We start from the raw sequence: 57,671 nt of genomic DNA on the forward strand, positions 1-57,671 counted from the left end.
ACTTTGATGTAGTCTTCCAAGTCAAGAAGGGTCATGAACCAGTCTTTGTTGATCAACTCATTGTGAAGACGAGACAAACGTTCTTGGTTACCAACTGCAAGAACAGCGTCGCTGATGATAAAGTCAACCAATGGTTTGATCGCTTCACGAGCGTAGAATTCGCTTGATTTGTATGCTGATTTTGCGTAAAGGTCGATAACAGTTTCTGAATCTTCACCGAAGATATAGATGTTTTCGTCTCCAACCAACTCAGCGATTTCCACGTTAGCTCCGTCCATAGTACCAAGCGTCAAAGCGCCGTTCAACATGAATTTCATGTTACCAGTACCTGAAGCTTCTTTAGAAGCCAATGAGATTTGTTCTGAGATATCACATGCTGGGATCAAGAAGCTTGCTGCAGTCACGTTGTAGTTTTCAACCATCACTACTTGCAAGTGTGGAGCTACTGCTGGGTCGTTTGCAATGACTTCTGACAAGCAAAGGATCAAGTGGATGATATCTTGAGCGATGGTGTAGGCAGGAGCTGCTTTACCACCAAAGAAGACTGTGATTGGACGAGCAGGGATATTACCAGCCTTGATGTCCAAGTATTTGTGGATGACATACAAAGCGTTCATTTGTTGACGTTTGTACTCGTGAAGACGTTTGATTTGGATATCAAAGATAGAATTTGGATTGATTTCCACACCTTGGTGATCTTTCAAGTGACGAGCCAATTTACGTTTGTTGTGGGCTTTGATGTTTTCCAATTTTTCTTTGACAGCAGCTTTATCTTCGTATGAGAGAAGGTCTTCCAACTTAGAAGCATCATGGTGCCAGTCACGTCCAAGGATCTCATCCAAGTAGTGAGACAAGCTTGGGTTGGCATGCATAAGCCAACGACGGAAGGTAATTCCGTTTGTTTTGTTGTTGAATTTTTCTGGGTAAAGGTCGTAGAAGGCCTTCAACTCTGAGTTCTTCAAGATTTCAGTGTGAAGAGCTGCAACCCCGTTTACACTGTATCCATAGTGGATATCCATGTGGGCCATGTGGACACGATCGTGTTCATCAATGATTTGAACAGCTGGATCTTTGTGTTCAGCACGAACACGACGGTCCAATTCTTCAATGATTGGTACCAAGTGAGGAACCACTTCTTGCAAGAATTCAAGTGGCCATTTTTCAAGGGCTTCTGCAAGGATTGTGTGGTTAGTGTAAGCGGTCATGCTACGAACGATAGAGATAGCTTCATCCATTTCGATACCGCGTTCAGTCAAGAGACGGATCAACTCAGGAATGACCATAGATGGGTGAGTATCATTGATTTGTACAACTGCGTAGTCAGCAAGGTCATGCAAGTTGCTTCCTTTTTCGATCGCTTCGTCGAGGATCAATTGTGCACCGTTTGAAACCATGAAGTATTGTTGGAAAATACGGAGCAATTCCCCTTGACGGTTACTATCATCTGGGTAAAGGAAAAGAGTCAAGTTGCGAGCGATATCTGTCTTGTCAAAGTTGATACCATCTTCAATGATGGATGAATCAACTGAATCCAAGTCAAACAAGCGCAAGCGGTTCTTGGTTTCGATCTTGTAACCAGGTACATCGATATCATAAAGCGTAGAAGTCAATGTAAAGTGTGCAAATGGCACTTGGTAGCTACGGCTTGAACGAACGAGCCAGCTTTGGTCAGTCAACCACGCATTTGGAATCGTTTCTTGTTGGTTGTTTTTAAGAACTTGTTGGAACAAACCAAAGTGGTAGTTCAAACCAACCCCATCCCCTGTCAAACCAAGGCTTGAGATAGAGTCGATAAAGCAGGCTGCCAAGCGTCCCAAACCACCGTTACCAAGTGATGGTTCCAATTCCACTTCTTCAACTTCGATCAAGTCTTTGCCAGCATCAGCCAATTCTTTTTTGACATCATCGTACAGACCCAAGTTGATCAAGTTGTTTGACAAGAGTTTACCAATCAAGAACTCAGCTGAGATATAGTAAACTTTTTTCTTACCAGTATTTAATTTCTTTTGGGCACTTGCTTGCTTGGTGTAATTAAGCAAAGCAATGTACAATTCTTCGTTTGAACATTCTGCAATTGTTTTTTGATAATGATCAATCACATATTTTTGTAATGATTCCATGGTTAAGTGTCTCCTTGTGTTTTGATTAAATAGGGGGAAAGATTATTTTTCTGCTTTTTTCGCTTCTTCTTTCACCAAGTCAGTATTTTCACGACGATAGATGGTTGTGAAATCAAGCAATTCTTGCTCGACAGCAGGAGTCAATTGATCCGCTGTCATCCGCCATGCCCAGTTGCCACCAAGGGTAGATGGGAAGTTCATACGAGCTGAGCCATCCAACTCTAACAAATCTTGCATGGTAGCGATGGCCATAAAGCTGACTGAAGCAAAGACGGTACGAAGCATCGCATGTGGAACAGATTCGTATTCTTTACGGTTGGTGTAACGAGCAAGGTACTCACGAGTTGGATCGTCAATTTCATTGCGATACCACCCAAGAACAGTGTTATTATCGTGTGTTCCTGTATACATAACTGAGTTGTTTGGTGCCAAGTGAGGGCTGTCGATACTTTCATCGTCAGGATTGAAGGCAAATTGAAGGATCTTCATGCCTGGGAAGCCTGTGCGCTCACGAAGCTCAATGACTTCGTCAGTCATGAAGCCAAGGTCTTCTGCGATGATGTTCAAATCACCAAGTTCTTCTTTCACTGCGGCAAAGAGTTTGTAGCCAGGACCTTTAACCCATTTACCTGGTGCTGCTGTATCAGAACCAGCTGGGATTTCCCAGTAAGACTCGAAGCCACGGAAGTGGTCAATCCGCACGATGTCGTAGATCTTGAAGCTCTCACGCAAGCGTTCAATCCACCATTTGTAACCATCTTTGTCCATTGCTTCCCAGTCATAGATTGGGTTGCCCCAAAGCTGACCAGTTGCTGAGAACTCATCTGGTGGGCATCCTGCGATGCAGGTTGCTTTTCCATTTTCATCTGTTTTAAAGAGATGAGGATTTGCCCACATATCGCTTGAATCTTCCGCTACGTAGATTGGCATATCACCTACGATCTCAATATGGTTGTCGTTAGCGTATGCTTTCAATTTCAACCATTGTTTGAAGAAGAAATACTGTGTTACTCGATGGTAAGTCAATTTGTCTTCCAATTGAGCGCGATATGAAGTAAGGGCTTCTGGTTGGCGTGCACGAATCGCAGCGTCTGGCCATTCTGTCCATGCTTTTAATTCAAAGTGCTCTTTAATAGCCATGTATTCAGCAAATAATTCCAACCAAGCTGCATTTTCTTCAGCAAAACGGCTGAAGTCATCCCAATCACCGTTTTCAATAAAAGCTTTAACCGCTTTTTCTAGAAGAGGACGACGTTGTTCGAAGATCTTCGCATAGTCTACTTCTGTTGGGTCTTGACCAAAATCAACACCTTCGACATCGGATGCATCCAAGAGCCCTTGATCGATCAAGAGATCGAAGTCAATAAAGTGGGTGTTGCCTGCAAAAGCCGAGAAGGATTGATAAGGAGAATCTCCATAACTGGTTGTTCCGAGAGGCAAAATTTGCCAATACCGTTGCTTAGTCCGAACAAGGAAATCGACAAAATCGTAAGCTGCTTGACCAAACGAACCGATTCCATACTTCCCAGGCAAGGATGAAATGTGCATCAAGACACCACTTTGGCGTTTTTTCATTGAGGGTACCACCTTTAGTTTAATATTTTTTGTTTCGAAGAAAAATAGACCAACTTTCTACTCTAATCCAGTTCTCATTCCGACTTTTAGAAGGGTTAGGAATAGTGCAATTGTCAGAAATAGAAAAAAATTTAACCTATTTATAAATGACCCTAGATCATCTTTATGCAACGTTTAAGGAAAACGTTTGCGTTACGTGTCCATTATAAAGTATTCTTGTGGTTTATGCAAGAGGTTTCCTAAACTTTTATGATTTTTTCTGCAGGTTCACCCCACGCCTAGTTTATCCTTTTCTTATTTTCTTGTCAACTATTTGTGTGTATTTAATAGAAGGTAAAAAATTTTTAATTTTTTTTTGCACAAAGAACTTGCAAACGTTTTCTTCCTGTGATATACTATTCGTGTTAAGGAAAACGTTTGTCTAAAACGTTTTCAACTAATAATATTATTTTTATTCTTTAGGAGGAATAAATCATGAAACGCACAATTCTTCGAAGCGCTGCTGTACTTGGTACAGTTGGATTCGCATCACTTCTTTTGGTAGCTTGTGGAGGCAAAAAAGACGACTCTGCTGCTTCTGAAAACGAGTTGACAGTCTACGTTGACAATGGTTACAAAGCTTACATGGAAGAAGCTGCGAAAGCTTTTGAAAAAGAAAGTGGAACAAAAGTAACGATCAAGACAGGTGACGCTCTTGGTGGATTGGACAAATTGTCTCTTGACAACCAATCTGGTAAAGCTCCAGACGTTATGATGGCACCATACGACCGCGTAGGTGGTCTTGGTAACGACGGTCAATTGGCTGAAGTGAAATTGAACAAAGACAGCAAGACCGACAAAACAACTGAATCACTTGTAACAAACGGTGGTAAAGTATACGGTGCACCAGCAGTTATCGAAACATTGGTTCTTTACTACAACAAAGACCTCATGCAAGAAGCTCCAAAAACATTTGGTGAACTTGAAGAATTGGCAAAAGACAGCAAGTATGACTTCGCTGGCGAAGCTGGTAAAAACACTGCCTTCCTTGCTGACTGGACAAACTTCTACTATGCATATGGACTTCTTTCAGGTAACGGTGGATATGTCTTCGGTAAAGATGGTACAGATCCAAAAGATGTTGGTTTGAACAACCAAGGTGCGATCGATGGTATCGAATACGCGAAAACTTGGTATGCTAAATGGCCTAAAGGATTGCAAGACACTAAAGGTGCTGCAAACTTCATCCAAACTCAATTCCAAGAAGGTAAGACAGCTGCCATCATCGATGGTCCATGGAAAGCATCTTCATTGAAAGAAGCAAAAGTAAACTACGGTGTAGCAACTATCCCTACTCTTCCAAATGGAAAAGCTTACTCTGCCTTCGGTGGTGGTAAAGCTTGGGTTATCCCTGCAGGTGCTAACCACCCTGAAGCAGCTCAAAAATTTGTAGACTTCTTGACTTCAACTGATCAACAAAAAGCTTTCTACGATAAGACAAACGAAGTGCCAGCTAACACAGAAGCTCGTGAGTACGCTGTTGGTAAAAACGATGAATTGACAACTGCCGTTGTTAAACAGTTTGAAAATGCACAACCAATGCCAAACATCTCTGAAATGAGTACTGTTTGGGATCCAGCTGCAACTATGCTCTTCGACGCTGTAAGTGGTAAGAAATCTTCTAAAGATGCTGCTGACGATGCTGTGAAATTAATCAAAGAAACTATCGAACAAAAATTCGGTGGCAAGTAATACAGTTCCCAAGGGGCTGGGAATCTTTCCCAGCCTTTCGCTGTGATGTGGCCTCTGGTCGCTCACTTATAAGGAGTCGATATGGAAACACAACAAAATCCCAAAAAGGCAATGTGGCTATCCCTCATTCCTGGCTTGGGACAAATCTATAACAAACAGAAAGCAAAAGGATACATCTTCCTTGGTGTAACACTTGTCTTTCTCGCATACTTTTTCGGTATTGGTTTGGAGGAATTGTCTAAACTAATTACCCTCGGTACTGTCCGTGGAAAAGATAATTCTCTTTTTATCTTAATTCGTGGTGCCTTCCACTTAATTATCACCGTCGTTTATTTGATGTTCTACGCCTTGAATATCAAAGATGCGGGTACTGTAGCTAAGCGGATTAATAACGGTATTCGAGTGCCGAAGACCCTAAAAGAGATGGTGAATGCTATCTATGAAAATGGCTTCCCATATCTCTTGATCATCCCTTCTTATATTGCCATGACCTTTGCAATCATCTTCCCTGTTTTGGTTACCTTGATGATTGCCTTTACCAACTACGACTTTAAGCATACAGCTCGTTTTACGCTCCTTGATTGGATCGGACTTCAAAACTTCACCAACATGTGGACTTTGAGTACCTTCCGTTCTGCCTTTACATCTGTATTGGGCTGGACCTTGATCTGGGCCTTGGCAGCTTCTACTCTTCAAATCGTTCTTGGTATCCTAACGGCTATTATTGCCAACCAACCATTCATTAAAGGAAAACGCATCTTCGGTGTTATCTTCCTTCTTCCTTGGGCGGTTCCTGCCTTCATTACGATCTTGACATTCTCAAACATGTTCAACGATAGTATCGGGGCCATCAATGCGCAAGTCCTTCCGCTCTTTGCGAAGATTTTCCCATTCTTGGATGGGGTTCTCATTCCTTGGAAAACTGATCCTACCTGGACGAAGATTGCTTTGATTATGATGCAAGGTTGGCTCGGCTTCCCTTACATTTACGTCTTGACACTCGGAATCTTGCAATCTATTCCAAACGACCTTTACGAAGCAGCCTATATTGATGGGGCCAACGCTTGGCAAAAATTCCGCAACATTACCTTCCCAATGATTTTGGCGGTTGCGGCACCAACTCTCATCAGCCAATACACCTTCAACTTTAACAACTTCTCCATTATCTACCTCTTTAACGATGGTGGACCTGGATCTGTTGGTGGTAATGCTGGTTCGACAGATATCTTGATTTCTTGGATCTATAAATTGACAACGAACTCATCACCTCAATACTCAATAGCTGCTGCGGTTACGTTGATCATCTCTTTGATTGTCATCTCGATCTCGATGATTGCCTTCAAGAAACTGCACGCATTTGATATGGAGGATGTGTAAAATGAAAAATTCAGTTCAATTTAAACGCCGCCTTAATCATTTCTTGACTTACCTCTACTTGGTTGTCCTTTCCATCATCATCATCTATCCATTGTTGATCACGGTTCTTTCAGCCTTCAAAACTGGTAATGTCAGTGCCTTTACGCTTGATTTCAGTGGCAGTCTCAGCTTTGATAACTTCCAAAAACTCTTTACGGACACCTTATATGGTACCTGGTATCTCAACACCTTGATCATCGCCATTATTACCATGGTCGCTCAAACATCCATCATTACCTTGGCAGGATATGCATACAGCCGCTACAACTTCTTGGCTCGTAAGCAAAGTTTGGTCTTCTTCTTGATTATCCAAATGGTGCCTACCATGGCTGCTTTGACTGCCTTCTTCGTTATGGCCTTGATGTTGAATGCCTTGAACCACAGCTGGTTCCTCATCTTCCTCTATGTCGGTGGAGGAATCCCAATGAACGCTTGGTTGATGAAGGGTTACTTCGATACAGTCCCAATTTCACTTGATGAATCTGCAAAATTGGATGGTGCTGGACACTTCCGTCGCTTCTGGCAAATCGTCCTTCCATTGGTTCGCCCAATGATTGCGGTACAAGCTCTTTGGGCCTTCATGGGACCTTTTGGAGACTACATCTTGTCTAAATTCTTGCTTCGCGATGAAATCAATTACACGGTAGCTGTTGGTCTTCAAACCTTTATCAGCGACCAAAAAAATCAAAAGATTGCCTTCTTTGCGGCAGGTGCGATTCTGATTGCAGTTCCAATCTGTGTTCTGTTCTTCTTCCTTCAAAAGAACTTTGTTTCAGGCTTGACAGCTGGTGGGGATAAAGGATAAAATAAACTTTTCTATAACCTTCCAGCCATGATGAAAAGGACAAGATCTCCTCTCGTGCTTTTCTCCCAGTCACATTAATTTTATCTTTAAGGAAAGGATGGGAGTGGGACAAGGGTAGCAAGTTGATTGATTTGCTACCAGTTTCTCTCCCATCTTTGGTTAAGGATAAAATCTTGTTATGCTCTCCATACAAGGGAAATCCATCCCGGAGATTAGAAAGGTCTCTTCATGCCCTATCCATTTAACTATTTTTCCAGCCTTTTTCAGGTAAGAAAAGCATTTGCCAACCGCAAACAACTTAATTGGTTCCAAATGGTCTTTACCTCACTCTTTCTTCTATCCTTGACCCTCATTCCTGTTGCCATTCAAAATGCAGAACTACAGACCTACCCCTTAACCACCTTCGTTAGTGATGTCTTTGATCCCTTAACAGACGATGTTATGAAGGATTTTAAAGAAAACATACAGATCAATCAGCAAGAACTAGTCTATAACAGTCATTTTGGAGTTCATAAAAATGAGGCTGGTCATGTTATCTTAGGCCATCACGAAGGAACTCAATTAGGAGAAAAATTAACTCTTTATTTCGATAAAAATCAATTGATTGTAAGTAAAGAAAAGAAAGAACTGGCTACGATTCCTTACCAAGCCATCAATCAAGAGAGCATCCAGGACAAAAAGGAACTCACTAAGGCCATTTCCAAAGATTGGTTCCAGGCCAATCGATTGGCTGTTAGTCTCTTCCTCGTCCTCTTCTCAGGTTTCTTATCTGCTGTGAATTTTGCTATTTTAGTATTTGGAGCTTCCTTCTTCCTCTTCTTGACACGGAAGTCACGTCTCTTCTCTCTCAAGACCTTCAAAGAATGCTTCAATTTCACACTCAACTGTCTAGGATTGCCTATTCTTGCGAGCGTCCTGATCAGTTTATTGTTCCACCAAGTCTTTACTACAACCATCTTGATCCAAAATATCCTATTTGTCTTGTTCCTCGCGCTTGCCTTCTATAAGACTCATTTCCGGGATCCAGATTACAAACCTTAGGGAGGTCCTTTATGCGTGTCACCATCAAAGATGTAGCCAAACTTGCCGGCGTTGCACCATCTACCGTTACACGAGTGATTCAAAATAAATCTACCATCAGTGAAGCCACTAAAGAACGGGTTCGTTCTGCCATGAAAGAACTAGATTACCATCCAAACCTCAATGCTCGTAGCTTAGTGAGCCAGTCCAGTCAGGTCATTGCCCTTGTCTTGCCTGATGAAAGTGATGTGTTCTTCCAAAACCCCTTCTTCCCTACGGTCCTCCGTGGGATTAGTCAGGTTGCTTCTGATTATGGCTATGCCATTCAGATTTGTACAGGGGCTAATGAAACCCACCGCCTCGATCAACTCAAACAAATGATTTATGGTAAGCGGGTAGATGGACTCATCTTCCTCTATTCCAAATTGAATGATCCTTTGGTTGACTTCTGTATTCAAGATAAATTTCCTTTCTTGATTTTGGGAAAAGCAACTTCTCCTTTTGTATCCTTAGTCGATAACGACAATGTTAAGGCCGCCTTTGATGCGACCGAATATTTCATCAAGAAAGGATACCAACACATCGCCTTTGTTGGAGGAAATAAGGAATTGGCCGTTTCTCAAGACCGCTACAAGGGCTACCAAGAAGCTCTTGCCAGTCACCAGATCCCTCTCCGTGAGGAATTGGTCAAGTTCTCCTTTGGTTTCATGCTAGAAGAAAATTCTTACCAAATCATGGATACCCTGCCTTTTGAAGAACTGGAAGCACTTATGACAACAGATATCCTAGTTGCTGAAGGGGTTCGGAGATACCTGAGCGACAAACAAGTCGATCTTCCAATTATTTCCTTCGACTCTATTCAACCACGAATTCCAATTGACGCCTATATTGATATCAATACGGTCGAATTGGGACGCGAATCTGTCAGAACCTTGCTCCAAATTATTAAGGACAACAAGGAAAACAAAACTGTTTGCTACAGACAGCTCATTGAACACTCGATTATTGAACTTTAGGAGAACCTATGACCACCAACTTTGCAGCTTATTTAGACGACCAAGACTTGATTCGCATGGAAGGAGGAGAGAGCGTAATGGCCTCTCTTCCTTTTACATTGACGTCTGGTTCGAAAACAATTGAACTTCTGCCGACAGAGGAAGAAAAAACTCTTCGAAGCCCCCTTCCCATCGACATGAGTCAAAGCTATACCCTCTCCAACGCTAAGGGAGAAACCTGCCTCCTACACTACCGCGACATCGTCCGCCAACCCATCTTTGATCAGCTATATGCTTATGATGGAGAGGATTTAGGAGCTCGTTACTCCAAAGAAAAAACCTGCTTTGCCTTTTGGGCTCCCATTTCTCAAGAGGTTCAGCTCTTGATCAACCAAACTGCCTACCCGATGGAGCTGACAGAAAAAGGTGTATGGCGTTTAGAACTCGAAGGAGACTGGGAAAAAGCCTCTTATTACTACCAGCACCAAGTCAACGCTGTAACCCATATCGTCCATGATCCTTATGCTCTTTCTTCTGAAGCCAATTCAGGAGCTAGCTATGTCATCGACCGACACAAGATTGAGCGCCCTATCCAGAGAGCCGCAACCCAACTAGATCCGACTCAGGCTATTATTTATGAATTGAGCGTCCGGGACTTCTCCATGCAAAAAGAAGCTGGTTTCCAACATCCTGCTACCTTCCCAGCTCTCTTAGAATCTCCTAAGCATGGAGACCAGACCTTTGGCTTTAACTATTTGAAATCCCTGGGTATTACTCATGTTCAGCTCATGCCCCTCTATGATTTCGGAAGCGTAGATGAAACAAATCCTACTGCTTCCTACAATTGGGGCTATGACCCTGTGCAATACAATGTTCCTGAGGGAAGTTTTAGTAGCCAACCAAATGATCCTTACCAACGGATCCTAGAGTTGCAGCAAGTGATTGATGCCTATCACGAAGCAGATCTCAGCCTCATCATGGATGTGGTTTATAACCATGTTTACCTCTCTGATGAATTTGCTTTTGAGCGGATTGTCCCAGGCTATTTCTATCGCTATGACCAAGACCGCCAACGAACCAACGGAACCTTCTGTGGGAACGATGTAGCTAGCGAGAGAGCCATGGTTCGCAACTACATCAAGCAGTCAGTCAAGCAGTGGGTTCAACTCTACGGCTTTGATGGTTTTCGCTTTGACTTGATGGGCATTCTTGACCGCCAAACCATGATGGAAATTCAAGAAGAATTAGCAGCCATTTACCCCAACATTTACCTTTATGGAGAAGGCTGGAAGATGGATACTGGACTGGATCCTGAACTCCTGGCCCATCAATACAATGCCAGTCAACTTCGTCCGTATGGCTTCTTCAGTGACAACTTCCGTGATACCATTAAACGAAGCATCCTCAACGAAGGACGTATAGACAGCCGCTATCAGGCCAATGATCTTGCCAATATTTTGACTGGTAACGTCGGACTCAAAGGAACCCCCCACTTTGTGCGTCCTCAACAGGCAATTAACTATGTGGAATGCCATGATAACGCAACCTTCTTTGACTACCTCAAGGTTGAAGACCCAAACATTTCAGTAGAGGTACGTCAGACTAAAGCTCGACTTGGCTTGCATCTCGTCCTCTTGGCTCAAGGAGTTCCTTTTCTACATGCTGGCCAAGAAATCTATCGCAGCAAGGGCTTAGAAGAGAATACTTACAATCTTCCAGATGCTCTAAATCAACTAGACTGGCTTTCTTCTACAGCTTATGAAACAGATATTCAGTTCCTGCGCGAATTGATTGCCTATCGTAAAGAGGAAGAGCTCCTTCGCCTTGTGAATGCCCAAGACATTCGAGACTATTGTCAAGTTACTTGGACTTCGGAGAAAACCTTCTCTTACAGCATTGAGAAAGATGGTCGTAAGTTGCTTATCTTGGTCAACCTGGGGGATCAAGAATGGACTTATCGACTCAAACAATCTGCAAGATTAACGATTGCCTACCCTCATGTGTATGGAAGAGAGCAAGGACTTTCTCAAGAAGAATTTACCGTTCCAGGCCATGGTTGGATCTTGGTAGAACAAGCATAAAAAAATTCCTGCAAGAACTTCTTGCAGGAATTTTTTAGTCTTCTACTTCGACAAAGCGTCCAATAATATGAACATTGTCTGAAATTGTTATAAAAGCTTGAGGGTCTGCTTTTTTCATTAAAAATTTAAACTCATTAAACTCTGCTCGGGTAATAACCGTGAGTAAGACGGCTTTTTCCTGATGATTATAGGTCCCTTCGGCATTGTGAATAATGGTTGCCCCACGGTGCAATCGCTTATGGATTTTTTCAATAATCTTATCCGGTTGGCTAGTGACAATCATGGCTTGCATCCGCTTCTGCTTGGTAAAGACAGCATCTGTCACTCGACTGGAAACAAAAATGGTAATCATCGAATAGAGGGCATACTTCCAACCAAAGGTCATCCCTGCTATCAACATGATGGTCCCATTAACGATGAGAGAAATTTTGCCGACGTTCTTGCCCGTTCGCTTTCGAATGGTCAAACTGACAATATCGGTTCCCCCACTGGAGATATTATTCCGAAGGGCAAAACCAATCCCTGTCCCCATAACCACACCCCCAAACAAGGCGTTCATGATAGGGTCATTGGTGAGCGTAACTACTGGAACAAATTGGATAAAAAAGGAACTCATGGACACCGTTATAAAGGTGAAAATGGTAAACTTATGGCCAATTTGATACCAGGCGATGATCATTAAGGGTAGATTGATGGCATAAAATGACAAGGAAACAGGAATGGTAAAGCCCAAAAATCGATCACTAAGAGCAGAAACAATCTGTGCTAACCCTGTCGCGCCACTCGAATAGACACGTCCCGGCTGGAAAAAGAAGTTCACAGCAATCGCAGATAAAAATCCATAGACCAATGAGGCTGAAATCTTTTCATCATATTTTTCGCGGGAAATGCTTTTCAAGACCCGTAATAATTTAAAATTATAAGCAATTCTTCTCACATAATAACGTAAGATTTTACCTAAGCGAGTTTTTTTCATGACTATCTCTTAATTTATAAATAAAGGGAAAATCTCAGAAGCTACTTCTGCGGATTTTCCGCTTTTATTCTTACTCCTCAGTTTTGACTTCTACTTGTAGACTCAACTCTTCCAGTTGTTTGGTAGATACTGCAGAAGGGGCTTGGGTCATTGGATCTGTTGCCTTGTTGTTCTTAGGGAAGGCAATCACTTCACGGATATTCTCCTCACCAGCTAACAACATGACAAAACGGTCCAAACCAAGAGCCAATCCACCATGTGGAGGGAAACCATAATCCATAGCTTCTAGCAAGAAACCAAATTGCTCTGTCGCATCTTCTTTTGAGAAACCGAGAGCCGTAAACATCCGTTCTTGCAATTCTTTTTGGTTGATCCGGAGACTTCCTCCTCCAAGTTCGTAACCATTGAGCACAATGTCATAGGCAATAGCACGTACCTTAGCGAGATCGCCCTCTAATTCATGAGCTGTATCTGCTTGTGGAAGTGTAAAGGGATGGTGGGCACTCATGTAACGGCCTTCTTCTTCAGACCACTCAAACATTGGCCAATCTACCACCCAAAGGAAGTTGAATTGATTGTTGTCGATGAGGTCTAATTCCTTGGCAATTCTGCAACGAAGGGCACCTAGGGTTGCATTGGCTACTTCTAGTGTATCCGCTACAAAGAGGACCAAATCTTTTTCTTCCAACTGTAAAGCACTTGTCAACTCTGTTGTCACGTCTGTCAAGAACTTAGCAACTGGGCCGTTTAAAGCACCATCAGCTACCTTGACCCATGCAAGACCTTTGGCCCCATATTGTTTGGCTACTTCGGTCATCTTATCGATATCTTTACGTGAGTAGTTGTCTGCTGCTCCTTTGACCACAATGGCTTTCACTGCTGGAGCTTCTGAGAAGACCTTGAAGTCTACACCCTTTACAACTTCTGTCAAGTCTGTCAAGAGCATCTCAAAACGAGTATCTGGTTTGTCCGAACCGTAAAGAGCCATCGCATCATCGTACTTCATCCGCGGGAAAGGAAGGGTGACTTCAATTCCCTTGGTTTCTTTCATGACACGCGCGATTAAACCTTCGGTAATGTCTTGAATTTCTTGCTCTGTCAAGAAGGAGGTTTCTAAATCGACCTGTGTAAACTCAGGTTGACGGTCTCCACGTAAATCTTCGTCACGGAAACATTTGACGATTTGATAATAGCGGTCAAAGCCTGCATTCATCAACAATTGTTTCGTGATTTGAGGGCTTTGAGGCAAGGCATAGAAGTGCCCCTTGTTGACACGAGATGGAACGAGATAGTCACGCGCCCCTTCTGGAGTTGACTTAGAAAGGAAAGGTGTTTCCACATCAATAAATTCCAACTCATCCAAGTAATTCCGAATAGAGTGGGTTACTTTAGCACGCAATTTCAAGTTTTCCAACATCTCTGGGCGACGCAAGTCCAAATATCGATAGCGTAGACGGGTATCGTCGTTAGCTTCAATGCCATCCTTGATCTCAAATGGTGTGGTTTTTGCCGTATTAAGGACAGTCAATGAAGAAACATGCATTTCAACCTGACCTGTTGCAATTTTATCATTCGCTTGCTGTCTAGCAGCAACTTGACCTGTCACTTCGATCACATACTCGCTACGAAGGCTCTCGGCCGTTGCCATTACTTCCGAACTGACCGTCTCTGGATTGATGACCAATTGCATAATCCCTTCACGATCTCGTAAATCAATAAAGATCAAGCCACCCAAATCACGGCGTCGACTCACCCATCCTTTGAGGGTTAGTTCTTGTCCAATGTGTTCCTCGCGAACACGTCCAGCATACATGGAACGTTTCATTGTATTTTTACTCTCCAAACTAATATTCTTCCTTCTATTTTACCATAAAGCCTGTCAGATAAGTGCTTTTCCAGAGATTTTTCCAGAAAAAACAGTTCTTTTATTCAGCTTCTTTCCCGGTAGGAACTTTCTCTTGTTTGGCCTCTTCATCGTATAAGGTTGGGGCCAAGATTTTCATCAGACTAGCTGTTCCAAAACGCATGATAGCTGCCAAGACTCCAAATATTGGAGCCAAGCCACGGAAAAAGAAGTCTCCTCTGATTAATTGAGTGATGAGGCCCGTAATGAGAAAGATCACGATTCCTTGAAGAATCGCATAAACAGCTATTTTCTTCATTGTTTTCATGGTTTACCAATTCCTCTCTTTCTAGTAGATAGACTTATCCACAAGTCTGTGGATAAGTCTGTGAATATGGGGATAAGTTTCTTCAAAACCATAGGAAAAAAGGTTGAGACTGGGTATTCTCAACCTCTTCGCATCTTACTTAAATTGGTCCGGCTGGCCTTTATAGTTAGCCCAGTCCTGACTTAAGAAACGATTGTTAATCTTGTATTCAGGGGCAGGTTGAGGGTTAGAGATAAAAGGATCAACTGCCTTGTCAAATGCCAACCATCCATTCCAGCCCATATGAATGGTATCCTGCATAAAGTAAGGTTTATCACCATCTTTAGAAAAATCAGCAATATGGGTAAAGCCTTGACTTTCTAGTTGGTAACGGATTTTTTCAACTGTCCGTTGATACATTTCTTTACTCAAGCCTGTATAAGCCATCCATTTAGAGTTCACTGGAGGGATGACAAAGATGACATTGGTTTTAGATTGAGCAAACTGATCCAAGACCAGTTGTAAATCATTGTATTCTGGGGATTGTTCATAGGATTCATTCTTTTGGAATCCTTTGAGTTTCTTGAGCTTACTCGCAAGGCGATGGGTATAGAAGCTATTACTAATGCCTAGTTTATTATTATTGGTTTTCTTTTTGGCTTCCGCCGTCGCCACCTCTTCCAAGACTTCGTAAGAAAATGTATCTGGCAAATCATTCAAGCGAGAGAGAACTTTCTTCTCATAGTTGCTATTGTTCATTGCCGTAAAGGTGCTAAAGAAGGCATCCTCCCGACGAACAAAGCGCATGAGGGTCTGATTGAGACCTTTTTCAAAACTAGATAGATTTTGACCTTTGGCTAGCTTCTGAACTCCTCCCTGCATAGCAACATTAGGGTACTGCTGCAAGAGACGAGATGCCGCATACTGGCTTGCTGGTCCAGCTTCCTGATTGGCCAAAAAGCTCGTTAATTGATCACTATTAAAGTATTGCTGGAAGGCCGATGAATCATAACCGTCCTTCGTAAACCACTGGGGCGATACCACATAGACAGCCGTTTTCCCTTCTAGTTGAGGAAGAATTTGCTGCATCCCAAAATATTGGTTCAAGGATGCTGCCCCTCGTTGTCCTAGAAAATACGGACGATAAGAGCGATCATACTTCTCTGCTAGTACTGCTGGGTGGACGATGTCAAATCGCAACCATTCGCTGGAACCAAAGAAGGGTACAAAACGATAGTTGGGATCCCCGAGCGCTTCTTCCTTACGGGCACGACTTTTAAAGCCTTCTGCCGTCAAGCTCACTGCGGCCTTTTTCTCCTCTGTCAGATTATGTTTGTGGTTAATCGGATAGAAAAAGAGAAGAGTAGCGACAAGAGCCATGGCGCAAAAGACTGGACCCAGAATCAGCCACAATCGTTTAAGCATTCTGAAGCTCCGTTACACCTTCTACGATTTTGTTGGCAGTATTCCAGTCATCACGACCAAATTCAGATACTGGAACCCGAATATCGAAGCGGTTTTCCAATTCAACAATCAACTCAACGGTTCCCATGCTATCAAGAACACCAGCATCAAATAGATCCTCATCCATCATGTCTGAGACATCTTCCATAAACAATTCGTCAATAATTTCAATTACTTGTGATTTTACATCCATTTTTCATTTTTCCTTTTCTTATTTCATTTTTGGAAACCATTGCTGATCCAAGAAACCTGAGAAGATCAGGAAGGACAGCATAACGGTGTTGAAGGTAATAAAGATTCCAAGAGCCTGAGTCCAGCGATTATCTGGCAGGGGCTCAAGTCCTTTTGCTTTGCGCTCTTTATTCAGTGTCTTCTTCTTCCGAAGCCAGGCATCATTGATCACGAGACCTAGACCGTGGAAAAGACCATAAGCAACATAATACCAGGTCACTCCATGCCAGAAGCCCATGACCAACATGTTGATGATATAGGCAACGTTTGACGTTGTAATCCGACTCTGAAAGACCTTGTTGCGCATCAAGACCATGACCAGACGCATAAAGACAAAGTCACGGAACCAGAAAGACAAGCTCATGTGCCAACGATTCCAAAATTCCTTTAAATCACGCGATTTGAAGGGGAGGTTAAAGTTGATTGGGCTCTTAATCCCCATCAAGTTGGATGCCGCAAGGGCAAACATGGAATAGCCTGCAAAGTCAAAGAAGAGGTCCAAACCAAAGACATACATCACCCCTAAAGTTCCTAGGTTAAAGACGCCCCCTTGAAGAAGGGCATAAGTCTTGACATGACCTAGCAAGAGATGACCAAAGATATGAGCTAGAATGAACTTATAGAGGAAACCAAGCATGATATACTTGACGCTCTGCTCCAGCATATCGAGGAGCTCATCCCTATCTGGAATCGTTAGGTAATCTTCATTGAAGCGTTTGAAGCGGTCGATTGGCCCACTTGAAAAAGTCGGCATAAAGAGCAAGAAACGCAAGAATTCCCAGAGACTAAATTCTTTGAGGGTCCCATCTCGCATCTCGATAATCATCCCTACCGCTCGGAAGGTCAGATAGGAGATCCCAAGGAAGCCCATCCAAGACTGGGTCCCATCAATGGCTGGTTGCACCTTCACAAAAACCAAGGGCAAAACGACCAAGAAAGAGTGAAGGTAAAAGATCCACTTGTTATCACGCTGGCTTCGATAGAATTTATAGGAGTAGACCCAAAGGATTTGCCAAAAGAGGTAGAACAGAACCGCATAGATTTGTTTCAAATCCGTCCCTGTCAGCATCAAAACAATAAAGGCTAGACTGACCAAGGCTTCATAGACTGGGAAACGCTTCTTAAAGAAGAGACCAACAAAGATAGGCAATAAGGCCCCAATCAGATAAATAAAGTAGACCGGGGTGCCATAGGGTTCTAAATGAGGGAGCTGTTTCAAGAACTCGATCATCGGTTGTTAACCTCGCTAATCAACCCTTTGATGTCGATTTTCCCGTTTGGAGTTAGCGGCAAGCTGTCACGGTAGAGGAATTTTGAAGGCATCATATAAGACATCATGATGTGCTCCAAATCTTCCTTGATCGCTTTGGTAATATCAATCTCGCGCTCAAATTGTTCCTTGACCCCATCTTTTAAGATGACATAGGCCAAGAGATTTTGAACCTTGTGATCTTTGTTGTAGCGCGGTACTGCGACAGCCGAGTCGATGTACTGAGACTTATTCAAGTTTTGAGAAACATCCTCTAATTCGATACGGTAACCATTAAACTTGATCTGGAAGTCCATCCGTCCACCATAGAGAAGGAGGCCTTCATCTGTCATGGTTCCGACATCTCCCGTATGGTAGGCTGGAAGACCTTCAAATTCGAAGAAGGCTTCTGCTGTTTTCTCTGGATTATTCATATAACCTTTTGAAACAGCTGGTCCAGACACGATGATTTCCCCTTGCTCTCCATTTGGCAATTTGTTCCCTTCCTCATCAATGATGAAGGTTGGAGAATCTTCTTTGGTATAGCCGATTGGCAAGCGTTTAAGAGTCGCTAACATCTCATCTGTGATAGCCACTGCCGACAAAGCAACAGTTGCTTCCGTTGGACCATAAGCATTGATGATGCGTGCATTTGGGAAACGCTCGCGCAATTTCTGAGCCGTTTTCACGGTCAACTCTTCCCCATCAAAGTAGAAATGGGTAATGCCTGGCATCTTTTCAGCATTGAAATCTTCAGACAGCATGGCCATATCTGCAAAAGATGGCGTCGAAGTCCAGATTGCAATCGGAAGAGAAAAAATGGTCGCAAAGAGTTGTTTGAAGTCTTGCGTGATGGCTGATGGAAGAGCAAAAAGGGTTCCACCAAGAGCCAAGGTTGGTGCCCAATACATGACAGACAAGTCAAAAGAATAGGGCGGTTGCGCCAACATTTGCGGACGCTCTGGCGTCGCAAATTCCTTGTCTGTGATCATCCAGTTAGTAAAGCTGAGCAAGTTATCATGCGAAATTTGCACCCCTTTTGGTTTTCCAGTTGTTCCAGAGGTAAAGATGATGTAGTAGTTATCATCCCCCTTGACCGGATGTTGCAAATCATAAGCATTCTGAGCCGCATAAGCTTCACGCACTTGCTCCAAGGACATGATCGGAGCAGCTGGGTTTTCGATTGGAAACTCATTGATGGCAATGATCAGGCTTGGCTCAGCCACTTCAAGAATGGCAGACACGCGCTCCAAGGCAGAATGGCTATCAATTGGGATATAAGCATGGCCAGATTTGGTCAAGGCCACAAAGGTTGCCAACATTTCATATTCTTGACCACCAAAGACCACAACAGGTGACTTTTCAGGAAGTCCCATTTGGTCAATGTGGGCTGCTAAGCTATCTGAGTCTGCCTTCAATTGGCCATAGGTATGCTCTTCTCCAAGGACATTGTAGACAGGATAGTCTGGTTGCAGTTGGGCGAAGCGCTCAATCGCCTCGATCATATCAGTAATTGGTTGGTTTGACACGGTAGGGATCTCCTTTAGAATTCATTGTAAATAAAGCCACCTTGACCTTGACCAAGGTAACTAAAGAAATAGAGTAGGGCTAAGAAAATAACGAAATACAAGATTGTTTGCCCTATAAATTTATAAAGTGTTTTATGTTTCATCTTTTTCACTCTTCATTTTGATTTTCACTGACTATTTTACCATTTTTTGTTCAGTCATAGCAATCCAAACACAAGGAAAAAATACTAGAAAACGTTACCATAAGAGACGATTGCTATCCTGATTTAAGCCAACCGCTATCTAAGCATTATCTTGCCGTTTCGCAACTCTGACGAATTAGCTCCAAACACTTGTCTAGACCTACATCTCTCTCAAAATGGTCGGGACTCCATGGAACCTCTATATCCGGCTCCACACCTTGATCCGTCATTCCTTTCCCTTGATCTACGCATAGACAACGAGAAGTAGGAAACATCAATTGATAATCGCCATAATCAACGGTACAACAATTGGAATAGTCTAAAATTCCGAGAGTTGGTCTACCTACCACCGTTACCTTCTTAAACTGCTTCATCATCTGAACAAAGTTATCCCCAGATGAACCGCAATAGATATCTGATAAGACAAAGATCCGTTCAGGATAGTGGCCACCTTTAACCTCTGGGAAGAATTCCTCGCTTTCTTGCTGATACGGTACAAATCCCTTTCCCCGATGGCGGAGCAAATCTTCTTTCATATCTCCAAGCAGTTTAATGGTTTCAGGACTAATTTCTTCCTGCTGCATCCAGTCCTCAAAGTCTTTCAAGCGCAGATCAACATTACGTTCCGTATAGAGAATTTCCATGCCATCATCGTCCCAGTCAAGCGAATCATAGCCCTGATCCTTCTCTAAGCCTAGATGTAATAGAGGGAAATATAAAGAATCTGTCCCTCCGCCGTTCTGTCGGACATCAATGAGAAGAAACTTGACCTCCGTCATCATGGGTAAACACTCTTGATATACCCGACTAATAGCTCCTTCATCCATAAAATTATCCAGACGAAGATAAAGAATCTCGTCGTCTAATCGTTTCCAAAAAATCTGATCTTGGATTGGTTCTCGACTGGGTACTACTTCAATGGTCTTTTCTACCCCTTCTCGAAGCAGGGTGACCCTTGTGGACTGAGAGACCAAATCCGCCCATTCTCGGTAGTGTCTTTCAGGGGTCTTACTGATAAAATAGTCCTTATGGAGAGACGCTACCCGCTCCAAGTCACTTCCATCCAGACCTAGGATCTGATCCCCTGCTTGGAGTCCCGTGTCTTCATTCGCCTTTTCAACATAAAGTTGATGGTCCATTACGCGTAAGAGAAAGCCTTTCTGCCTAGCTTTTTTATTCTGAAAGGAGATATGGCCAATAATTCCAAAACTAGCTAGGTAGGATCTGACTTGATAGAGAAAGGCATCATCCGTCATATCATCTGTCATTTTTTCTCGAAAAGGCTCTGGATCGCATCCTTTTCGGTCTTTGATGGTAGATGAATCGTGAGTCATAATGGAGACGACATCTTCAAAAATAGCTCTTTTTCTCATACAGGACTCCTTAAATTTTTTAGAAATAGTATACCACTTTTCCTTAAAAAGTTCTTAAAAGCCTAAAAAGAGGCTGGGACAAAAGTCCTAGCCTCTCAATTGTCTTTGCATTGTCGAGCAAGACGCAGTGGTTGAGTGGGCTCTACTACGCTGATTTTATCAGCTTTTATAGCCCTACTCAACTGTGCGGAGGTGGGACGACGAAATCGAATTCTAACGAATTACCGATATCTGTCCCACTCTCTTCTATAAGTTCTTTCTTTTCTTAGCCTTCTTAGTCAAGGATAAATCGCAATGATAAATTTCTTCTGTTAGGAGGGTCGTCATTGCAAAATCGTCAACTTCTGGTCTCAGATCCACTTCATAATCCAAGGTAAGCTGTTCCCCATTTTGGCTTGTATTAACCGAAATCAAGTCGACTTCTGTACAATTGCGTTCCAATAAATGGCTAATCCTATCCGCAATCCTAGCCTGATTTTCTAGCTCAATCGTCAGGTGACGGCGCCGTTGGTGGTCGGTCTTACTTTGCTTGGTTTCGAGCAAGAGCCAGATAGCTAACAGAAAGGCCGTGAACAAAACTGCCAATAAGAGGTAGCCCGACCCCGCTGCTAAACCAATAATCATGGCTAGGAAAATCGCGATCAATTCTCTCGAGCCGCTGGTAGCGGAACGAAATCGAATCAAGCTAAAGGTCCCTGCTACTGCGATCGAGGTCCCCAGACTCCCATTCACCAGGAAAATCACCAGGGTCATCATGCAGGGAAGCAAGGTGAGACTGACGATAAATTCACGCGTATAGAGAGTACGGTATTTATAGGTCCAAGACAAGGCCATCCCGAGCACCAGGCTGACCAGCAAGGCTAGCATCAGGCGCACCGGATCTACGGTTGTCGTAGCGTTATTAAAAATAGAATCAAATAGATTAGACATAGGCAGCACCTGTCCTTTCTTGAATTGGCGTTGGTGCGTAGTCTAAGCCTTGTGACTTATGGTAGGCACAACTGTATTTCGAAAATTTCTGTTTGACCAGTCCGTACTTATCCAGAATGTCCTTCAGCCACTGAGGTTCTTCACCTGGGGCCTTGATTTCCATAATGATGGTATTTTCTTCTAACAAAGACTCTCCAGCTTTCCCACGGAGGAGATTGACCTGCTGATCACGATAGACCAAGTTTTGATCCAGGGTGACCCGAATCTTATTGTAAGGATAGCCTTGGATACTCTTCTTTTCTTTTAAGGACAAACGATCATAATGGATGTACATCTGAGGCTGTAGTCGGTAATCATAGCGCTGGCGCAGAGCTTGGATTTCTTGCACCAAGTCCAGATCCTGAATGGTCTGATCCACTAGTCCATCCGTCATGAGGCGGGTAATAGAGGTGGGGTTTGAGACCAGGCGGAACTTGTGACCAATACCTTCTCCATCCTTTGATTTTACTTCTAGAAAAGCCGGACTCTCCACTGTTGGATACTCCACATAGGTCCGCATACGGATCTTTTCTCGACGGTTCTGTTTAGCAAGGGCATCTTGGATCACATCAAAGTCTTCGGTATCAAAATAGACATTCGAAATCGTGGAGATGGGATAATCGTCTTCAACAACATATTTCTTCAAATCTTTCAATAAATCATCCAAGTCTTCTTTATTCACCACATATTTGGTTTCAATCCGCTTGAAGCTTGTCTCTACCGTTTTTTTCATGTTTTTCTCCTTTTGTTCTATAAAAAGTTGTTATTTTCTTTATCGTTTTTGTTGCAAAGCCACGAGTAGCTTTACTTGTTCCTTAGTTTAGTGGCCTTTTCTTAAGCTTTCATTAAGCCAAACTTAAAGAAAACTAAAGTTAAGGTTCCTTTCAGAAAAACTTCAGGAAACTTTCAGCTAGCAACTTTAGACTAGGAGCATATCAATGGAACGAGAGGAAAAGCTCATGAAATCAAACAAATGGAAATTCTTATTAACGGGGGTCGCTACCCTCACCTTACTGACAGCTTGTTCCCAAGCGTCATCTCAATCAGCTACAACAAGCAATACGCCCCAAACAACTGCTACTACTAATAAAACAACCAATACCAACTATTTTACAGATAAGGACAAGGACACCTCTTATGATGAAAGTACCGCCTCTACTGTCAAACTGTCTGGATCTTCTGCAACTGTATCGGGTGACGGCGTAGCTGTTTCTGGATCCACTGTGACCATCTCTAAGGCTGGAACCTATGTCATCTCTGGTGAATCTAATGGGGTTCAAATCAAGGTCGAAGCAGGTGATTCAGATGATGTTCATATCGTCTTAAAAGGAGTTACCATGACCAACACCAACGCGCCAATCTCTGCTACGAAAGCAGGACATGTCTACTTGACTCTAGCAGATGGCACGACCAATACCCTATCTGATTCCAGTTCAAACAATGATGAAGACGCCGATGCGGTCATCTTCTCTAAAGGAGATCTCACTATCAATGGTTCAGGTACGCTCAACATTGATGCCAAGAAGAACAACGGGATCAAGGCCAATGACACTCTCCACATCACAGGCGGAACCTATAAGATCACGGCTGTAGGAGATGCCTTCAACGTCAATGACGAACTCAATATCACCGGTACGACCATGACCATCGATGCAGATGAAGATGCAGTCAAGGTAGACAATGATGAAGATACTTCTGTTGGAACCATGTATCTGTCTGACAATACCATGACCATTTCAGCTGGGGACGATGGCATCCATGCTTCTGGTGATCTGGTCATCGATAGCGGTACCTACAAGGTAACCGAGTCTGTCGAAGGCCTTGAAGGAAAATCGATCACCATTAACGGTGGAGAAATCACCATCTACGCAAGCGATGACGGTGTCAATGCGGCCAATGCCAATGCCAACCAAGATGAAATTTTCTTCACCATGAATGGTGGAACCCTCAACGTTGAAGTTGGGCAAGGCGATACCGATCCAATCGACTCTAACGGCAATGTCACTGTGACTGGAGGAACCATCAATTTGACAGGGCAATCCGGCTTTGACTTTGATGGAACAGCTACCTACACAGGCGGAGACATCTATATCAACGGTGAAAAACAAACGGAAATTGTCAACTCCATGCCTGGAGGCTGTGGGGCTCCCGGAGGTGGCGGACCTCAAGGCGGTGGACCTGGCGAGCCTGGTGGACGCTAAGTCCTTCTTCCAAGGCCACTAACTGAAGCACACAAGAGTTATTAAAAGATGACTCCCTCGCTTCAAATGAGATCACAAGGAGCTGACCCTTACAGGAGAGAAAGCTTGTATGAATACCTACTTCGTACAAGCTCTCTCCTGTTTTTTCGTGCTTTCCAAGCTTTTATAGTGTACAATAGAAGAAATAGCGCTCTATGATTAGAAAGGGATTTATATGATGTCTAAAAAAATTACTCTCCTTGCAACGCTCTTTTTGAGTCTTTTCTTCTTGACAGCCTGTATGTCTGATTTTCAATCATATTTCAAACCGGAAGAAACGAGCTCTCGTGCCTCTTCTAAAAAACAAGAGAAAAGTGAAAAAGAAGCCTCATCGTCAAAAAAATCATCTAAAGCTAGCTCTTCCAAAAAAGAGAAGAAAGAGTCTGAGACAGAAACCAGCTCTAGCAAAAAAATGGAGGAGCTCCCTGCCAATGCTAGCGAAGCTCCAACAGACAAGATCTATGCAACAGGCGATTCTGTCGTTTACTATAGAAAAGATGGCGATACATTAGAAGCCGCAACACCGGATTACGAAGGCTATACTAAAAAATTTGTTCAAAAAATTCTTGGGGAACCTGAAAATGTCCTTAACGACCCAAAGTATCTGGTCGAAACCTTCTCAGAAAAGGAACGGGAAAACCTCGTGAAACTCTATCAAGAGGGACACTTAACAGATGAACAGCTTCGTGCTTTTTGGGCTGGTGCGATCGATATCGCTCAAGCCACTAGGTTCGGTCAAACGTACACGGTTTATATCTACAAACAGGGCCAAGTACAGCTGGTCTTCAAAGAAGATAACCTTATCTACATCACTCCAAATCCAGAAGTGCTTTATTTTAACTAAGAAAAAGCCCTCTTCTCTATTGAGAAGGGGGCTTTGTTTCACATGAAACTATGGATAGAGGAAGCTTAGTCTTCTTCCATTTTTTGAGGTTGATAGGCTATCATTCCTAGGCCAATACACAAGCCCAAAACTAGGGTAAGGAAGCTGACTTGCCCACCTATCTGACCAGATAAGGAAATGGTTTCCCTTAATCCCGATACGGTATAACTCATTGGCAACAGTGGATGAATAGTTTGGAAGAAACGATTGGTGAGGGCAAGCGGATAAGTCCCTGCACTAGAAGCCAGTTGAAGGAGCAAGAGAATCAAAGAGATAAATGCTCCGACCTTGTTGTTCCATGTCGTTAAGGCGGTTACCACGGACATGAAGGTCACACTTCCTAACACACAGAGGAAGAGAGTCAAGCTTTCATGGTTTGCCGCCATTCCGAGTAGGTGGACAGCTCCGTAGACCAGGACACCAGCCAAGACCGCAATCATCCCGTTCACTTCCAATCTCGATTTAAGCCAAGCCCAACGACTTTCTGGATGACGCCCAGATGGCAATTTGGCAAAAATCATATTGGTAGAGAGAGCCGCGACGAAAAGGGCAACAGATATCATATAAGGCGCCATTCCTACTCCGTTCACTGAAACATTGTCATGGTCTGTCTTCGAAAGAGTGATTGGATCTGACAATACGCTTGCATTTTCTTTTTCAGTGCTAGCGCTATTTAGTTGGTCCTTAGCTGAACTCAAGCCTTGACTAAGATTCTGACTACCTGTTTGGAGATCAGCCAAGCCTCCGACAAGAACCTGACCTCCTGTCGCTAATTGACCAGAGCCATCAGCTATTTTTGTTGCACCATCCGCCAATTGATGAGAACCTGATAGTAACTGACCTGATTTATCCGATAACTGATCAACTCCTGATACCAGTTGATCAACACCGCTAGCCAAAACCGGTGTTTGACCATTTAGTTGACCGATCCCACTAGCTAGCAATCCAGCGCCTGTTGTTAATTCACTAGACTTACTAGTCAATTGGTTGGCTCCTGAAGCTAATTGATTCATTCCAGCAGTCAGAGTTGGCATTTTCCCATTTAGGTCTCCCAATCCTGCTGCTAGTTGATTACTTCCCATTACCAAGTCACCAGATTTCTGCTCCAGCTGACTTGTCCCCGCACTCAATTGAGTAGCTCCTGCAATCAAGCTACTGCTATTATCCGTAAGCTGACTAGCTCCACCGGCTAACTGATCCACCCCTGTCGTATAGAGTTGAATGCCCTGGCTAAGGGTTTGGCTTGCTGGTAGAAGTTGCTCTGTTACTGCGGTCTGTAGGGAGCTCAAGCTAGTTAAAAGAGTATTCAAGGTAGACGAAGCTGTTGGCAAGATCTGGTTGGCACTTTCTTTTACTGTGGCCAAGGAACTCTCGGTTGTTAAGCTTTCTTGCAAGCCTTGAACAGTGGTTAAAATCGCTTGAGCAGCAGTCTCTGTGGTACTTGAAGTAGCAGAGACAGCAGCCGTCATTTCTGCCTGTTGCTCAGCTGTCATCGATTGATAGGCAGCAGTAGCTTGAAGATTTGCTAGCACCGAATTGCGGTCAGCCTGTGCTGCTGCTGAAATCCCTTGAGCAGAGGTGGCGATGCTTGCCAAAGCTGTGCTGAGTTGACTGGTATCCCCGCTCGTGTTCTGAATAGCTTCATTTAATTGGGTGAGGCCTGCTGTTAATTGGGTAAGTTGCTCTTGTTGATTTGGTTGCGGAGTGAGTTGGGTGGATAAGGTTTGAATGCCTGTCTCTAACTGAGACACTCCATTTCTTAATGCTTCCGATTGGCCGCTTAATTGACTAGCTCCACCACTGAGAGTAGCAAGCCCTGAGATATAGCTGGTGAGGCCAGCCGTCAAGTTACTAGCACCAACATTCAACTGACTAACTCCCTTTGTGTAGGTATCCAGTCCCGTTGAGAGAGTCGTCATCCCTGTATGCAATTGGCCAATCCCAGAGGCTAACTGTGGCGTTTGACTAGCCATTTGGTTTAAACCATCTCCCAGCTGTCCAACACCAGATGTATAGGTCGTCAGTCCACTACTAAAGGTAGTAAAACCATCATGAAGTTGTCCAACTCCCGATACGAGGGTGGGAACTTTCTCCTGCATTTGATGAAGACCCGTTCCTAATTGGCCAACTCCATTGGTGTAGGCCAAGAGACCAGTGCTAAGAGTCTGTGCCCCATTTGAAAAAGACAGACTCGAATTGGACAAGGTGGTCAAATGGTCTGTCAGGGTCTGTCCACCCTCTTTTAGCTGACCAGCACCGGTCGCTAATTTCTGGCTTCCTTCCGCTGCTGTTCCCATCCCTGTCTTCAAGCTTCCCATCTTTTCGAAAAGAGCGCTGGTATAGGTTTGAGTGACATTGCTAGCAACGGTTTGCTGGATTTTTATCATGGCTGAATCACTCATCTTACCAGCAATAAAGCTATGCCCACTAGATGTTTGGTAGGCAATGGTCATCTGTTCCGGATGATTGGTTAAGATAGAAGCAGCTTTAGCAGATAGATCCTTAGGCAAGGTCACCACCATATAGTAATCACCCTTTTCCAACCCCTCTTTAGCTGCTCTTTCATCGACAATATGAAAGTCCAGGGCGTCACTTTTCTTAAAATTGGACACCATGTCTTTTCCGATTGTCAATTCTTCTTCCTGATAACGAGCTGGCTGGTCTTGATTGACAACTGCTACTGGCAGGTCGGAAACCTTGCCATAAGGATCCCACATAGAGGATAGAAAGATCACATTGTAGAGAGCTGGTATCAAGGCAACCCCGATCATCACAACGATGAAGGTCGGTTTCCTAAAAATCGCTTTCCATTCCTTAAACATTTTTTTATCTCCTTTTTATACACATTGTCTAATTTTTTGATATAATTGATTATACAGTTCTTTTTAAAAACCGCAAGTTAAAAAAATCATTTTTGGACACTGTGTATAATTTTGTATATAAAAGAGGGGGACTAGAATGGTTACCGAAAGCAACAAGCGAATAAAAACAAAACGGATCATCCAGGAAGCCATGGTTGACCTGCTTCATAGGGAGTCCTTTGATGAGATTTCAACTGTTCAGTTGGCAAAAGAGGCTGGTATCAGCCGGAGTAGCTTCTATACCCACTACCGTGATAAGTACGATATGATCGAGCGCTACCAACAGGAATTTTTCCACAAAGTCGAATACATCTTCGACAAACAACAAGATGATAAACACCAAGCTGTTACCGAAGTTTTCGAATTTCTCACCAAGGAGCCCCTCTTTGCTGTCCTTCTAACCGAGAATGGGACAAAAGAAATTCAATCCTTCTTGCGGCACAAGCTACAAGTTCTACTAGTCGATAGCTTGCAAGAACGTTATGGCCATCGATCTTTGACCGAAATCGAAAGAGACTATAGTTCCGTCTACCTCACCAATGCCTTCTTTGGAGTCTGTCAAATGTGGGTGGCCCGTGGGCAAAAAGAAAGCCCCCAACAAATGGCGGACTTCCTATTAAAAATGCTGGAGTAGAAAAGAGACCTCGGTCTCTTTTTTATGTTATGTTTCTTTAGTTCCCTGATCCTAAAAATTGATCCACAAAGAAACTAAAGTAAGATTTTTCTCCTGTGATCAGGACACACTTCCCTTCCAATCCGTACCGTAGAAGTTTGGCTTCCTGATCCTTGAGACGAAGAACTCCCTCGATTTTGAAAAAATTCCCCTGTTCAGTCCGAGTGGCACTCGAAGCAATGGAGCTAATACGGGCCTCTAGCGTAATTGGTTTTTGTTTACTTCCCTGTGTGCTAAAGCGAATCCGATCTCCCACATGAATCGTAGCTATATCTTTTGAAGGAATATAGGTAACAATCTTGACTTCTTTTTCTTTCTGAATGAGTGGATAAACTTGTGCCAAAGGAGTGCCTTCCGTTACAATACTCGCTCCTTTTGTTTCATCATTCAAATGAATTACCCCTTCATCCTTGGCTAGAATCTGAGTCTTCTGAAGAAGAGTTTCTTGTGTTTTTAACTTACTGTCTAAATCTGCGATTTGCTGAGAAAGAAGCAACAGATCTTGTCCAACCTTACTTAGCTGTTGAGCTTTCAGCGAGGCTATTTGACTATCTAAACTGGTCGAAAAAGCTTGTTGACTTCCGGATCCCGCATATTGAATTCGATAATTAGAAATACTCGCTTCTAGCTGCTGGATTTGACTATCCAGTTGACTGATAAAAGAAGCTTGTGCTTGAGCGTTTTCTTCTCCATGTGGTTGCTGAGCGTAACTCTGGTAGAGGGAGTAAAGTGGATGAGTCGCATCCAGACTTCTTCCCTCTAGGAGAGCTGATTTTAGACTACGGTAATCAGTTAATCGCTTCTCCTGGTCTTGGATAGCTTGGCCAATTTCTGCTTGACTGGAACTTGCACTAGCATTTTGAGAAGCAATAGTCGCATTTTGTTGATGGGCTTGCGCTTGGAGAATCGCTATCTGTTGCTGGTAATCCTTAAACAGCTGATCATACCCAAAATGCTCATTTCCTGTAAACTGACTCTCTCCGGTCTCAATACTAGTTTTCAACAATTTTAATTGTTCCTCCTGTTTCTTTAAGAGGTCTAGCTGTTGCGTCAAGCTCATTCCTTGTTGTTTTTCCTGATCCTCCTGGTATTCTACCAAGATTTCACCCTTCTTAATCTCTTTATTTTCCTTCAAATGGTTGACTTGAATGGGAGAATTACTCGTTGACTGGATTTGGTCCACCACGCGCGTAGCTTCAATCGTCCCACGACTAGACAAGGTCACTTCCTTCTTGGCAAAGACAGAGAAGCCTACAACAAACAGTAGTAAAAGAAAACAAGGGACTACCCACAAACTAGCAAAATTATGGAAACGTTTCTGATAGAATTCTGCACTTTCAAAATATTTTTCGTTCATCATACTCTCTTTTTTTCTCCTAGTCCTCTCTTAACAAGTAACCAAATGACTGTAATAGCCATTCTTTTTCAGTAGTTCTTCATGACTTCCTTCCTCCTTAAGACAACCTTGGTCCAGGAGGAAGACTTTTTCAGAACGCTCTGCAATCGTTAACCGGTGGACAATAAAGATAATGGTTTTATCTAAGGCCATCAAGCGGTCCACAATTTTCTTCTCCGTCAAGATATCCAGGCTACTGGTCGCTTCATCCAGAATCAGAATCGGAGCATCCGTTAATAAGGCACGCGCCAAGGCAATCCGCTGCCGTTGTCCACCAGAAATTCCCATGCCATCCGTAGTCAATTCCGTTTGGTAATTGAGGGGCATGCGCTCAATGTCTTCTCGAATTCCTGCTATTTCAACCGCGCGCAAAATATCTTCCTGACTGGTTCCTTCCCGCGCTCCCAGTAACAAGTTCTCTAAAATCGTACCATTAAAGACATAGGGCTGCTGGGGTAAATAATTGATTTGCTGGCGGAGCAAGGTCTTATCCACTTGCTGGATATCCGTCCCTCCCAGTCGAATCGTTCCTTTATTGGGTTGGTAGAAATTCACCATCATCTTCGCTAGCGTGGTTTTTCCAGAACCGGAAATACCGACAAAACTCACCTTGCTCCCTTTTTTGATCTTTAAGTTAATATCTGTTAAAACATTGGCTCCAAAACCGTACTTGTAGTCTACTCCCTCAAAAACCAGATCACCATCGAGAGCCTCACGCTCTTGAAGGGGCTTCTTCTCTGCGAACTCAGAGTCTATCAAATAGACTTCATTCAGACGTGTATTGGCTACTCTAGCTGCTTGAAGTTTGGTTTGGAGGTTGATCAAATTCTCTAGAGGTCCTGTGAAATAAACAAGGAGAGTGTTGTAGGTGATCAACTGCCCCAAGCTCAATTCTTGCTTCATGACCAAATGAGCTCCCATCCACAAGACCAAAACATTCAAAATCAACTGGGCCAAGTGCTTGAGCCCCTTTTGCAGACTCTCCGCCTTGCTCATGGCAAAGGACTTCTTGAGATAGTCCACAAATTCTGAGTCAATCTTTTGATAACGACTACGCTCACTGGTAAGAGACTTGATGGTTTCAATCCCATTGATATCTTCGATAATAGAAGAAGACAAGACACTATTGGCTTCCATGGTTTCATTATTTAAGCGCTCAAAAGGCTTCATAAAGGCAAAAATAATGACCGCATAAATCGGTAGCAAGAGAATGGTCAAGAAAAAGAGGTGAGAATTTTGGCTAAACAGGACTACTGATAAAATCAAAACAATAGACAGATCCAAAAAGATTGAAAGCAGTGTACTAGCCAGAGCATCGATAATGCGGTTGGCATCTGTAAACCGCGACACCACTTCTCCTGTCCGTCGAGTTGCAAAGAAACTCATAGGCAACTGAAAAACATGCTTAATATAGGACAGAATGACATCAATAGATAAACGTTGACCTAAAACAAGAAGCAAGTAATCTTGCGCATAGGTCAGAATCTGCTGTAAGATGTAAACCACGATCAAACCTAGTGAAATCACACTCAGGGTCTGCTTCATCTGATCAGGCACATAGGTATCAATAATTGATTGTAAGTAGTAAGAACCCACAATATTGATAAGGGTTACCAATAACGTTGCAAGAACAATATGAAGGACCAATTGCCGCTGTTTAAACAAAAGAGGGACAAAGTCTAGGAGCCCATTTTTCTTTTCTTTACTCGGTTGATAGGCTGGAGTCGGGGCCAAGGCAATGACAATCCCTGTCCATTCCTTTTCAAACTCCTCGATCGTCAATTTGGTCATCTTTACCTTTGGATCTGGATCTGCTATGTAAAGATGCTTTTTATCTTTCTTATAGACTACGTAATAGTGAGGGAGACGCCCATCCTTGATCACGTGGACGATCAATGGATAGGTCACTCCTTCCAAGTCAAAAAGTGTGCGATCTGCTCGGAAGGCGCGTGTCTCAAATCCCAACTCCTCAGCTACCTTGACCAGACCTAAGGCGGTCGTTCCATCTGCAGTCGTTTTTGCCTTCTCCCGCAGACTAGCTAAAGAATAGTATGAGCCATAGTAGCCAAAGACCATGGCCAAAGCTGCAACACCGCAGTCTCGCATATCAACTTGTTGGCGATAATGTTTTTTCTTAAATCCCATAAGAACCCTTTCCAATCGTTTGTTTCATCTTAACAAAATGGGCTGTCTGAGTAGAAAAAATCGCTATTTGGTTTATTAATTTAGATATTTGGTCATAAAAAGCTCCAAATCAGGAGAGTTATTATTTATTTTGAAAAAGAAAAACCGCCTATTTTTACGACGGTCATTTCTTTCTACGAAGTCAACTTAGGGAGCAACTAACTGAACAAACCCAGAAATCAACGCTTTAAGACAAAACAAAAAGCCCACTGTCGTAGGCTTTCTGCAAGTTTTTTCTTAAAATTAAAGCATTTTGTTATCTTCCTATTAAAAGGTATATAAAAACAGGCCTAAGCCTGCTCTGTTTTTTACCCTGTTTCTTCAAAAGTTTATTGATTATAAATAAGTAGAGAAAATATAAAGGGTAACAAAAAGGGGAATTAAATTGATGAGTTCAGTAAGCAAGTAAATTGCACCTGTCATAGGTGCTTTTTATTTTTTAAAAAAGAAAGCACATTCTATAAGAGATGTGCCTTCCTGTATTATGTGAACAATCGCTTATTTGTGACGCCAACGCATGACGCTTACCTAGACAATGGCACATTAATAAGACTTACTGTTGTTAAATTAATTATAGCTTATGTTTAAATTGTTGTCAATCTTTAACTCTCTGATTTTGGGAAATTAAATGTCATTTTTAAGACACTTTCTTCTAATTTTTGGAATTCTGTTTCATAATTTTCGTTATCTGAAACAACTCTTGAGAATTTCAGATTAGAAAATACATCTGCAATTTGCACTAACTGAACGTTTGATGAGTCTACATAATCAATCTTTATATTACCATTGTTAATTCCACCGACCACTAATTCTGTAAGTAGATACTCCTCTAGAACCCCTTTTGAGTCTGTACGGATATTTCTTTCATCAATGATTAGGTGGTGGTCTTCACTAGGAATTAATCCTCGCCTTACGAAAGCCTCTAGGGCTAATCTAACATTATAATTAAAGACTCTCGCTGTATTTGAACAAAACAAATCTGTAAGTTTTGAATTGTGAACATGAATATAAAACAACTTGAAATTATCATTTTTTACAAAATGTTCTACAAATTTAACTTTCAAATCAGGAGTAAAAGCAGCTCCTTTTAACTCTTTAAATTTCCCATTTAAGAACATTTGCCCTCTTCTATCGGCTTCTCTAAGTTCTTCAAGGTTTGATGAAACAAATCTTTTATAGGATTTTTTGAGACTTTTTTTATTATCAGTAACCACTAAAGTAATTATGAAATCAGTTTGTAATTTATTATTAATTGAGCCTGACTCGTCGATATAAATATACATAGTATTCCAATCTATTTTCTGACTATTAATATTATACCATAACAATTTCTTAATTCTCCACTTTTCGCGAATTTTTCTACATTTTTTAATCTATAAAAACTCCTGTACCTTTGTAAAACCTTAGTATTTTAAAATATACAACCTCACCCTTACCTCACCCTTGTAAAACTCCGATACCTCACCATTACCTCACCATTGGAATATTCCATCATTTTGCTCCTTTTTTGTTGAAAAAAATGCATTGTGAGTTATAATAGATAGTAAATAGAGGTTTTCCATCTCCCCTTGAAACAGTTCTTTCTGCGGTAGGAGGTGAGACGCCTCTATTTGTTTTTTATGTCAAAATGAGTTATAATTGAATTAAGAAAGGAACTGGTTTGGCACCCGATGGCCTATTTTAGGTCGGCGCCTAAGTCAGTTCCTTTTACTGTTTCGATTACCCCAAAGGATAGGCCTTTAATATTCTTGCGTCAGTTAGTTTTTTTAGGTTATAATCTAAGTAATGAGAGTTACTACCTCCTACATTAAAGGCTTCGGCTGTGGGGGGTGTGTGCTCTCTTTTTTTTTTATAATTTCTAACCTCGGATTATACTTGTACTAGAATTTTTTTTGAGTTATAATTAAGTTAAGGTAAAGGCGGTCTAACGTCCATGAAGCAGCTTGCTGTGGAGGCGGTGGGTCACCTTTATTTGATTTTAAAATCAAGAATATGTATAATTAAGTCAAGAAAGAAGCATGGTTTTCCCGCCCAAAAAGTCTTAGAGCTGTGGGAGAGTCATGCTTCTTTTTTCATCTCACTAAAGCCCCTAGATTTGTTTCTAAGGGCTTTTAGTTTATCCATGGTGTTTTAGTCGCCTAGTCCGAAACAAAGCAAATCAGGGGCAAATATGAAGCCTCAGCCTACTTATATGCTTCTAGTTCTCTGTTTTGGTGGATTCTCGCAAAGTTTAAGACGGCTATCTGTTTGTATCTGTGGTAACTTGTAAAACTAGTACCTGCCATCTCTACGCATTCGCTTGTTGTTTTCTTTCTCATATAGCAATAATGGATAATAAAGTATTTTCTGGCCCTTTTGTTCTCTATGCTATTGATGTCGTGGGCGAATATCTCCAACCCCTCACGGATTGCTTTTTCATGCTCACCGCTCAAATTCCACTGATCAGGTAAGACAAGTTTCCAAACCTCTTCATCTATTGCTAACCAGTTTTCACTTCCTGCCATTCTCTGGAAACGTAGAAAGTAGGTCAGCCGCTCTCTAACGTTCATCATCGTTTTAAAGTTATCCAGCTCCATTAGTTCGCTCCTTCATGATATAATAGTCATGCGAAACCATACCATGAGAGTCAGCCCTGTGTTGGCTTTTTTTGCTATTTCTCTAGGTTCACTCTAGCTTCAAGAAGGTTATTATTGCTTTTATCTGCTTGATAAATGATAGGGGGATATATCCACTTTTTCGGCGTTCGCTCGGAGTTCAACACACATAACCCTGCCATTTGTCAGGCATATTTACTGCCACTACCTAAGTAAAATCTCACCTTTTCTAACCCTCGGTAAACCTCTCTACCTTGTGGTTATATCACTAGAAAAAAAGCCCTGTACCTTTGTAAAACCTTAGTATTTTTAAATACACAACCTTATACTAATCTTATACTTTTTATATATACTACCTTACCAAAACCTTACCATTTTTCGGAACGCTTACCGCCCCCTTTTTTGGAACGCTCTACTTACTTAAATCCTTGATATATCTAGCTTTTTTAACATTTAAACCGTCAAATAAGTAGTATTTGTTTGTTTTGTAAATTGCACACTACTACAAATTATCATGTAAAAAACCCAAATCGATTAGGTTACATACTAAAAGGGGATTGCTCCCCTCTGCACACTCGATTAAAGTATTGCGTCCATGTTGTCGTCTAGGTAATCAGATTCTAAGAAAGTTATAGCTCCCTCAACTCTCTGCATTACAATTCCATGATCAGACATCAATCTCTCATAATTCAGCTCATCGACTGCTCTAGCAAACTTATTCAACAAGTCTTTTGTCCGATTGCTATTGTCCGCTGGGATATACTGCGCTAACTCTGCACTATTTGGGTTGCCATTACCAAAAATACCTCCTAAAGCATTTCTGAAAAGTTCTAAAGTTGTGCGATCGTCTTTGTAATGGTCTATTAGTGCTTTTCCAGTGGATACGGCCAAAGCACCACTTTCAAAAAGTTTTACGGCATTTTGCACTGCTACTTGGTAACCAGAATCAGTCAACGCTTTTACTTCCGTTTCAGCTCTCTTAGCCTCTTTATCTGGTAGTAGGTTGTCTGCAATTTTCTTCAGATCATCATAATAACCAGCATACCAAGCCTCGTATTTGAATTTAAGGGTTTCAAGTTCATTCTCTTTCCCCTCTGCGCTTAAAAATTGATTATTCTGTATTTCTTCGATTTTTCCATATAAGTTAGAAATAGCACCTTTCAATGCTAACATCTTAGTAATAATTGTTTTCTTGTTCATTCTTTTTCCTCTTTCTAATTCTTTCAATCGTTTACAAGTATCGTCATGCTACGGTATACCATTTTTAAAACTGTTTTTTTGCTCGTATCAATCCATAAAGATTTTTGTATCATATCCACTCCTAACACCAAAACAAAAAGGACACCGAAAAAGCTAAATAGCTTAATCAGCGCCCTCGGTTGTTCCGATAGACTCTATTTTTTTGTTTCACTTCGTTGCAAGTATGAAAATCTTCCATCTTGAAAATGCAAGGCCATACTCCCAAAGGTTGGGGGAGCCTCTGCCTCTATTTTACCATTTTTTGAGAATAATACAAAGCCTCTATCAAGCAAATCTTTAAGCTGTTCTGTCTTTTGTATCATACTAAGCCTCCTCTCCCTCTGTATCCTGGTCATAGTAATTAGCAAAACCTAAACAGATACGTTTCAGGGCTTCCCCCATTGCTGTTCTACCTTGATAATCTACTGTGATAGTCCCATCTCCACTAATAGTTGTTTCTGTTACTGGACTTTCTCCAGTACCCATGAAATAACCATGAATGGCAATACTTGCCACATCAGCTATTTTGTTTGCCTTTGCATGTTCAGTATTTTCAAATTTATAACTGAAACGGTGTTTTTCTTTGTAGTTTGTCATTTTGATTACTCCTTTACTTGAAATATATGAACTTATTGTAATCTCAGTAGCCATAAAGCGTTGAAATAACTGACATTTTCAACTATTTAACGCTTTTTACTACCCTTTTTAGTGTACTTTAGCTCATTTTTGAGCTTTTTTAAGTTCCATTTTTGGAATGCAAAGCCTGCACCTTTTAAGGGTGCACCTGCACCCAGTACATACTTTTTTAACCTGCGTAGTTTTGAGCGACTTTATCTTTTAGGCTGCTAATTGAGTATCGTTTATCCTTAATCGTGAATGACTTGAAAAAGTTCCCCTCTAGGCCTGTTCTGACACGGCTGGCCACTCTGTCGCTATACATACTAGCAATTTCTGAGCTACTCAAGTTTGTAGTGATGATGGTTTTTTCTCTGTTGCTGAGAATATCAAAGATAAACTCTTCTTCCCAGGCAGACTTCCCCTTATTGCTGAGACTCTCTGATTTTATACCTAAATCATCGAGTACCAGGAAATCAGCTTCTTTTAACATTCTTGAGTAGTAACCCTCTTGGCTAGTGTAATTAAAGCTCTCTCTAACTCGTCTAAGAATTTCTGTTAGATTGACAAATAACACGCTCTTAGGCTCTCCTTTGGCCTTGTAGCCCTCATTTATAGCCTTAGCAACAGCAACGCTTAAATGACTTTTCCCTATACCTGTTGATCCTGTAAATAAGGTGTTTCCTGTCATACCATTTAGATATTTCTCTACTTGGCCTTTTGCAAACTCTAGTAGTTGTTTTTCTTCGGCTGTCTCAACTATAAAATTCTCAAAATTAGCAGCTTTTAGCTCCTTAGGTATTGTACTGTCTCGCATAAGGACATTGTAGGTTTTTAAATAAGCCTCAGCATTAAGGCTATCGTTTACCCCCTCTTGTTCCTGCTTATCTATTAGCTCCTGGCCACATTTAGGGCAAAATTCCAGTACTTTCCTTTCCACACTGCCTTTTATAGGTGTTGAAATTTGCCAATAATTAACATGGTGAACTTTGCACACCTTTTCACTAATTTTTCTGTTGTTATATTGCTCAAATTTATTTTCCATCGCTCACCCTCCTAAAATGGGTTTTCCTCTGTTCGTGTTTTTAGCCACTCCTCACGGCTAATAGGTTCTGCTTGCTTAGGTGTCTTTTTCAGCTTTTTCCTTTGTTCCTCATGCTGCTTAACTTGCTCTACAGTTCTAAGTCCTAGCCCCTGCCAGTTTGAAAGGATTGATCTTGTATATCTAATTGACTTACCAGCATTTAGGATAGTTACTTCAAGAGCGTAGATTACTAACTCTTGTCCGTGGATTTCTAGCAAGTCTCTCACTTCTTCCACCATTGTCTCATTAACTGCCATCTGTCCAAAAGCTGACTTTAATTTTTCAAAGATTGGATTTTCATGCTCGTCCTCGTCATTCTGACTTGACCTAGATTGACTTAGATTATCTTGACTTGACTTATATTGACTTATATTGGGTAAACCAATGGTTTCCATTTGGTTACCCGTTGGTAAACCAGTATATTTTTCAGGTGGTTTTTCTAATAAATGCTTATAGATACTAGGGCTGTATCTGTCTTTTCTAACAGTGTTCTGCTCGTGAAAATCAGTGATAAAATATACCATTTCATCATTCAGAGGTCTAACAAAATCCTTGACTATCAAAAGTCCTAGATTATCCTCACTAACCCCTATCATTCTAACAACAGGGAAAGCCTCTACTACTCCATCATCATCTGAGTTTTGAATTAAATGAAAATATAGAGCCTGTGCCTCTAACGGCAACCTCAAAAATCTCTGAGTTTGGGTTACTGTCTTACTTATCATTCTTCGATTTCCCATTTTTATTCCGTTGTACCTCCTTGTTAATTCTCCTGATGATGTCATAATAAGAATGATCAGGAGGAATGACATAGCCCTCTATTTCAAATTCCACCCATTGCTCCACACCGTCCACAATTACCTTGCGTAGATTTGTGATGGTGGGTTTCCATTGTTCTTTTTTCTTTGTCATTATTCCCCCTAATCAACTGCAAGAAAGTTGTATATATCACTTTTACGGTAATAAATCTTCTTGCTGTTCTCAAAAGGTGACTGATACTGTTTTAAGCCATGTTTTTCCCAATTATTCAACGTAGTTCCACTGATCCGTAACTTCTCCAGTAAATCAGCTCTAGCGATTAAATCCCAGCCGTCATTATGCTGTTTTTCAATCTCAAGTCTCTTCTCTAAGTGATCGCCCACTTTCTCCAGTAGCTCAAGCTCTGCCTCTCTTGATAATAGTTGCATTTTATACCTCCCTTTCTTTGCTGATTAGGATAATCTGTCCCTTATTCCACATATCAGAAAAATCTGTTAGGGTTTCTAATACTCGCTCTAGCTGATTTTTTTCCTCGATACTGTAGCAATCAAATTTATCTTCTAGGGAAAAATCTAGCATAGTTTGGAAAGCTTCATTTAACCACTGACCAAAGTTTTCTGCTCGTGATTTTGCAAGGTCAAAATGTTTGTCTTTTGTCATATTTCTCCTCGTTCTAATTGTGTTTCTCGCCTGCAAGCTGAATATAACGCCCATAGCAAGGGTTTAATTCTTTGCTAGGTGTTTCTACCGTACGCTCTAAAAAATCGCGTTTACGGCTCTCTATTCGCTTTAAACAAAGGAATAATAAGCCGATAGCTAAAAGTAGAATGATTGCCTGTGTATTGGTTATATCTAGTTCATTCATGCCACTACCTCCAGGCGAAAATTTCTTATTTACCAAGTCTTGGATAATTAGAAATAGCTTTGGCGCTCTTTCCTCAATCTCACTCATTAAGTTGTTAAATTCTTCGTTTGTCATGTCGTCAATATTGATAGTCATATTCTCTTCCCTCATTTCTATGTTTTTACATTTGCTTGCTGGACTTATTCCAAGTACTACAGATTTTTAATATTTTCTTGCTCTCTACGCTCTACCCCTTGCGCTGGTAAACCGTTGACTGCTCTAGAGATGATGTTATTAACAACAAGAATACCTAAGCCATCACAAGCCTCCTCATAGGTATCTGCAAACCTTTTAAAAGTATTCTTATAACTGGCCATAACGTTAAATAAAATCATGGTCGCTACACGCTCCCCGTAAAGTTGAGAAAGCTGAGCCTTGGCTCTATCTTCGCTTTCGTTTCGTTTTTGCATTCTTTCCCACTGTTCAGGGGTATAGTCTGACTTCTTAACAGTGAAAATACTGTTTTCTGATATAATTGTACTCATGTCTTTATCTCGATCATGTTTTAATTTTTATTGTTTAGAGTTGCAGCTTATAAAGCACTCTTACTATACAGACTTTTTCACGCTCAGACTCGCCAAATTGAAAGCATGAATAAGAACCAGTTTAAAGAGTTAGTGCTCTCTCGTTTGGACACAAATCACTATTTTGTGATATAATTAAATAAATACCTAACTAAATCCCATACTTGCTATTTGTGGTTTTAGTTGTTTGTGTGAAAAGCCTTGCTGATTTGGTCGTCGGTTTAGGCTTTTTTTGTTGCTTTAATAATCTTCTGCTAGCCATTCCATGACTTTCTGATAAATGCTATTCTTAACCTCTCCGCCTTGAATAACCTTGCGATAAGTAATAGGATTAATTCCTATTTGCTTCGCTACCTCTTGATTTGTAAGCATGTTATCAGCCTGCTTTCTTCGGATAGCTTTGGCCTGGGTTGCTGTAATAGTTATCATGTCTCTCCTCCTTTCTATTTTTTATTAACATTTTTGTTAATAACTAAATTATATCTAATATTTTTGTTAATTGCAAGTGTTAAATAACATTTTTGTTAATTTCTTTATTTTTTGTGTTATAATCTAATTGAGGAAATGAAAATATGAATAGAATTAAAGAACTAAGGACAAGGGAAAAGTGCACCCAAAAGGAACTAGCAGATTTATTAGGCATTACTTCTATGACTATCTCAAGATGGGAAAAGGAAGAAAATCCTGCTATTAAACATGAACAAGCTCAAACTCTTGCCAATCACTTTGGAGTCTCTGTCCCTTATTTATTAGGGCATGATGAGTTAGAGATGGCGCTTAAAGAGAGAGAGAGTTTACTCTTAGCTAATCTAGAAGTAAATAAAAGCGTTGCTTATGAGTCTGCAAAATTATTTCAGAATACGATTTCTAGCATTTTGGAACTTCTAGACTTGCTAAAAAATAAAGCTAAATCTGGAAATCTAAAAACCGAAGTATTAATAGATACTATAGAAACTCTTGAAAACTTTACTACTAATTTAGATAAGACAATTCAAACAGCCATTGACTCTCAAATTAAGCACATAGAGCTAAATAGATTAATAAAAGAGCTAGAAAACTCTAAAGAAACAAACAATATAAAATAACCCCTAAAACGCTCTCTAAGCGATTTTACAGCTCAGCTATATAAATTGTCATCACACCTAAAATAAACGAAAATAGGGCTGTTCTCGTAGCTCTCAGCGCTATATAAAAACAATATTCATAAATACTTAACTAAATCCCATACTTGCTTACTGATGTTAGAAAGGTATGACTATGAATATTACAGAATACAAAAAGAAAAATGGTACTACTGTGTACCGTGCAAGTGTTTATTTAGGAGTTGATAAACTTACAGGGAAAAAGGCCAGAACAACAGTTACGGCCAACACTAAAAAGGGCGTTAAAATCAAAGCTAGGGAGGCTGTCAATGCTTTTGCAGCTAATGGATATAGTATAAAGGAAAAGCCAATCATTACAACCTATAGGGAGCTAGTCGCTTTATGGTGGGAGAGTTACAAGAATACAATTAAGCCTAACTCCCAGCAATCTATGGAGGGGATCGTAAGGCTTCATATTTTGCCTGTATTCGGCAATTATAAGCTAGACAAGCTCACTACTCCTATTATTCAGCAACAAGTCAATAAGTGGGCTGACAAGGCCAATAAAGGCGAAAAAGGGGCATATGCAAACTATAGCTTCCTAAACAATATAAACCGCCGTATTCTCCAGTATGGAGTTACAATGCAAGCGATCCAACACAACCCAGCTAGAGATGTCATTATCCCACGTAAGCAACAAAATAAAGAGCATAAGGTCAAATTTTTCAGCAACCAGGAACTAAAACAGTTTTTAGACTACCTGGAAGATTTGGATCAGTCTAGTTATGAGAATTTCTTTGACTACGTTCTTTATAAGACATTGCTGGCTAGTGGCTGCCGTATCGGTGAGGCTTTAGCTCTTGAGTGGTCTGATATTGACCTTAAAAAAGGCACTATCAGCATATCTAAGACTCTCAATAGATACCAGGAAACAAACACGCCTAAGTCTAAAGCAGGTCTAAGAGAAATTGACATAGACAAGGCTACAGTTTCCCTGCTCAAGCAATATAAAAAACGCCAACAAGTCCAGTCATGGCAACTAGGACGGTCTGAGGGGATTGTCTTTACTCCTTTTACCACAAAATACGCCTACGCTTGCTTGCTAAGAAAAAGACTACAATACCACTTTAAAAATGCTGGTGTTCCTGATATTAGTTTCCATGGTTTCAGACATACTCACGCTACGATCATGCTATACGCCGGCATAGAGGCGAAGGATTTACAGTATAGACTAGGACACTCTAATATCTCAATGACTTTAAATACTTATGTCCATGCTACCAAAGAGGGTGCAAAAAAAGCCGTCTCAATCTTCGAGGCAGCTATCAGCAATTTATAAATAATAAGGGTGACCCATTTTTGGGCTACCCTATTACTATACCTAAAATTAGTTATGGGTAACTAAAAGGGTAGCAAAAACAAAAAAAGCACTCTAGGATAGAGGCCTAAAGTGCTTAGTTTCAAGGCTTTACAGCCTATCTTATTCAATAAAATATTACAACATTTTGTTGTAGAATTCAACGACAAGTGCTTCGTTGATTTCTGGGTTGATTTCATCGCGTTCTGGCAAGCGAGTCAATGAACCTTCCAATTTTTCAGCATCGAATGATACGAATGCTGGACGTCCAAGAGTTGCTTCAACAGCTTCAAGGATAGCTGGAACTTTAGCTGATTTCTCACGAACTGAGATCACTTGACCTGGAGTTACGCGGTATGAAGGGATATCAACGCGTTTTCCGTCAACAAGGATGTGACCGTGGTTAACGAATTGACGAGCTTGACGACGAGTAGTCGCAAGTCCAAGACGGTAAACAACGTTATCCAAACGACGTTCCAAAAGAAGCATGAAGTTGAAACCGACAGTTCCTTCTTTGATCTTAGTAGCTTGTACGAACAAGTTACGGAATTGTTTTTCACCAAGTCCGTAAGAGAAACGAAGTTTTTGTTTTTCAGCTAATTGCAAACCGTATTCTGACAATTTTGAACGGTTGTTTGGTCCGTGTTGACCTGGTACGTAGTTACGACGTGCCAATTCTTTACCTGTACCTGTAAGTGACAAGCCAAGACGGCGAGATTGTTTCCAAGATGGTCCTGTATAACGTGACATTTGAAATGTCCTCCTATAAAAATAATTTTTTGTAGGAAATAACGTTTTAGACAAACCTGATTCGTTCAGAAAGCCTTCGCCCAAACAGCAAAGGTTACTTTTCTAGCTGGCTTCCTGTTGACGAGCTTCATTTTGTCCTGCTGTCATTTCGCACAAATTCTATTATACCACCAATACCGTCCCTTGTAAAGTTGCTTTCTCATTTTTTTGATTTCTTTCTATAAATGAAAAGCAAAATGAGGTGTTCTAGCTAAGGACTTTCTAAATCACATATTTATGACGCGGATGACCATGTATTTTCAGACATATCCAATATTTTTATCTTATTTACAGGAATCTTTACACCCTTATTTACAACCTGTCAATCATGATTGTTCTAATAACCTCCTAAGTCCCTCTATTTTAGTGATATGAAGAATATAGATGAGACGACTATTCAAAAGATCCCCTGTCTAATATTGACAGATATGATTGTGAAATTGACATCTTTGTCAATAAATTTACACAACAAATCTTTATGATATGTTAAGGACATCAAAAAAACCATCTCCAAGAAGAGACGGTTGGAAGTTGTAGCTCACCCTAGCCAGATTAGTCTAAGTAATGAATCAGATTTTTCTCAGTCAAAATATCTGAGTAAGTATACGATTCAACATAGGTTGTTGCTGGTTCACCAGGTAAACTGTTTTCATTAGTGTATTCAATAATAAACAAAGAAGGATAGACTTCAATTAATCGACCAAACTTATTTTTTTGACGTTTACGACCATTTTCCAAGGTCATTTCCACAATTTGGCCTTCATGAGCCTTGATTTCTTCTTTGATTTTTTTCATTTTTGCTACATCTGTAAATGCATCACTCATCCATTATTCCTCTATTCTCTTTGATATGCTGGAGAACTTATTATATTCTTTCTGGAAGATTAACTCCACTGTTCCACGCGCTCCTGAACGGTTTTTTTCAATGATGACTTCAACCTTGTTATTCGGCAAGCCTTCTTCTTCCTCACCTGCACGTTCATAATAGTCATCACGGTATAGGAAGGCAACAATATCTGCATCCTGCTCGATGGATCCTGATTCACGGATATCAGATAGAACCGGCCGCTTATCTTGTCGTTGTTCGACTCCCCGAGATAGCTGACTAAGGGCAATCACAGGAACCTTCAATTCTTTCGCCAAAATTTTTAATTGACGAGAGATTTCTGAAACTTCCTGTTGCCGGTTTTCTCGTCCAGTCCCTGTAATCAACTGCAAGTAGTCGATAAGGATCAAGCCAAGATTACCAGTTTCTTGTGCTAACTTTCTAGAACGAGATCGAATTTCTGTAATCCGAATACCAGGAGTATCATCTATATAAATGCTGGCATTGGCTAGATTTCCTTGGGCAATGGCATATTTCCGCCACTCATCATCTGTCAACTGACCGGTACGAATAGAATGAGACTCAATCAAGCCCTCTGCTGCCAACATCCGGTCCACCAAACTTTCAGCCCCCATTTCCAGTGAGAAAATAGCAACTGTTTTATCCAACTTGGTTCCGATATTTTGGGCAATGTTTAGAGCGAAGGCAGTCTTACCAACCGCTGGACGAGCCGCAAGAATAATCAACTCTTCTTCATGAAGACCTGTTGTCATATGATCAAGATCTCGATAACCTGTTGCAATCCCCGTAATATCCGTTGTCTGCAATGAGCGAGTTTCAAGACTTCCAAAGTTGATATTTAGGATATCCTTGATATTCTTAAAACCACTTCGATTGGCATTTTCACTAACATCAATCAGGGCTTTTTCTGCGCCTGCAATAATCTCATCCGACGGACTCGCTCCATCGTATGCTTGATTAATGCTCTCCGTTAAACGAGCAATCAAGCGTCTTAGAACCGCTTTTTCGGAAACAATCTTTGCGTAATATTCCGCATTAGCTGAGGTCGGAACAGAGTTGATAACTTCAGCTAGATAAGAGAGACCACCGATATTTTGCAAGTCCCCTTGGCTATCTAAAATATTGCGAACGGTCGTCGCATCGATAGCATCTCCCCTATCTGCAAGGTCAATCATCGCCTTAAAAATTAACCGATGGGCATATTTAAAGAAATCTGCTGGCTCAATAAACTCACGAACAAAAACCAGTTTTCCCTCATCAATAAAGATGGCTCCTAAGACAGATTGCTCTGCTTGGATATCTTGAGGCTGGGTTCTTAATTCTTCTATCTCAGCCATAGTCATTCCTTTCTAACGATTTACTTAACCTTCGTTTACTCGAATTTGGATAATACCTGTAATATCCTGATAAATTTTAACAGGCACATCAATCAAGCCGACAGAGCGAATTGGAGAAGCCACTTGAATGTGACGCTTGTCGATTTTGATCCCAAATTGTTTTTGTAGTTCTTCTGCAATTTTTTTATTGGTAATCGAACCAAATGTACGTCCATCAGGACCAATTTTTTCTGTAAATTGGACAACGGTCGTTTCTTCTGCTAATTTCGCTTGAATATCTTTCGCTTCTGCAACTAGTTCCGCATGGGCTTTTTCTTCAGATTTTTGCTTACCGCGAAGTTCCCCAATCGCTTGGGCGTTAGCTTCTTTGGCTAAATTCTTTTTAATCAAAAAGTTTTGAGCATAACCTGTTGGGACTTCTTTAATTTCCCCTTTTTTTCCTTTTCCTTTTACATCTGCTAAAAAGATAACTTTCATTCTTCTTCCTCCTTATCCTTTTGGACCTCTTCTTGAATACAGTCAATCAATTGGGTACGAACTTGATCGATGGTTACATCTTCCAATTGAGAAGCCGCCGAATTAAAGTGGCCTCCGCCTCCCATTTGCTCCATAATTTTTTGCACGTTAACTTTGCTTCTGCTTCGAGCTGAAATGGAAATGCTTCCTTGTTCATTCAGAGCAATGACAAAGGTCGCCTCAATTTTAGACATGGCCAACATACTATCGGCTGCTTTACTAATAGTAACCGTTCCATAAGGAACATCTGCTGCTCCTGTTGCCACAATAATATGTGGGAATACCATTTGACCATTTAGGATCAACTCATTAACTTCGCGGTACTCATCGAAATTAATAGCTGAAATTTCCTGAATGAGGACACTATCACTGCCTCGGCTTCGTAAATAACTAGCTACATCAAATGTACGGCTCGTTACGCGAACAGAGAAATTCTTGGTATCCAACATAATTCCAGCCATCAAAACACTGGCTTGTATCTTATTCAAGCGGTTCTTCTTAGAATTCTGGAACTGAAGCAATTCCGTAACCAACTCACTGGCACTACTTGCGCCACTTTCAATATAAGTGATCATGGCATTTTCAGGGAAGTCTTCATCCCGTCTATGGTGGTCAATGACAATGACTTGGTGAAACTTCTCATACAAATCATTTGAAAGCGTGAGAGCTATCTTCGAATGGTCTACCATAATCAAAAGGGATTGATCGGTTACCATCCGTAGAGCATCTGAAACCGTTACGAGTTTAGTCGCTCCATCTGATTGAATTTTTCCAACCGCTCGTTCGATATCCTGAGCCATAGACGTATCATCATAAACTGCATAAGAGCGTTCGTTGATATTGTTTGCAAATAATTGCATCCCAATCGATGCCCCCAAAGCATCCATGTCTAATTTTTTGTGGCCAACAACAAATACCTGATCAACCGATTTAATTTTTTCGGAAATAGCTGTCATCATCGCACGAGTTCGTGTACGGGTGCGCTTGATAGCAGAGGCTGTCCCACCTCCAAAGAAAATAGGATCCTTACCTTCTTCTTTTTCTTTCACAACCGCTTGGTCGCCCCCTCGGACTTCAGCTAAGTTTAGATTCGATAAAGCAACTCTACCAATTTCATCATGATTGCCATCTCCGTATGAGAATCCCATACTTACCGTAATGGGTAATTCACGATTTTTCGCTTCCTCACGGAATTGGTCAATAATAGAAAATTTGGATTCGATTAATTGTTCAAGAACGGTATAGTCGGTAAAAAGATAAAAGCGATCCATCCCGACTCTTCGGTAAAACATATGGTATTTTTCCGAGAATTCTTCAACAAAGTTTGCAATAAAGCCATTGATGCTACTGATATCCGAATCAGATACAACATCTTCTAAATCATCATAGTTGTCTACGGACATAATCCCGATGACCGGCCTAGTCGTTACAAGACCAACGTTGGCTTCATACTCACTAGACGCATCAAAAAAATAAACGACACTGGCCTGGGAATCTAGATAAACAGAATATTTCTTATCTCCAATGGTTGCATAATGGCCTTTCCCTTCAAAAGGAATCGCCAACACTTGTTGCAGGTATTCCACATCGAATTGCCCATCCTCAGTAGAGAAAATCAACTCCGCATAAGGATTGAACCACTCAACTTCATTGGTTTCACCGTTTACCTTGATTACACCAACTGGCATTTTATCCAGTAGCGAGGCCAATCCATTTTCAGCCTGATGATTGACATATTGAATTTGTTCTAGCTCATCCAATTCTACTTGCTTTAATTGATGAAGAAAGAGATAGATGACACCGGAAAGAATCAACAGAATCACAAATAAATTTGCAATTGTGCCACCCAATAATCTGGAACTGATGGCTAATATAATAAATGCTAACAAACCTACCATACAATAATGGATAGGCGTCATACGAAATTTTTTCATTATAAACCTCTGTTGGGCCATTATACCATAAAACATAAGAAAAAGCGAGGCCAGTCAAGCCTTTCCACCAAAGAAAAAGCTGACAGGGATCCAGGTCCGGTCGCTCATTTGTTAAACAGTGTAAAGTATATTTACACTGTTGTAAATATACAGTAAAACGAGAAAAGAAGTAGCTATTTGGCTACTTCTTCCACATATTTACGTCCTAATAAGTTAGGATTCTTTTTCTTGATTCTTAGAAATGCTTCGACTCTTGCCTTCAAGATACACCATCAAGATAGAAATGTCAGCTGGGTTGACACCTGAAATCCGGCTAGCTTGACCAATCGTTTCTGGATTAATCAACTTGAATTTTTGACGAGCTTCTGTTGCGATGGAGTCAATATCGTCCCAGTCAATATTGGCAGGAATTCGTTTTTCTTCCATCCGCTTCATTTTTTCAACCTGATCTAAAGCTTTTGAGATATAACCCTCGTACTTAATTTCAGTTTCAATCAGCTCGATAATCTTATCATCTAGTTCTTCAGCTGCTGGTCCGATAAAGTTGACAACATCTTGATAAGATACTTCTGGTCTTCTCAAGAATTCTTTGGCTGTGACAGCATCTGTCAATGGTTTAAAACCTAGCGCTGCCACCTTCTCGTTCGTTTCCTTTACAGGTTTTAGCTTGATACTGTCAAGGCGCTTCATTTCATTTTCGAACTGATACTTCTTGGTTTCAAAACGTGCCCAACGTTCATCGTCAACCAAACCAACCTCGCGACCGATTTCTGTTAAGCGCATATCTGCATTATCATGACGAAGAATCAAACGGTATTCTGCACGGCTAGTCAACAGACGATAGGGCTCAACTGTTCCTTTGGTTACCAAGTCATCGATCATGACCCCAATATAACCATCACTCCGTTTCAAGATGAGCTCTGGTTTTCCTTGGATTTTCAGCGCAGCATTAATCCCTGCCACAATTCCTTGGCCAGCAGCTTCTTCATAACCAGATGTTCCATTGGTTTGGCCTGCGGTAAAGAGACCTGAGATTTTCTTGGTTTCTAAAGTTGCCCGCAATTGATGTGGGAGGACCATATCATACTCAATCGCATAACCCGTTCGCATCATCTCAGCATTCTCAAGTCCCTTGATTGAATGAACCAGATCTCGTTGCACATCTTCTGGTAAACTGGTTGACAAGCCTTGGACATAGACTTCTTCTGTATTGCGTCCTTCTGGCTCCAAGAATAGCTGGTGGCGTTCCTTATCCGCAAAGCGAACAATCTTATCTTCAATAGATGGACAATAGCGAGGTCCAACTCCTTTTACAACACCTGTAAACATTGGAGCCCGGTGTAAATTGCTGTTGATGATTTCGTGGCTTTGACTATTGGTATAGGTTAACCAACAAGGGATTTGATCCTTTAAATAATCCTCGTCACGCGAATTGTAAGAAAAGTGATTTGGATTCTCATCACCTGGTTGAATTTCCGTTTCTTCATAATTGATTGACGATGCCTTTACACGTGGTGGCGTACCTGTTTTGAACCGTCCAATTTCTAGTCCTAAATTTTTGAGATTTTCAGCCAAATTGATAGAAGCAAGGCTATGGTTAGGGCCTGATGAATACTTGAGATCCCCAATGATGATTTCTCCACGTAAAGCCGTTCCAGTCGTGACAATGACAGCCTTGGCCCCATATTCTTGGTGGGTCGCAGTTCGAACACCAATAACCTTCCCATCTTCTACCAAAATTTCATCAATCATGGTTTGGCGAAGGGTCAAGTTTTCTTGGTTCTCAACTGTCTTACGCATTTCCTTAGAATAGAGCTCTTTATCTGCTTGAGCACGAAGCGCACGAACAGCTGGTCCCTTTCCTGTATTCAACATCTTCATCTGAATATAGGATTTGTCAATATTCTTGGCCATCTCTCCACCGAGAGCATCTACCTCACGGACCACAATCCCTTTTGCAGAACCACCAATCGAAGGATTACATGGCAAAAACGCCAACATTTCGATATTGATGGTTGCAAGTAAAACTTTACAACCCATTCGGCTCGCAGCAAGGGAGGCTTCTACCCCAGCATGCCCCGCTCCTATTACAATAATATCGTATTCTTCTATAAAATTATAAGTCATTTTTTCTCCTATTCTTTAAGATGGATGTGTCGTAATTGTCCGTCCTAATCTGGTAAGGCGGTTTTTAAAAATGCCGGCTTCAGATTAACAGTATGTAGATCATCTAAAGCAAGCCACCGGCAAGGTAATGGCTTCGCATCTTCTTGCATGGTTAACGGTGCATCTTCCAGTAAGTCTACTAAATAATGGAACTCGATATTATGATAGTGGACCTCAGCTTGTTCAAATCGATTTTCAACAATGAAAGCTAACTGAACCGCTCTAGATGCGACCCCAAGTTCCTCTTTTACTTCTCGAACTACGGCATCTTCAGTAGCTTCATCCACTTGAATAGCACCTCCGATTGTATAAAAACCATCCTCATCTTCTACGACTAATAAGCGATTGTCTTTTACAATCAAAGCAGTCGCTCTCACACCAAAAACCGTTTGGTTTGACTTGGTCCGAAAATCCTGTTCTTGCATGTAACTTCCTTTTGAAACGACACAAAAATAGTCAAAACTCTGAGAAGTGCAGGACAAAAAAGCCTGCAACATCCATGAGCTTTGACCATCACTTCTATTGCTTTTATTATTGTAGCAAATTGAGAAAATTTGTCAATTTAAATATACTGACAAACTTTACCATCTCGATAAGCATTGTCAATTAAGCCGCCACCGAGACACTCTTCACCATCGTAAAAGACAACAGCCTGACCTGGCGTAATAGCCCGTTGAGGTTCTGCAAAAATCACCTCAGCCTTGTCACCCTTGACATGAACCGTCACTTTGGAATCTGGTTGGCGATAGCGGAACTTGGCTGTACACTCTAGTGTAAACTCTTCCGGCATATCCCGTGTAAAGTGAACTTGACTAGCTTGTAAACTTGTTGACATGAGTGCTTCATGATAGAAGCCTTGACCGACATACAGAATATTTTGACTCAGATCTTTACCAACAACAAACCAAGGAGCATTGTCCCCACCTTGTTGGCCACCAATTCCAAGTCCACCCCGCTGACCGATCGTATAATACATCAAACCGGCATGTTCGCCCATATCCCGTCCATCTACAGTCATCATTCGGCCTGGTTGGGCAGGAAGGTAGTTCCCTAAAAACTCTTTGAAGTTCTTTTCTCCGATAAAGCATATCCCAGTGGAGTCTTTCTTTTTAGCTGTTGCCAATCCAGCCTCTTCTGCCAACCGGCGAACCTCAGATTTTTCTAAATGTCCCAATGGGAACATGGTTTTTTGAAGTTGTTCTTGTGACAACTGGCTTAGGAAATAAGTTTGATCCTTCCCATTGTCAACACCGCGTAGCATATGGACAATGCCATCTTCATCACGCGCCACGCGTGCATAGTGACCTGTGGCTACATAATCGGCACCAAGTGTCATGGCATAATCTAAGAAGGCCTTAAATTTGATTTCCTTATTACACATGACATCCGGATTTGGTGTCCGGCCTGCACGATATTCTGCAAGGAAATATTCAAAGACACGATCCCAGTATTCTTTCTCAAAGTTGACAGAATAGTAAGGTATGCCAATTTGATCTGCAACCGCTGCTACATCTTTGTAATCTTCTGTAGCTGTACAGACGCCATTTTCGTCTGTGTCGTCCCAGTTTTTCATGAAGATGCCGATGACATCGTAACCCTGTTGCTTTAATAATAAAGCTGTTACAGATGAATCAACACCACCACTCATACCAACAACAACACGTGTTTTCGAGTTATCACTCATAGATTTCTCCCATCTTTTCGTTTCTCACGATTGAAGGTCGTGGTTTGCTTCAACGATTGAAGGTCGTTTTGAGCATTATCAATTGTAACACGCTTTATAGTAGAAAACAAGCATCTTGCCATTCTTCTTATTGGCTATTGTATCTATATGTTTACAAGTCTGTAAATCAAAAAAGAGTCCATTTGCTGAACTCTTTCATTTACTTTAATACCAGCCATTGGCCAGCCAGAAGTTTTTAGCCGCCGACCATGATCCATATCGGTTTACAACATATTGATTGGCTACTTTTTCCTGGTTTTCTGGTGACAAGTCGCCGTTTAAATAAGAAAGGGATAACTGGTAACGACCATAATATTGGCCATTTTGTGCTGTGTAACTGCCACTTGATTCCTTCTGGGCAATCCATTCTTTAGCCGCTGCATCTTCGGCACTCAAGCCATCTGAAGCAGATACCGTAGTTGTTGCTTTACTAGTGGTAGCTTGCTCTGTAGTATTAGTTGTTGCCTTCTCATCTTCAATCTCTAAAACTTGACCAACTGTAATGAGGTTAACATTGCTAATCTTATTTTTCTTAGCAATCGCATCAACCGTTGTATTCTTCTCTTTAGCAATAGCTGATAAGGTATCACCTGACTTTACAGTGTAAGATTCTGCACTGGCAAGGACGGGAATAAACATTCCAGATAATAAGCTCAGTCCGATTACACGTTTTACAAAGATTTTTTTATTCATGGTTTTACACTCCTTTTCTGTATGTTCTTTATCTTACAGAAGAAATGTTTCAGAAAATTTATGAAATCACGTCAAATGTTTCAATAATATGTTAGCAAGAATAAAAAACACCTCAAATAAACTAGTTTTAAGTATCTTTTAAGTTTAAAACAAAATTTCCCTCTTAAATAGAAGAAAACATGCCCTAGATTTGTTATAATGAAAGAAAAGAAACCCTAAGGAGCTGACTGATGAATTCGCTTAAATTCCAATCCGTATTTGATATTATTGGACCGGTTATGATTGGACCTTCTAGTAGCCACACTGCTGGAGCTGTTCGTATTGGAAAAATTGTCTCTTCTATTTTTGGAGAGGATCCTACAGAAGTTGAATTTCAGTTGTTTAATTCCTTTGCCAAAACCTATCGCGGCCACGGGACAGACTTGGCCCTTGTAGCTGGTATTTTGGGGATGGACACAGATGATCCAAGAATCCCCAATAGTCTTGAAATTGCTCATGAAAGAGGAATTCGAATCGTCTGGTCTATTCAAAAAGAGAGCAATGCGCCTCATCCAAATACGACGACCATCACGGTGAAAAATGAACACAAAACCATCTCCGTCACAGGAATTTCCATTGGTGGGGGAAACATACAAGTTACCGAGTTAAATGGCTTTGCAATTTCTCTAAACATGAACACCCCAACAATTATTATCGTTCACCAAGACGTTCCTGGTATGATTGCCCATGTGACAGAAGCCCTTTCCCGCTATGATATCAATATCGCCCAAATGAACGTAACCCGCGAAAAAGCCGGTGAAAAGGCTATTATGATTATTGAAGTGGATTCTCGTAATTGTGACGAAGCTATTGAGTTAATCCGTCAAATTCCCCATTTACACAATGTGAATTTCTTTCAATAAGGAGACCCCATGTTTTATTCCATTACCGAACTAGTTGAGCAAGCGACCCTCCACTATGAAGGAAATGTCGCAGAATTAATGATTGCAACTGAGTTTGAACTAACTGGTCGCGAGCGCGAAGAAGTTCTGACTCTTATGACACGAAACCTTGAGGTCATGAAAGAATCCGTTCATCTTGGACTCAATGACCAACTTTCTAGAAGTGGCTTGACCGGAGGAGATGCTGCAAAATTGGATCGCTATATTCGATCTGGAAAAGCCCTCTCCGACTATACTGTCCTAACCGCAGCCAAAAATGCTATTGCTGTCAACGAACACAATGCAAAAATGGGCTTAGTCTGTGCTACTCCCACTGCTGGATCAGCCGGTTGCTTACCCGCTGTTCTTACTTCAGCCATCGAGAAACTACAGTTAGATGAACACCAACAATTAGAGTTCTTATTGGCGGCAGGAGCCTTTGGTCTGGTTATTGCCAACAATGCATCGATTTCAGGAGCCGAGGGAGGCTGTCAAGCTGAGGTTGGGTCAGCCTCTGCTATGAGCGCAGCAGCTTTAACTCTAGCAGCGGGAGGAAGTCCCTACCAAGCTAGTCAAGCCATTTGTTTCGTCATTAAAAATATGCTAGGCTTAATTTGTGATCCCGTTGCAGGACTGGTAGAGGTTCCTTGTGTCAAACGAAATGCTATGGGTGCAAGCTATGCCTATATTGCAGCAGATATGGCTCTGGCAGGAATTGAATCCAAAATCCCTGTTGATGAAGTCATCGATGCTATGTACCAGGTCGGATCAAGCCTACCAACTGCCTTTAGAGAAACGGCCGAAGGTGGTCTGGCAGCGACTCCAACTGGGAAACACCTACAGCAAGAAATATTTGGAGACTAATCTATGAAGTACATATTTTTCGACTTGGATGGGACTTTAGTCGATAGTTCCCAAGGTATTGAGACCACCTTTCTACACACTTTTAAGGTGCTGGGAGTTCCTGCACCTGATAAAGAAACTATTCGAACCTTTATGGGTCCTCCACTCGAGGTTACGTTTACTAAACATGTCCCAAAAGAACTGGTCGCAAAAGCTGTAGAAATCTATCGCACCTATTACAAAGAAATCGGCCAACAACAAACCTATCTCTACCCAGGTATCAAAGAACTCCTTCAGCAATTGAAGGAATTGGGTTATCACTTATTCATCACCACCTCTAAGAATCAGGAAGTGAGTCTCGAAATAGCCCATTCACTAGGAATTAGTGATTGCTTTGAAGAGATTTATGGTTCTATCCCAGGATCTATGCACAAAGCTGATATCATTCAGCGTGTACTGGTGGACCATCAAATTCCAAAAGAGGAAGCTTGCATCGTTGGGGATACTAAATTTGATATTATTGGGGGAAAAACCATTGGTATTCACACAATTGCAGTCAGTTGGGGATTTGCACCTCTAGAGCAATTAAAAGATGAAACTCCCGATACCATCGTAGATTCCCCCCTAGCTTTACTAACTCATTTAAGTTAATAAAAGAGGTTTACAAATTTGTAAACCTCTTTTATGTATAAAATCACGTATGGGTAAGATCATCCATGGTTCACTAAGGTTGACTAACAAAGTCATTTTCTTTACAGCTCTTTCCAATACTTGTCAAGATAAGAAACAAAATAAAAAGAGGGTTTAACCTCTTTTTTAGTATCCCCAAGCTGAAAGCCCTTGGTTTGAATAGGCATTATAAGCTGCTTGGATTTGATCATCAACTGTAGCAGTTGAACCCCAACCTGGCATTGTTTGGAAAAGACCACTAGCTCCAGATGGATTTGCTGCGTTCACTTGACCATTTGATTCACGTGCAATAATGGCTTCCCAAGTTGATGCAGGAACTCCTGTCATTTCAGCCATACGAGCCGCTGCATAGGATCCAACTTCTCCAGCAGTATTCCCATTTGCAAGTACAATACCATTTCCAGAATTCGTAACAACAGGTGCTACATTATAAGTGGCAGTAGTTGTTGTTTCTGCTACTACTTGATTTGTAGAAGCTTCGGCTGCTGGTTCTTGACTTACTGTGGCAGTATTTACTTTATTAATCAATGATTTTGAACGTTCACCCAACTCAATAATTTGACCTGCATGGATCAAATCTTGGTTGCTGATTTGATTCAATTCAACAAGTTTTTCGATAGTAGTGTTATTCTTAATCGCAATTTCTGATAAAGTATCACCATATTTTACTTCATATGTTTCAGCATTCACTACCACACCAGAAACAAAAAGTGAAAGAGCTGAGATAATAGAAGTTAATGTCCATTGGACTTTTTTTGTGTTCATCAATACATTCTCCTTTCGAACATAATACTATCTTACACATTAAATGTTACAGTTAGTTATAATTTATGTTACAAAGGTTACAAAATCATGTATTTTTCATGCAAAAAACGCTATAAATAGCGTTTTTCTTCATTTTTTTAGAAAAATTCCCCTATATGTAGTGGTGGTATTCTAATATTTCAACCAAAAAATGATAGCACCAACTGCTACTACAGACAGAATAGCTACACTATCTAAAAATTGCCATTTTAACTGCCTATAACGGCTTCTTCCCTCTCCACTTTTATAACCTCTTGCCTCCATGGCAATTGCAAGAGCATCTGCACGTTTAAAACTTGATGCAAACAAGGGAATTAAAATCGGTATAAAAGAGCGGATCTTCTGAAGGAGATTCCCTTCTCCAAAATCAACCCCTCTAGCTCTCTGTGCATTCATAATGCGAATCGTATCATCCATTAGAGTGGGGACAAAACGAAGGCTCATAGACAACATGAGTCCAATTTCATGAGCAGGAACTTTGATGATTTTAAATGGAGTTAACATCTTTTCTACGGCATCTGCTAAGCTTAAGGGCGTTGTTGTCAGTGTTAAAATCGTTGAAAATACAACAATGAGAATAAAACGACAAAAGATCACACCCGCTTGAGCAAATCCTTTATCCGTTACAGTCAAAAAATAAAATTGAAATAAGGTCTTACCGCCAGTCGTCGCAAACAACTGAAAGAGTGTGGTGAAAGCAATGATAAAGACCATCGATTTCAGGCCATTAATAAAAAAACGGAAGGGGATCTTGGCACTCAAAATCAACGCAAAGGCCAATAAAAACAACAGGGCATTCGTCAACACATTATTGGCCCAAAACAAAATAACAATTAACAAGAAAAGTCCTAGTAACTTTGCCCTTGGATCCATACGATGGAGAATGGAATTACCTGGTACATATCGTCCTAAAATCATACTATTCATGTCCAATTAACTCCTTAAACTCTTGTAAAGTGATTGGTAAAGTTGGCAAAGATAGTCCTTTTTGACGTAAGCGCCAAGCAAATTTCGTCACTTTCGGTACACCTAATTGTATGTTTTCTAATCCTTCTACATCCTGAAATACATCCCTTGGATGCCCAGACCTCACAATTCGTCCTTTTTCCAAAACATAAACAAGATTTGCGTATTCTGCCACATCTTCCATAGAATGACTCACAAGAACGATGGTCATCCCAGCTTGATGAAGTGACGCAAATAGCTTCATTAATTCCCGTCTACCTGACGGATCCAAACCAGCTGTCGGCTCGTCCAAGACCAAAATTTCAGGTTCCATCGCTAAAATGCCTGCAATAGCGACCCGTCTCATTTGCCCTCCAGACAATTCAAAGGGACTCCGTTCAAACAACTCTTCAGAAAGACCGACTAAGCGTAATTTTTCCTTAGCAATGCTCTCAGCTGATTCTTGGTCTACTCCAAAATTTTGAGGCCCAAATGCGACATCTTTTACAACAGTCTCAGCAAATAGTTGACTTTCTGGAAATTGAAAGACGAGACCCACTTTTTTCCGAAGATCCTTTAGCTCTTTTTGAGAAGACTCAGAACTAATGCGCATATCATTCATTTGCACTTCCCCTCGACTGGGCAAAAGCAAACCATTTAATAATTGGAGGATGGTTGATTTTCCACTTCCAGTATGCCCAATTAGAGCTGTATAAGAACCGCTTGGGATTTCTATATTCACATCAAAAAGAGCCGCTCCTTCAAAAGGAGTACCTTCTTGATAGGTATAACTAAGCTGTTTTAAAGCAATTCCCATAATAGTTTCTCTAGCTCTCCTTCAGTCTGATAGGTTTCTCCAACTGGAAAACCTTTTTGATGTAACATGCTACGCAATCGATTAGCGAAAGGTTCTTCTAATCCAATTTCATCTAGATCATCTCGAGAAAAGAGTTCTCTTGGAGTCAGATCCAAGGTCGCTTTTCCTTTTTCAAAGAGAATAACCCGATCACTTAGGGAAACTTCCTCTAAATCATGGGTAATAGAAATAACGGTTAACCCATATCGTTCTTTGACTTCTCGAACCGTACGAATTAGTTCTAGACGCCCTTCAGGATCCAACATACTGGTTGCTTCATCTAAAATGATGATTTTAGGTCGTAAAGCAATAATTCCAGCAATGGCCACTCGTTGCTTTTGTCCACC

At 41.2% G+C, this 57,671-nt stretch carries 56 protein-coding genes (2 of these 56 cut by a window edge); 14 read left to right on the plus strand and 42 right to left on the minus strand.

All coding sequences use genetic code 11. The features are described 5' to 3' along the window. Positions 1–2,120, minus strand: the 5' portion of a protein-coding gene (gene glgP / locus AC3E6G_RS07880; protein ID WP_006595383.1) for a glycogen/starch/alpha-glucan family phosphorylase. The gene continues 139 nt to the left of window position 1, outside the view; the window shows 2,120 of its 2,259 coding nt (coding positions 1–2,120); its start codon is at positions 2,118–2,120; the stop codon falls past the left edge of the window. A gap of 42 nt (positions 2,121–2,162) precedes the next feature. Then, the gene (gene malQ / locus AC3E6G_RS07885) at positions 2,163–3,695 is read right to left on the minus strand and encodes a 4-alpha-glucanotransferase (protein ID WP_006595382.1); all 1,533 of its coding nucleotides are present in this window, start codon (positions 3,693–3,695) and stop codon (positions 2,163–2,165) included. Positions 3,696–4,169: 474 nt separating this feature from the next. Between malQ and AC3E6G_RS07890 the strand changes: the two genes are divergently transcribed. The 6 genes from AC3E6G_RS07890 to pulA all read left to right on the plus strand — a co-directional run bounded on the left by AC3E6G_RS07890 (position 4,170) and on the right by pulA (position 11,743). Beyond that, complete coding sequence (locus AC3E6G_RS07890) at positions 4,170–5,426, plus strand: extracellular solute-binding protein (RefSeq protein WP_048690288.1); 1,257 nt, start codon at positions 4,170–4,172, stop codon at positions 5,424–5,426. A gap of 81 nt (positions 5,427–5,507) precedes the next feature. Further along, complete coding sequence (locus tag AC3E6G_RS07895; RefSeq protein WP_238656631.1) at positions 5,508–6,803, plus strand: sugar ABC transporter permease; 1,296 nt, start codon at positions 5,508–5,510, stop codon at positions 6,801–6,803. Position 6,804: 1 nt separating this feature from the next. Then, the gene (locus AC3E6G_RS07900; protein ID WP_006596980.1) at positions 6,805–7,647 is read left to right on the plus strand and encodes a sugar ABC transporter permease; all 843 of its coding nucleotides are present in this window, start codon (positions 6,805–6,807) and stop codon (positions 7,645–7,647) included. A gap of 228 nt (positions 7,648–7,875) precedes the next feature. Continuing rightward, positions 7,876–8,688: a maltodextrose utilization protein MalA gene (locus tag AC3E6G_RS07905; RefSeq protein WP_048690294.1), complete on the plus strand. Its 813-nt coding sequence runs from the start codon at positions 7,876–7,878 to the stop codon at positions 8,686–8,688. An 11-nt stretch (positions 8,689–8,699) separates the two neighbouring features. Beyond that, a complete protein-coding gene (locus AC3E6G_RS07910) occupies positions 8,700–9,683 on the plus strand; it encodes a LacI family DNA-binding transcriptional regulator (protein ID WP_048690295.1) in 984 nt (327 codons plus the stop codon). A gap of 8 nt (positions 9,684–9,691) precedes the next feature. Next, the gene (gene pulA / locus AC3E6G_RS07915) at positions 9,692–11,743 is read left to right on the plus strand and encodes a type I pullulanase (RefSeq protein ID WP_490700788.1); all 2,052 of its coding nucleotides are present in this window, start codon (positions 9,692–9,694) and stop codon (positions 11,741–11,743) included. A gap of 34 nt (positions 11,744–11,777) precedes the next feature. On the opposite strand, the gene AC3E6G_RS07920 is transcribed toward pulA, so the two are convergent. From AC3E6G_RS07920 to AC3E6G_RS07970, 11 genes are all read right to left on the minus strand, one after another. Further along, positions 11,778–12,719 carry a YitT family protein gene (locus AC3E6G_RS07920; protein WP_048690300.1) on the minus strand — a complete coding sequence of 314 codons (942 nt, stop codon included), beginning with the start codon at positions 12,717–12,719 and terminating at the stop codon, positions 11,778–11,780. Positions 12,720–12,789: 70 nt separating this feature from the next. Further along, a complete protein-coding gene (gene aspS / locus AC3E6G_RS07925) occupies positions 12,790–14,544 on the minus strand; it encodes an aspartate--tRNA ligase (protein WP_048690302.1) in 1,755 nt (584 codons plus the stop codon). Positions 14,545–14,644: 100 nt separating this feature from the next. Next, positions 14,645–14,881 carry a hypothetical protein gene (locus AC3E6G_RS07930; protein ID WP_171968048.1) on the minus strand — a complete coding sequence of 79 codons (237 nt, stop codon included), beginning with the start codon at positions 14,879–14,881 and terminating at the stop codon, positions 14,645–14,647. 144 nt (positions 14,882–15,025) lie between these two features. Further along, positions 15,026–16,294: a D-alanyl-lipoteichoic acid biosynthesis protein DltD gene (gene dltD, locus AC3E6G_RS07935; protein ID WP_366961787.1), complete on the minus strand. Its 1,269-nt coding sequence runs from the start codon at positions 16,292–16,294 to the stop codon at positions 15,026–15,028. Further along, positions 16,287–16,526 (minus strand): D-alanine--poly(phosphoribitol) ligase subunit DltC, encoded by a 240-nt coding sequence (dltC, locus tag AC3E6G_RS07940; protein WP_061564509.1) that lies wholly within the window; start codon positions 16,524–16,526, stop codon positions 16,287–16,289. Before dltC ends, dltD begins: the two co-directional genes overlap by 8 nt. 18 nt (positions 16,527–16,544) lie before the next feature. After that, positions 16,545–17,795 carry a D-alanyl-lipoteichoic acid biosynthesis protein DltB gene (gene dltB / locus AC3E6G_RS07945; protein ID WP_287515795.1) on the minus strand — a complete coding sequence of 417 codons (1,251 nt, stop codon included), beginning with the start codon at positions 17,793–17,795 and terminating at the stop codon, positions 16,545–16,547. Continuing rightward, a complete protein-coding gene (gene dltA, locus AC3E6G_RS07950; RefSeq protein ID WP_048690311.1) occupies positions 17,792–19,342 on the minus strand; it encodes a D-alanine--poly(phosphoribitol) ligase subunit DltA in 1,551 nt (516 codons plus the stop codon). Before dltA ends, dltB begins: the two co-directional genes overlap by 4 nt. Positions 19,343–19,356: 14 nt before the next feature. Continuing rightward, a complete protein-coding gene (locus AC3E6G_RS07955) occupies positions 19,357–19,485 on the minus strand; it encodes a teichoic acid D-Ala incorporation-associated protein DltX (RefSeq protein WP_195611997.1) in 129 nt (42 codons plus the stop codon). 146 nt (positions 19,486–19,631) lie between these two features. Beyond that, entirely contained in the window at positions 19,632–20,897 is a 1,266-nt protein-coding gene (locus tag AC3E6G_RS07960) for a S41 family peptidase (protein WP_490700789.1), read from the minus strand. Between the two features lie 246 nt (positions 20,898–21,143). After that, a complete protein-coding gene (locus AC3E6G_RS07965; protein WP_195610881.1) occupies positions 21,144–21,827 on the minus strand; it encodes a DUF4956 domain-containing protein in 684 nt (227 codons plus the stop codon). Further along, positions 21,820–22,599 carry a polyphosphate polymerase domain-containing protein gene (locus AC3E6G_RS07970; RefSeq protein WP_195610882.1) on the minus strand — a complete coding sequence of 260 codons (780 nt, stop codon included), beginning with the start codon at positions 22,597–22,599 and terminating at the stop codon, positions 21,820–21,822. Before AC3E6G_RS07970 ends, AC3E6G_RS07965 begins: the two co-directional genes overlap by 8 nt. Positions 22,600–22,825: 226 nt before the next feature. Here AC3E6G_RS07970 and AC3E6G_RS07975 point away from each other — a divergent pair, with 226 nt between their 5' ends. Both AC3E6G_RS07975 and AC3E6G_RS07980 read left to right on the plus strand, forming a co-directional pair. Next, positions 22,826–24,067: a carbohydrate-binding domain-containing protein gene (locus tag AC3E6G_RS07975; protein ID WP_195610887.1), complete on the plus strand. Its 1,242-nt coding sequence runs from the start codon at positions 22,826–22,828 to the stop codon at positions 24,065–24,067. Between the two features lie 217 nt (positions 24,068–24,284). Continuing rightward, positions 24,285–24,950, plus strand: a complete 666-nt coding sequence (locus AC3E6G_RS07980; RefSeq protein WP_223356315.1) for a DUF4947 domain-containing protein — start codon at positions 24,285–24,287, stop codon at positions 24,948–24,950. A 65-nt stretch (positions 24,951–25,015) separates the two neighbouring features. Here AC3E6G_RS07980 and AC3E6G_RS07985 read toward each other — a convergent pair whose 3' ends face one another. Further along, the gene (locus AC3E6G_RS07985) at positions 25,016–27,811 is read right to left on the minus strand and encodes a YhgE/Pip family protein (protein WP_490700790.1); all 2,796 of its coding nucleotides are present in this window, start codon (positions 27,809–27,811) and stop codon (positions 25,016–25,018) included. A 136-nt stretch (positions 27,812–27,947) separates the two neighbouring features. On the opposite strand from AC3E6G_RS07985, the gene AC3E6G_RS07990 reads away from it, so the two are divergent. Next, positions 27,948–28,484, plus strand: a complete 537-nt coding sequence (locus tag AC3E6G_RS07990; protein WP_006595361.1) for a TetR/AcrR family transcriptional regulator — start codon at positions 27,948–27,950, stop codon at positions 28,482–28,484. Positions 28,485–28,521: 37 nt separating this feature from the next. On the opposite strand, the gene AC3E6G_RS07995 is transcribed toward AC3E6G_RS07990, so the two are convergent. From AC3E6G_RS07995 to AC3E6G_RS08065, 15 genes are all read right to left on the minus strand, one after another. Further along, positions 28,522–29,883: a bacteriocin secretion accessory protein gene (locus AC3E6G_RS07995; protein ID WP_195610884.1), complete on the minus strand. Its 1,362-nt coding sequence runs from the start codon at positions 29,881–29,883 to the stop codon at positions 28,522–28,524. A gap of 27 nt (positions 29,884–29,910) precedes the next feature. Next, complete coding sequence (gene comA / locus AC3E6G_RS08000) at positions 29,911–32,064, minus strand: peptide cleavage/export ABC transporter ComA (protein WP_414298147.1); 2,154 nt, start codon at positions 32,062–32,064, stop codon at positions 29,911–29,913. Between the two features lie 641 nt (positions 32,065–32,705). Beyond that, the gene (locus AC3E6G_RS08005; protein WP_490700791.1) at positions 32,706–33,431 is read right to left on the minus strand and encodes a DUF3800 domain-containing protein; all 726 of its coding nucleotides are present in this window, start codon (positions 33,429–33,431) and stop codon (positions 32,706–32,708) included. 855 nt (positions 33,432–34,286) lie between these two features. Continuing rightward, positions 34,287–34,679, minus strand: coding sequence for an ArpU family phage packaging/lysis transcriptional regulator (locus AC3E6G_RS08010; RefSeq protein WP_490700792.1), 393 nt, complete (start codon positions 34,677–34,679; stop codon positions 34,287–34,289). A 597-nt stretch (positions 34,680–35,276) separates the two neighbouring features. Beyond that, positions 35,277–35,897 (minus strand): hypothetical protein, encoded by a 621-nt coding sequence (locus tag AC3E6G_RS08015; protein ID WP_490700793.1) that lies wholly within the window; start codon positions 35,895–35,897, stop codon positions 35,277–35,279. 194 nt (positions 35,898–36,091) lie between these two features. After that, positions 36,092–36,259, minus strand: coding sequence for a hypothetical protein (locus AC3E6G_RS08020; protein ID WP_490700794.1), 168 nt, complete (start codon positions 36,257–36,259; stop codon positions 36,092–36,094). Position 36,260: 1 nt separating this feature from the next. Continuing rightward, positions 36,261–36,533 (minus strand): hypothetical protein, encoded by a 273-nt coding sequence (locus AC3E6G_RS08025; RefSeq protein WP_490700795.1) that lies wholly within the window; start codon positions 36,531–36,533, stop codon positions 36,261–36,263. Positions 36,534–36,741: 208 nt separating this feature from the next. Then, on the minus strand, positions 36,742–37,596 hold the full coding sequence (locus AC3E6G_RS08030) for a DnaA ATPase domain-containing protein (RefSeq protein ID WP_490700796.1): 855 nt from the start codon (positions 37,594–37,596) through the stop codon (positions 36,742–36,744). An 11-nt stretch (positions 37,597–37,607) separates the two neighbouring features. Then, entirely contained in the window at positions 37,608–38,375 is a 768-nt protein-coding gene (locus AC3E6G_RS08035; protein WP_490700797.1) for a DnaD domain-containing protein, read from the minus strand. Next, positions 38,350–38,547, minus strand: coding sequence for a BOW99_gp33 family protein (locus AC3E6G_RS08040; RefSeq protein ID WP_490700798.1), 198 nt, complete (start codon positions 38,545–38,547; stop codon positions 38,350–38,352). Before AC3E6G_RS08040 ends, AC3E6G_RS08035 begins: the two co-directional genes overlap by 26 nt. A gap of 8 nt (positions 38,548–38,555) precedes the next feature. Further along, on the minus strand, positions 38,556–38,822 hold the full coding sequence (locus AC3E6G_RS08045; RefSeq protein WP_490700799.1) for a DNA-binding protein: 267 nt from the start codon (positions 38,820–38,822) through the stop codon (positions 38,556–38,558). Between the two features lies 1 nt (position 38,823). After that, the gene (locus AC3E6G_RS08050) at positions 38,824–39,054 is read right to left on the minus strand and encodes a hypothetical protein (RefSeq protein WP_490700800.1); all 231 of its coding nucleotides are present in this window, start codon (positions 39,052–39,054) and stop codon (positions 38,824–38,826) included. 13 nt (positions 39,055–39,067) lie between these two features. After that, entirely contained in the window at positions 39,068–39,394 is a 327-nt protein-coding gene (locus AC3E6G_RS08055) for a hypothetical protein (protein WP_490700801.1), read from the minus strand. Positions 39,395–39,450: 56 nt separating this feature from the next. Further along, positions 39,451–39,783: a hypothetical protein gene (locus AC3E6G_RS08060; RefSeq protein WP_490700802.1), complete on the minus strand. Its 333-nt coding sequence runs from the start codon at positions 39,781–39,783 to the stop codon at positions 39,451–39,453. Positions 39,784–40,062: 279 nt separating this feature from the next. Continuing rightward, the gene (locus tag AC3E6G_RS08065; protein ID WP_084973569.1) at positions 40,063–40,248 is read right to left on the minus strand and encodes a hypothetical protein; all 186 of its coding nucleotides are present in this window, start codon (positions 40,246–40,248) and stop codon (positions 40,063–40,065) included. 146 nt (positions 40,249–40,394) lie between these two features. Here AC3E6G_RS08065 and AC3E6G_RS08070 point away from each other — a divergent pair, with 146 nt between their 5' ends. Then, entirely contained in the window at positions 40,395–40,907 is a 513-nt protein-coding gene (locus AC3E6G_RS08070; RefSeq protein ID WP_490700803.1) for a helix-turn-helix transcriptional regulator, read from the plus strand. Positions 40,908–41,079: 172 nt separating this feature from the next. Further along, entirely contained in the window at positions 41,080–42,243 is a 1,164-nt protein-coding gene (locus AC3E6G_RS08075) for a tyrosine-type recombinase/integrase (RefSeq protein ID WP_490700804.1), read from the plus strand. A 156-nt stretch (positions 42,244–42,399) separates the two neighbouring features. On the opposite strand, the gene rpsD is transcribed toward AC3E6G_RS08075, so the two are convergent. The 9 genes from rpsD to apf form a co-directional block, all read right to left on the minus strand. Then, positions 42,400–43,011 carry a 30S ribosomal protein S4 gene (rpsD, locus tag AC3E6G_RS08080; protein WP_003009175.1) on the minus strand — a complete coding sequence of 204 codons (612 nt, stop codon included), beginning with the start codon at positions 43,009–43,011 and terminating at the stop codon, positions 42,400–42,402. A 591-nt stretch (positions 43,012–43,602) separates the two neighbouring features. After that, the gene (locus AC3E6G_RS08085; protein ID WP_006595358.1) at positions 43,603–43,875 is read right to left on the minus strand and encodes a Veg family protein; all 273 of its coding nucleotides are present in this window, start codon (positions 43,873–43,875) and stop codon (positions 43,603–43,605) included. Positions 43,876–43,878: 3 nt separating this feature from the next. Next, entirely contained in the window at positions 43,879–45,234 is a 1,356-nt protein-coding gene (gene dnaB, locus AC3E6G_RS08090; RefSeq protein ID WP_048690975.1) for a replicative DNA helicase, read from the minus strand. Positions 45,235–45,258: 24 nt separating this feature from the next. Further along, positions 45,259–45,711, minus strand: coding sequence for a 50S ribosomal protein L9 (rplI, locus tag AC3E6G_RS08095; protein WP_048690977.1), 453 nt, complete (start codon positions 45,709–45,711; stop codon positions 45,259–45,261). After that, the gene (locus AC3E6G_RS08100) at positions 45,708–47,684 is read right to left on the minus strand and encodes a GGDEF domain-containing protein (protein ID WP_414716342.1); all 1,977 of its coding nucleotides are present in this window, start codon (positions 47,682–47,684) and stop codon (positions 45,708–45,710) included. Before AC3E6G_RS08100 ends, rplI begins: the two co-directional genes overlap by 4 nt. A 213-nt stretch (positions 47,685–47,897) precedes the next feature. Further along, a complete protein-coding gene (gene mnmG / locus AC3E6G_RS08105; protein ID WP_048690979.1) occupies positions 47,898–49,811 on the minus strand; it encodes a tRNA uridine-5-carboxymethylaminomethyl(34) synthesis enzyme MnmG in 1,914 nt (637 codons plus the stop codon). Positions 49,812–49,855: 44 nt separating this feature from the next. After that, positions 49,856–50,275, minus strand: a complete 420-nt coding sequence (locus AC3E6G_RS08110; RefSeq protein WP_490700805.1) for an NUDIX hydrolase — start codon at positions 50,273–50,275, stop codon at positions 49,856–49,858. Positions 50,276–50,412: 137 nt separating this feature from the next. Continuing rightward, a complete protein-coding gene (gene mnmA, locus AC3E6G_RS08115) occupies positions 50,413–51,534 on the minus strand; it encodes a tRNA 2-thiouridine(34) synthase MnmA (protein WP_048690984.1) in 1,122 nt (373 codons plus the stop codon). 204 nt (positions 51,535–51,738) lie between these two features. Next, the gene (gene apf, locus AC3E6G_RS08120; RefSeq protein WP_048690986.1) at positions 51,739–52,266 is read right to left on the minus strand and encodes an aggregation-promoting factor; all 528 of its coding nucleotides are present in this window, start codon (positions 52,264–52,266) and stop codon (positions 51,739–51,741) included. Positions 52,267–52,496: 230 nt separating this feature from the next. Here apf and sdaAB point away from each other — a divergent pair, with 230 nt between their 5' ends. Genes sdaAB through AC3E6G_RS08135 form a run of 3 tightly spaced genes read left to right on the plus strand, consistent with a single transcriptional unit; the run spans position 52,497 to position 54,680 of the window. After that, positions 52,497–53,168: an L-serine ammonia-lyase, iron-sulfur-dependent subunit beta gene (sdaAB, locus tag AC3E6G_RS08125; protein WP_023024775.1), complete on the plus strand. Its 672-nt coding sequence runs from the start codon at positions 52,497–52,499 to the stop codon at positions 53,166–53,168. A gap of 9 nt (positions 53,169–53,177) precedes the next feature. Further along, complete coding sequence (gene sdaAA / locus AC3E6G_RS08130) at positions 53,178–54,050, plus strand: L-serine ammonia-lyase, iron-sulfur-dependent, subunit alpha (RefSeq protein ID WP_048690988.1); 873 nt, start codon at positions 53,178–53,180, stop codon at positions 54,048–54,050. 3 nt (positions 54,051–54,053) lie between these two features. Continuing rightward, complete coding sequence (locus AC3E6G_RS08135) at positions 54,054–54,680, plus strand: HAD hydrolase-like protein (protein WP_048690990.1); 627 nt, start codon at positions 54,054–54,056, stop codon at positions 54,678–54,680. A 165-nt stretch (positions 54,681–54,845) separates the two neighbouring features. Here the strand turns inward: AC3E6G_RS08135 and AC3E6G_RS08140 are convergent, their stop codons facing one another. From AC3E6G_RS08140 to AC3E6G_RS08155, 4 genes are all read right to left on the minus strand, one after another. Next, positions 54,846–55,484: a LysM peptidoglycan-binding domain-containing protein gene (locus AC3E6G_RS08140; protein WP_048690992.1), complete on the minus strand. Its 639-nt coding sequence runs from the start codon at positions 55,482–55,484 to the stop codon at positions 54,846–54,848. Positions 55,485–55,655: 171 nt separating this feature from the next. Beyond that, positions 55,656–56,450: an energy-coupling factor transporter transmembrane component T family protein gene (locus AC3E6G_RS08145; protein ID WP_490700806.1), complete on the minus strand. Its 795-nt coding sequence runs from the start codon at positions 56,448–56,450 to the stop codon at positions 55,656–55,658. Further along, positions 56,443–57,285: an energy-coupling factor ABC transporter ATP-binding protein gene (locus tag AC3E6G_RS08150; RefSeq protein ID WP_006595345.1), complete on the minus strand. Its 843-nt coding sequence runs from the start codon at positions 57,283–57,285 to the stop codon at positions 56,443–56,445. Before AC3E6G_RS08150 ends, AC3E6G_RS08145 begins: the two co-directional genes overlap by 8 nt. After that, a protein-coding gene (locus AC3E6G_RS08155; RefSeq protein WP_048690997.1) for an energy-coupling factor ABC transporter ATP-binding protein crosses the window boundary here: on the minus strand, positions 57,270–57,671 show its 3' portion. It continues 426 nt past the right edge of the window; only the last 402 of its 828 coding nucleotides appear in the window; its start codon lies beyond the right edge, outside the window; it ends in the stop codon at positions 57,270–57,272. Before AC3E6G_RS08155 ends, AC3E6G_RS08150 begins: the two co-directional genes overlap by 16 nt.

Source organism: Streptococcus sp. SCPM-O-B-23252 (M501), assembly GCF_058200355.1.

Coding starts and splice junctions, on each gene's coding strand:
- AC3E6G_RS08145 (WP_490700806.1), bottom strand. CDS start 56,450: ATGAATAGTATGATTTTAGGACGATATGTACCAGGTAATTCCATTCTC.
- dltC (WP_061564509.1), bottom strand. CDS start 16,526: ATGGATGTAAAATCACAAGTAATTGAAATTATTGACGAATTGTTTATG.
- mnmA (WP_048690984.1), bottom strand. CDS start 51,534: ATGAGTGATAACTCGAAAACACGTGTTGTTGTTGGTATGAGTGGTGGT.
- AC3E6G_RS08140 (WP_048690992.1), bottom strand. CDS start 55,484: ATGAACACAAAAAAAGTCCAATGGACATTAACTTCTATTATCTCAGCT.
- AC3E6G_RS07895 (WP_238656631.1), top strand. CDS start 5,508: ATGGAAACACAACAAAATCCCAAAAAGGCAATGTGGCTATCCCTCATT.
- dltB (WP_287515795.1), bottom strand. CDS start 17,795: ATGATCGAGTTCTTGAAACAGCTCCCTCATTTAGAACCCTATGGCACC.
- AC3E6G_RS07960 (WP_490700789.1), bottom strand. CDS start 20,897: ATGAGAAAAAGAGCTATTTTTGAAGATGTCGTCTCCATTATGACTCAC.
- comA (WP_414298147.1), bottom strand. CDS start 32,064: ATGGGATTTAAGAAAAAACATTATCGCCAACAAGTTGATATGCGAGAC.
- AC3E6G_RS07980 (WP_223356315.1), top strand. CDS start 24,285: ATGTCTAAAAAAATTACTCTCCTTGCAACGCTCTTTTTGAGTCTTTTC.
- AC3E6G_RS07965 (WP_195610881.1), bottom strand. CDS start 21,827: ATGTCTAATCTATTTGATTCTATTTTTAATAACGCTACGACAACCGTA.
- AC3E6G_RS08150 (WP_006595345.1), bottom strand. CDS start 57,285: ATGGGAATTGCTTTAAAACAGCTTAGTTATACCTATCAAGAAGGTACT.
- AC3E6G_RS08050 (WP_490700800.1), bottom strand. CDS start 39,054: ATGACAAAAGACAAACATTTTGACCTTGCAAAATCACGAGCAGAAAAC.
- AC3E6G_RS08060 (WP_490700802.1), bottom strand. CDS start 39,783: ATGAGTACAATTATATCAGAAAACAGTATTTTCACTGTTAAGAAGTCA.
- dnaB (WP_048690975.1), bottom strand. CDS start 45,234: ATGGCTGAGATAGAAGAATTAAGAACCCAGCCTCAAGATATCCAAGCA.
- AC3E6G_RS08110 (WP_490700805.1), bottom strand. CDS start 50,275: ATGCAAGAACAGGATTTTCGGACCAAGTCAAACCAAACGGTTTTTGGT.
- AC3E6G_RS08015 (WP_490700793.1), bottom strand. CDS start 35,897: ATGAACAAGAAAACAATTATTACTAAGATGTTAGCATTGAAAGGTGCT.
- AC3E6G_RS07920 (WP_048690300.1), bottom strand. CDS start 12,719: ATGAAAAAAACTCGCTTAGGTAAAATCTTACGTTATTATGTGAGAAGA.
- AC3E6G_RS07975 (WP_195610887.1), top strand. CDS start 22,826: ATGAAATCAAACAAATGGAAATTCTTATTAACGGGGGTCGCTACCCTC.
- pulA (WP_490700788.1), top strand. CDS start 9,692: ATGACCACCAACTTTGCAGCTTATTTAGACGACCAAGACTTGATTCGC.
- AC3E6G_RS08010 (WP_490700792.1), bottom strand. CDS start 34,679: ATGGAGCTGGATAACTTTAAAACGATGATGAACGTTAGAGAGCGGCTG.
- AC3E6G_RS08055 (WP_490700801.1), bottom strand. CDS start 39,394: ATGACTATCAATATTGACGACATGACAAACGAAGAATTTAACAACTTA.
- AC3E6G_RS08040 (WP_490700798.1), bottom strand. CDS start 38,547: ATGACAAAGAAAAAAGAACAATGGAAACCCACCATCACAAATCTACGC.
- AC3E6G_RS08075 (WP_490700804.1), top strand. CDS start 41,080: ATGAATATTACAGAATACAAAAAGAAAAATGGTACTACTGTGTACCGT.
- AC3E6G_RS07970 (WP_195610882.1), bottom strand. CDS start 22,599: ATGAAAAAAACGGTAGAGACAAGCTTCAAGCGGATTGAAACCAAATAT.
- dltD (WP_366961787.1), bottom strand. CDS start 16,294: ATGCTTAAACGATTGTGGCTGATTCTGGGTCCAGTCTTTTGCGCCATG.
- AC3E6G_RS08085 (WP_006595358.1), bottom strand. CDS start 43,875: ATGAGTGATGCATTTACAGATGTAGCAAAAATGAAAAAAATCAAAGAA.
- AC3E6G_RS08020 (WP_490700794.1), bottom strand. CDS start 36,259: ATGATACAAAAGACAGAACAGCTTAAAGATTTGCTTGATAGAGGCTTT.
- AC3E6G_RS08035 (WP_490700797.1), bottom strand. CDS start 38,375: ATGGGAAATCGAAGAATGATAAGTAAGACAGTAACCCAAACTCAGAGA.
- rpsD (WP_003009175.1), bottom strand. CDS start 43,011: ATGTCACGTTATACAGGACCATCTTGGAAACAATCTCGCCGTCTTGGC.
- AC3E6G_RS07905 (WP_048690294.1), top strand. CDS start 7,876: ATGCCCTATCCATTTAACTATTTTTCCAGCCTTTTTCAGGTAAGAAAA.
- AC3E6G_RS07900 (WP_006596980.1), top strand. CDS start 6,805: ATGAAAAATTCAGTTCAATTTAAACGCCGCCTTAATCATTTCTTGACT.
- AC3E6G_RS08030 (WP_490700796.1), bottom strand. CDS start 37,596: ATGGAAAATAAATTTGAGCAATATAACAACAGAAAAATTAGTGAAAAG.
- mnmG (WP_048690979.1), bottom strand. CDS start 49,811: ATGACTTATAATTTTATAGAAGAATACGATATTATTGTAATAGGAGCG.
- AC3E6G_RS08025 (WP_490700795.1), bottom strand. CDS start 36,533: ATGACAAACTACAAAGAAAAACACCGTTTCAGTTATAAATTTGAAAAT.
- AC3E6G_RS07990 (WP_006595361.1), top strand. CDS start 27,948: ATGGTTACCGAAAGCAACAAGCGAATAAAAACAAAACGGATCATCCAG.
- aspS (WP_048690302.1), bottom strand. CDS start 14,544: ATGAAACGTTCCATGTATGCTGGACGTGTTCGCGAGGAACACATTGGA.
- AC3E6G_RS08070 (WP_490700803.1), top strand. CDS start 40,395: ATGAATAGAATTAAAGAACTAAGGACAAGGGAAAAGTGCACCCAAAAG.
- AC3E6G_RS07930 (WP_171968048.1), bottom strand. CDS start 14,881: ATGAAGAAAATAGCTGTTTATGCGATTCTTCAAGGAATCGTGATCTTT.
- sdaAB (WP_023024775.1), top strand. CDS start 52,497: ATGAATTCGCTTAAATTCCAATCCGTATTTGATATTATTGGACCGGTT.
- AC3E6G_RS07890 (WP_048690288.1), top strand. CDS start 4,170: ATGAAACGCACAATTCTTCGAAGCGCTGCTGTACTTGGTACAGTTGGA.
- AC3E6G_RS07995 (WP_195610884.1), bottom strand. CDS start 29,883: ATGATGAACGAAAAATATTTTGAAAGTGCAGAATTCTATCAGAAACGT.
- sdaAA (WP_048690988.1), top strand. CDS start 53,178: ATGTTTTATTCCATTACCGAACTAGTTGAGCAAGCGACCCTCCACTAT.
- AC3E6G_RS07955 (WP_195611997.1), bottom strand. CDS start 19,485: ATGAAACATAAAACACTTTATAAATTTATAGGGCAAACAATCTTGTAT.
- AC3E6G_RS07985 (WP_490700790.1), bottom strand. CDS start 27,811: ATGTTTAAGGAATGGAAAGCGATTTTTAGGAAACCGACCTTCATCGTT.
- AC3E6G_RS07910 (WP_048690295.1), top strand. CDS start 8,700: ATGCGTGTCACCATCAAAGATGTAGCCAAACTTGCCGGCGTTGCACCA.
- apf (WP_048690986.1), bottom strand. CDS start 52,266: ATGAATAAAAAAATCTTTGTAAAACGTGTAATCGGACTGAGCTTATTA.
- AC3E6G_RS08100 (WP_414716342.1), bottom strand. CDS start 47,684: ATGAAAAAATTTCGTATGACGCCTATCCATTATTGTATGGTAGGTTTG.
- AC3E6G_RS08045 (WP_490700799.1), bottom strand. CDS start 38,822: ATGCAACTATTATCAAGAGAGGCAGAGCTTGAGCTACTGGAGAAAGTG.
- malQ (WP_006595382.1), bottom strand. CDS start 3,695: ATGAAAAAACGCCAAAGTGGTGTCTTGATGCACATTTCATCCTTGCCT.
- AC3E6G_RS08135 (WP_048690990.1), top strand. CDS start 54,054: ATGAAGTACATATTTTTCGACTTGGATGGGACTTTAGTCGATAGTTCC.
- rplI (WP_048690977.1), bottom strand. CDS start 45,711: ATGAAAGTTATCTTTTTAGCAGATGTAAAAGGAAAAGGAAAAAAAGGG.